Consider the following 52,857-nt stretch of genomic DNA (forward strand, 5'->3'; position numbering starts at 1 on the left):
AGCTTTAGCGGGGAAATTTCTAAAAAGACTAGACTCAACCGGAAAGGCAATCTTATTATTAAATAAATTTTCTGGTCTCATCATATGGGGTGTCGCGCTTTATATGTTAAAACAAGTTATTTATTCTTAATGGACGTAAGAGAATTGCATGTTACTGAAAACATCATGCAATTCTCTTATAAATTATGAAGTAGGTTCCGGTTTCTGTTTTACCGTCTTTTCATCTTTTGCTGGTTTAATCCAAATGATTGCTATAACAGCACCAATGGCAGCAAAAATACTTGTCAAATAAAACACTTCATGGTCCGCCCCTTTCATGAAAAAAGAATATAAAGGTGGTCCAGCTGCTACACCGATAAATCGCATTGAACTATAAAATGACGTAACCGTTCCCCTTTGCTCCTTTTCAATTCCTTGTGTAATGAGGGCATCTAAACATGGGAGTGCCATACCAATTCCTATCCCCATAATAACAAGACAAAGAAGTAGTAAATAAATCCCTTTTATAAATAAAGGAATGATGACTGATGCAGCTGCCATTAAAAAACCAATATAAATACACTTCTTCATAACATTTTGATTATCTCCAATTTTTTTGCCGGCCATATATGAACTAAGTGACAGTACAAGTAACGGGATAGCAAGCACACACCCTTTCCATATACCATGAATGTCATACTTTGATTCCAGTATAGTCGACAAATAAAAGAGAATTCCGAATAAAATAAGCATAATAATTGCACCTAATGCAAAAATGGCAATTAACCATCTTCCCTTTTCTCGAAACGTAGAGATAATAGATTGAATAAACTCTTTTAGTGGTGGTACTTCCCCTTCTTGTTTTTTTGCCTTTACTAATACCAGCAATAAAACAATTGATACGACACATAAAACTGGAATCGCCCAAAATGGTAAGAACCATACAATGGCAGCAAGAGCAGATCCTAAAATAGGGCTCAGCACTTTTCCAAATGTATTGGATGTCTCAATGATTCCCAAACCTGTACTAACTTGTTTTTCATCTTTGTATAAATCACCAACACACGGTATAACAACCGGCATTGCACCAGCAGCACCAATACCTTGAATCGCTCTACCGATTAGTATCCAAATGTAGGGATTATCAACTTTCCAAGATACCCAACCAGTTATCGCTCCTCCTATAGCCGCAATCAGCAAACTCGGAACCATTACCATCTTTCGTCCCCATCTATCTGATAAATAACCAGCAATCGGTATAAGTAAAATGGCTACGATAGAGTAAATTGTAATAATCATGGATACTTGAAACGATGAAATATGTAATTTCTTTTCAATTGTCGGCAAGATTGGAATAAGCATTGAATTCCCTAATGTCATGACAAGTGGAACTGATGCAAGCGCAATTAAACAACAGTTTTCTTTTTTTAACATGTTGATTTCGGAACCTTTCATCATATATTTCTTACCATATAATAGCCCTGCTGGAACATAATTTTCATTCCACCAGGGCTATTACATCTTTAATACTTCCCATTCACAACAAAAGAAATTGGGTAAAATATAGTATTACTTCTATTCTTTGAATTCTGTTCGCTATATATCCATACCAATTAATTGAAAAAAAAGAAAGGAAGAATCCTTCCTTTCTCCTATAACCTTCTACATTTAGCGAGTATATCCGCCACCAAGCTGTTGTTCTGCCATCGCTACTAGGCGTTTTGTGATTTCACCGCCTACAGAACCGTTTGCACGTGAAGAAGTATCAGCTCCCAGTTGTACACCGAACTCTTGTGCAATTTCATACTTCATTTGATCTAAAGCTGCTTGTGCTCCATGTGATGCTAATTGATTAGAATTACGATTTCTAGCCATTACCAATCACCTCCTTATTTATATATAAATTGTGTAAAATTCAAATTAAAATACATGGAAATTTTTGGTTATTATTTCACGATAAAAAAAGAGCCTCTAAACGAGACTCTCACATCATTTCACATTACGAAGTTACTACTTCTAAATTTCTATTTATTAATACTTTTATTTCTTCTTTTAATATCTCTTTTGAGTTATGTCCAAACCATTCTAAGGAAGCAAAAAGATTCGTATCCCTCACTTCCTGAATAATCTCATCATAATTTACAATACCTTCAAATAACGGAACCATACCAATACGACTTCCTGCTGCAGCATATACATTATTAGGTTCAAACACATGCAAATAATTCGCTGAAGATATATTCTTAAAATGGTAATGTAATGTCCACGGCTTTAATCGATGGAAACTGTCTATTGGATCTGCGCCAGACTCCCATATATGAAGAAAATCAAGATTTATTTTTAAATTCGGATGATTTACTTCTTCTAATAGTTCTATAGTAGCAGGCAGTGTGTCCGTTAGTGTATTGGGATGTGTTTCTAACAGCACATACATATTGTGCTGAGCAAACACATCACAAATCTTATGTATTCGCTTCACATACTCTTTTCTCTCTTGTTCCGAGAAGTCCTCGCTCCCTTTTTGCCCAGCAAACGTGCGAATTTTATTCGTATTAAACCAATTAGCTAGTACTACAAGTTGTTCACTTTTCTCTATCGTTTTTTCAAAATCTGCTGATAATGATATATCTAAGTAATCACTTATCATCGTAATTTCTAAGTTTTTATCCTTTAGAAAATTCAATTCTCGTTCTGTCGTTTCACGTTCTTGCATGTACAAATTTTGTGCATGCGTCCCCCATAATTCAATTCCTTCAAAACCGTTTTCATATGCAAATTGAACAATATCAGTAAATGAAATTAATTGATGACGAAATGAAATGGTACATAGCGAATATTTCATAGCATTAAACTCCCCTATCTTAAATTCAGTTAGCTTATTAAAGAGTTACGACAGACTGATTTGTTTTCATACCTTTCCATGATAGAAACTGTCTCTCTAATTCCTTCTTAATTTGCAGTTCAATTGCATTCATTTCATCCAGTTTTTCAATAATCGATACTAGCATACCTTTATTATTCGTCATTGCCATTTTAATTGCACGATACTGTACATTTGTAAATCCTTGTACGATATCCTCTACCCGATCACACCAATAATCAAATTCTCGCTCTGAATATTGCAACGTTTCACGGAAGTATGCAAAGGCATGCTCATAACTATATTTACGAATTGCAAGTACTGGTATTTGTTTTACTGCTGCTACAAGTCCAGAAAGCGAATAACCTTCTTCTTCATTTGCCATTTTTATAATTAAATTTTTCAATTCCATAGTCAGTTCATTGTCATTTCTTTTGAAAGTTTCTATGAAATAACTCGCTACCATTTCTTCTGATGGCTCCTGAATTTCTTCTACATCAATGAAATACCCTCCACCAAATGGGTTATCTTGAACAGAGTGAAGCACTTTTTCTCTTTCCATATTCCCTTCCCAGCGAAAATCAGGATCTAGCATGAACCATTCTTCATCTTTCTCTGTCTTCGATATCATTAAATAATGCGGAAACGGTTTTTGATGAAATTTATTTTCCCTCTCTGGCAATAGAGACATATCAACCATTACAATGACATAGCGATTTTCTGGCTTGTTTTCTACTAATTGTAAAAACGTTTCTACATTGCTATCTTTACCTTTTGCATGATCATACCATTCGTTCACTTTCATACCGTACAATTTTTCATACCATAATAAATAATTATCATGGTTAATATTTTCGGAGTGATACGAGATAATGCCGCCTTCTGTTATATCAAAATCTCCGTCCCATAATCCAAAATAAAATGGACGGAAATCAATGTCGCTACGCCTTTTTATAATTTCACAAAAACAACTCACTAAACAGTGAACTTTAATTGAAGTCATATTCTCATCCACTTTCCTAAAGGTTAATTATTCACATTTACTACTTATACCGGCTGTAACTCCTCCATAAAATCAAGCAAAGATCCTACAGTAAGAAATGCTTTTGGGTCTACCTCATCCTCTGGAACGCATAGCTTTACATCCATTTCTATGTAGACTATGAGTTGTAACATCATTACCGAATCTATATATAAATCTTGGTTTAAACGCATCGTTTCTTCTAAATGCGTTACATTTTTTAGCTCCATTTTTTCTGTCATAATTTTCAACACTTCATTTTTTAATGTTTCACGTCTCATGTTGTAACCTCTCCCATCTCTAGTAATTTTCTACTTACTTTTCCAGTTTTATTTTTCGGAATTTCAGTTACACTTTCAATCTCATGCGGAACTTTATAAGATGGTAAATGCTGCATACACCATTCTCTTATTCGCACTGGATCAACATGAGAGATTACTTTCGCTTTAACAACTTCGCCCATCACAGGATGTTTTCCCCGATATACAATTGCCTCTTGAACGCCTTCTAGTCGAAGCATTGTTTCTTCTACCTCTATCGGAAAGACTTTTAATCCTGAAACGTTAATCACATCATCCATGCGCCCCATAAAATGAAGACCATGCTCAGATTTATACCCCAAATCTTTCGTGAAAATTTCCTTATCTTTCATTTTCACTACGATTTCTTCGGGCATATTTTCATCTGAACCTATACTTATACTCGCATGAGGTAGTGGATTACCTAAATCTAAATGGCTTTTCATATCATGACATATACTAATACAACCTGCTTCAGAACAACCGTATTGCTGCATCATATATGTTGTCATTTCTTTTAGTTTATAAAATAATGCTTCTGGTAAAGGTGCTCCGGATGTCATAATTTTATGAAACTGAAACGTTCCTTGCGGGAAACTCCCCATAATATGTAACATAAGCGGTACTGCATAAATGATATGTTTTTCTGTATTGCGAACTATATTTAATGCGAATTTAGGGTTTTTATTCGTAATGATGATAGGTTTGCTTCCTCGCGTAATTGCAGATAACGTACCACATATTAGTCCGTATGAATGTGAAACAGGAGCCATAACGATCGGCACTTCATCTACTTCACAGTTTAAAGCTTCATTATAAGCGTTAATTTCCGTATCAACTTCTGTCCATGCTCTACGAATCAATTTCGGTTCCCCTGTAGTTCCAGAACTATATTGCAATAAAGAAGGCTCTTCTAGTAAAAAGTTCCCTACTTCTAATTTTGTAAAATCGCCATATTCTCCATATAAAATCCCTACACAATTTGCACGCTTTGCCATTTCAATAGCTGTTTCTTTTGGCGTATCTTCATGTATAAGTAATACTGATGATTTCTTTTCTTTTAAGAAAAACACAAGCGTAATAATATCGAATGGATCTTTCAGACAAAGTGCAAATCTATTTCCTTCTGCTTCTTGAAATTGTTCCATTTCCGCATAATCTTGTAATCTCAATTCAAAATCACTTTTGCTATACTCTTGTTTATTAACGATTAGCATAATTTCCCCCTGTAACAAATGATTTTTGTTTCATAAGTTGTCTTACTCTATACAATGGATTTGGAACTTCATGAACAAGCGATTCCACATCCATATATAATCGACGTTTCGTTAATTGTTCAGCATAGAATGTAGGTGCATATAATTGAATATTTTCAAATCTATCTTTCAAATGTGGATATATTCTTAAATGATTCTCAATTTCTTCAACAACCATCATCCAAAAATGTTCTTCTTTCAATCCATATTCATCCGCAAGTACAAATGCTAATTCTCCTAAATTAAACAGAAAAAGTGCATCTAACACCATCTCTTGCAAACATTCGATGCGATCCATTTCAAAGAAATCATTCATTTTTCCATTCGCATATGTTTTATGCATTTTAGTAAAGTCGGGACATTTGTCAACTTCTTTCAAGTATGGACGATAAAACTCAAGCCCTTCATGAAAATCCTTTAACGCAATACGAACAGGCACTCCTTCTTTATGGACTAGAATCATATTTTGTCCATGTGATTCCAGTGCAATGCCATGCTCTACAACAAGATGTATAACTGGTATTATCGCTTTTTGAATAAGTAATTGTAGCCAATCCTTCATTCCATATTTGTTCAACCATGCATCAATAATTGGTGTACCATCTTTCTCTTTAGCGTATAAACCATTAAAAGGAATTGCGTCCTCTTGTGCATCTAAATACTTGTGAACGCTTTCGCGCCAAATACATCCTAATGAACCATATATAGCTTTCTTATTCGTGTCATACGTTACACTGGAAAACTCCTTTAACAAGATTAAACGTGCTTCATCGCTTAAATAGGCGTCATTACTTACAACATCACTTAACCAATTTGATATTGCTGGTGCACTCACAACAGAATACGGTTTCAACGTACGGAGTGTTGAAGTGTTGAGTAAATTCATCGATAATTTAACGTACGGTTTCTTTGGACTCGTAATATTTCTTACCGTTCTCATTGACTGTTGCGCGCAATACTCATCCTCTGATGTTCCTAAATAAATAATAAATTTACCCTGTATATGATCCGCATAATTTGAAATGATGAAATTCTCCCACTGCCAAGGATGAACAGGTATAAACACGTACTGTTTTGGATTACATCCCCGATTACGAATTCGCTCCATAAACTCTTCTAATTTACGCTCACCAATCTCCTCTATTAAAATTTCGTCATAAATTACTTCATTCTCATACCCTACACTGGAGTATTTTTTATGCGCTGCAATCCATATGAGTTTTATTGGCTGCATAAATTCATATCCATATTGAAAATTGTCACGATATTGAAATCCAATACGAGCTTTATAACTAGGGTGATATGGATGGCCGTCTATTAAATGGCTTTCAAACTCATCGTAAGATTTTTGAGTGTATTCTTTCTTATTATTTCTTTCATATTGTGCAATCGTGTCTTTAAATATTGTTTGTTCTAATTCGTGCATAAAAGAATCTAATTTAGCTTGTTCTACACTAGCAACCCGAAAAACTTCTTCTAGAAATTGCGAGACAGATTGTATTTCTTGCTGTTCATCTTGGCCTCTTACTATTAATGAGTCTAAAGAAATACGTCCAAATGTCATCCGTTCCCTGCCATAGCATTTGTACGTGACACTTTTGTCTTCTTCATCAAGTCCTTGTATTATAAAAAGAATTTGTTCTTCTTTTTCTATGCGAACCGGTGTAATAATCCCCTCATAAATTAACGATTCTACTAATTGACGTAGCACTCTTCTTCGTACTGAAATGTAATCTTCTGATTCGAGTGCCTTCAATACTTTCGTATGATACATGTCCAATCTCATAAAACCCTCCACCTTATGACAAAATACCATTATTTGTATTACGTGAAATTTTAACGCTATTTATGAACGAACAGCCACTTCTCTAACGAGTGGATTATGTACTTGCACATAAATTGCTTGCTCTAATGGATTACTTAACTCATCGACATCGAAAAATCTCGTTAGTAAATTTGCTTTACATGCTAACTTATCTTCGTCCAACAATTCTCTTAAAAATGTTGAAGGTTCCCGGTTATATGGAAGGTATGATTCAAGTACAGACCTTAATTCCGAGAGAAGAATTTCCTCCTTAATTAATCCTGCTGTGCCAAAACCATTAATAAGGCCAAACATATGATTGAAAATTAAGTAGTAACGAAATCTCTCATCCACAATATAGTCGTCATATAAATTTCCAGTACGTTCTCCAATACCAGCTAATTCATTATTAAGCATCTCTTTCATTGAATTACAGAAATAAAACCCTTGATTATCACGGAAATAATATTTGACCGGATAACCATCCTTTAGCTGAACAACGCTATTTTGCTGATGAGCTTCTAATGCAACACCATACTGTAAATACATCCATACCATTGGCTTTAAAGAAATATTCATATATCGTCTAAACCACTCTAAGCTTACTTCTTCACAGCTTTTACTTTCTAAATCTGCTAGGCGATGAATAATATTCGATAACCGCGTACGCTCCCCAGGTATAGCGTCTTGAACTAGCCCAGCAATTAATGTTGCGTCGTTTGCATGTTCACTATAAAAAGGGTTCTCGCGAATAATCACTTCAAATCCAGATTCTTGTGTTCCATAATTTAATGTAATATAGGCTGGATCACAAATAAAATCAAAGCCTGGAAATCTTTCTCGTACTTCACCAATAGCCGTATTTAACATTTCCTTCCCTTCAAGACCACTCTCAAGTTCTTTCAGTTTATTAATACGCATTGAATTCGTTACTTTCACCGGAAATGAAAACTTAAGCATATACTTCGAATCGGGATGATATAGCGTCCTTAGTGATGATGTTGCCATATAATACTTACCTACAGGACCAATATACTCAAGCAATTCTTGAACTATCCAATCTTGTACGTAAGCTTGATGCAAGAGCCATTCTGCCTGAAGCGGATGAATTGGAATTAATGCATATTGATCTTCCTTACAGTACTTCGCTATAAATTCCTTACTAACCATCTCATCATTACTTAATTCTTCTTTTATAATCGTTGTTGTAGAATCTGATAATAATGATTTTTCATTTACTATACTTTTATGTGCCCGAAAATAATGAAGCTGACATTCTCCTTTTAATTCTGGAGAATACATTGCACTTTTCCAATCCAATATCCCTTGTCTACTCTTTGGTGTAGGATGAGTTAAATGCCCAAATAATAAAGACTGCTCCGCTTCTATAAAAGTTGTATGGAAACCGTATAATGCGGATGTATCTTCTATTCTCTCTCTTGTAAATTCCTCAATATTTTGACAACTACGAATGACTCGAAGCATGAGTTCCGCAGGATTCGTCCCTTCTCCGTAGTTGATAGACATCTCTTTTATTAAAAATGTAATAACTGTAACGTAATCTGCTTTAATAACAGAATTACTATCTCCAATTTGATAATAAAATTGTTCTCCAAACAAATGGCGATCTGTTGATGATTTATATATAACTTCTCCATACAAAGTAACGTTCTGTGCCGATAGCCGACAACATAAATATGTAGGGACTGTATCTCTATTCAACGTATTACTGAAGATACTCTTCATTCTTTCATCCTCTGTAATCCATTCTCCACTCCCTGTTTCTCTTAAATAACAGTTTAAAAAGCTTTGTAATGTTGCATGTTCTGCGATTTGTTTCGCATGCTGCATACTGGTCCTGCTACTAAAAATATAGATAAATGTACATTCTTAGAGTATTCCTGCTTCTACGTGTCCTGTCTCGCCAATCACTCGCTACTACAGTTTGCTGTAACACTCCACAGGCGTAAATTCCGATGTAGCCCACCGTACATATATACAATCTATTTACGTTAGTATTATATATTCTTTTGCTTGTAAAAGGTTGATTGACGCGTTCAAATCTCTATCCATTACATTTCCACAGTCACATTCATATACTCGGTTGGATAGCTTTAAGTCTACTTTCTTTTGACCACAACATGAACATAACTTTGAAGATGGATAGAACCTGTCTACTTGACGTAGTTCAATTCCATATTCCTCACATTTCGTCAATAACCATGTTTTAAATGTATAAAAGCACTGCTTAGCAACTGCTTTAGATAGATGTTTATTCTTCATCATACCTTTCACATTCAAATCTTCTACTGTAATAAACGTTGGCTTGGTTTTCACCACACCATTTACAACAGACTTTACATACGCTAATCGAATGTTTGCTAGCTTGGCATGTAGTTTTTGCACCCTAAGAATGTTTTTATCTATATTCGCTCTTTTATTAGTAACAGAGTGTTCACCTCTCTTTTTTAGATTTTCAAATTTACGTGATAAAGAGCGTTGTTCACGTTTTAACCGCTTTTCTATCTTTTTTACTTTTCCTGTTTTGTTTATATTTTTGTGAATTTTCCCATCGCTACGTACAGCGAAATCTTTCACGCCTAAATCAATGCCTACACCTGTTGAATGGAGTGTTGGCTTCGCTTTTGTTTCTTCCAATTCACAAAGCACAGATACAAAATATTTTCCTGCTCTTTTAGCTATCGTTCCGCTTTTTACAACCGCATCTTTTGAAATATATCCATACTCTTTTAATCTCATCCATCCAATCGTAGGGATTTTTACTCTATGTCTTTCAACTATCCAATCTGTTTTGTTGTTTTTAGGAAAATAATATTTTACATCTTCATTTTTCTTTTTCTTGTAGCGTGGAAACTTAGATAAACCTTTAAAAAATTGCTTAAAAGCTTTATCTCCGTTCATAATCGCTTGTTTTACAGCTTTACTTGATACTTCTTTTATCCACTGGTCACATTCTTTTGTATGAATGTTATTTAGCCATTTAGAAAATTCATAGCCACTAAGAGATTTCCCCTCGGATTCATATATCTCTTTGTTTTTCGAAAGATATAGATTGTAAACATACCTGCACACTCCAATCGTTTGATGGATCTTGATTATTTGTTCATTTGTCGGCTTAATCTCTATTAGATATGCTTTTTTCATAGATCTTCATCCTCCGACATTCTCTTTTTGTATTTCCTCAATCTGTATATCCTACAACTAAATATGTGAATAACAGATATCAAATACTAAGCAAACTCTTCTTGTGGAGACAACCTTTCATTAGTAACAATGATAACTTTGACTCCCAACTTATGAAGAAATCCATCAAACCAATCATAATCAAAACGGAAAAACCTATCTTTGTGTGCGATGGTGATGGTTGAAACATTTCTCTCCATGCAGTCATCGAGCTTATATTTTTCATTACGCATATCCACGTTTACTTATGTTTTCACTTACTGTTAGTTCCTCCTCTTTATATTAAAGCTATCGAAATTTTATATAATAAACGATAATTGAATGTCGTTATCAATTACGATTCTAATTGATAATGATATTCAATTCAAGAGTATATTTCAGAATTTTTTTATCAAATAAAATTTTTCTTTTTTTCTTTCTTTTCTTTAATCTAGTTAAAAGTACACTAGAAAAATTCTTGTTTTCAAACTAATTACCTACTATTTTTTATTAATCCATTTTTTGATGGATTAATAAAAAGGTACACCAAATGAGGTATACCTTTCTCTACGATATGTTTACATAATATTATTATTTTCATCAATCTATATAGCTGTTTGTTTTTGTAACAATTTCAAATCTCTCCAACAATACGCTGTTTCTTCTACCTTTACTCTCTCTAAAAATTTCGTATCAATTTTTTCAGGGTTAAATTTTTCATAAAACTTTTTTGAAGGATTATTCGTAACGACCCAAACTAAAAGAGATTGCATATCATTCTTTACACATTCTGATAGTAACGCTTGAAATAACTTTTGGCCTATTTTCAATCCTTGATACTGTTGTAAAAGATAGATTGCATATAATTCCCCATCACAATTATATGAACCACTTCTTTCAACTCCCCCATCAATGAATCCGACTATCGTTCCATTTAACGTCTCTGCTACAAATCTAAACTGATGATTATCTTCTTTTTGAAAAATATCCTCCCATTGTTTTTCTCGTTTCTCATATGCTATATTATCTAAAATTTCGTCAGCAAATATCCCTTTATACGTTGTTTTCCAACTATCAACATGCACCTTTGCTATACCTGGTATATCATCCTTTATTGCTCTTCTAATATGTATTCCCATCATTTCTCCTCCTTTTTATTCATCATTATATCAATTTCATTTCTTAAAAATCCAAATAAAAAAGAGTGAATTCACTTCACTCTTTTTTATCACAATTATCTACTTTCCACTTCAACTGAAACTACTCGATCAATCTCTTTCAGGGAACTATATAACTCTGTTGTATATAAATCTTCTGGAGCTAAAATAACCATCTCCAGTTGCTGAAATGCTCCACTATCTATATCTTTAATTTTCACGCGTTTCACATGCATGCCTAAATTTTTAATTTGCTTAAATATACCATCTAACTCATGATGCTCTTTAACAGTAATTTTTATAGATAAATCCTTTTGTCTTAATGAATACGGTCCTGCAATTTTCACAAGTTGCGGAAGTACATTAATCGCTAAAATAATTAAAACCATAGCAACTGTCGCTTGTAAATAAAATCCCGCACCAATTGCGATTCCTAAAGCTGAAGCAGCCCACACCATAGAAGCTGTTGTTAATCCAGAAATAACGTCATTACTTCTTCGTAAAATGACACCTGCGCCAAGAAAACCAATTCCACTAACAATTTGAGCGGCCAGTCGCATCGGATCCATATTTGTATGTCCAGGAACAGAATATACATGCACAGATTCAATTGAAACCATCGTAATTAAACAACTTGCTACAGAAATAACCATACTTGTTTTCACACCAAGTGGTTTATTCTTTAGCTGCCTATCTATCCCGATGAATAATCCTAAAAATAGTGCTAAACCTAATTTGAGTAAAAATTCATATGACATATTTCCATTCTCCTTACTTTACAATGTTTCCCTTAGAATAACTCACTATAACTCTTTTATGATATCAATTCCAGTCTTTTCTATTCATTTAACGTAAAAAACCGAAAAAACATTTATAACGATGTTTCTCCGGCTTTTTATTACACTTTAGATTCTTCTTTATTTCTGATCTTTAATCTTAATTTCTGCATCTTTGTAGAATGCTAATTTACTGTCATTATACTCTTTTGTAAATTTGTTAAACTGCTCTTTCGATTTTTGTGCTTCCACATTTAATTCATTAACAGTTTTAACTTTTTCACCGATTTCTTTTAATTTCGTTTCTTTTACTTTTAATTTTTCATACAGTTCTTTTTCAGTCGCTAACACTTTCGTGTAATTTTCATTCATCTTTTTGAATGCATCATAACGATTTTTATACGACTCTTCTACTGCTTTTGCTTGTTTTTGTAACTTCTTATCTTCAATCTTCTCTATATTACTTTGAACAGATTTCGTTTCCTTCTGTGCTTTTTCTAGCATTTCTTTTTCACTTTTCAATACTTTTTCACGGTCATCTACATTTGCAGTAGCTTGCTCTATTTTCTTCACAACTGCTTCATTATGATCTTTACCTTCTTGCAAAATTTGAGCATATAATTCTTGACCTTGTTTCTCTAACTGCTCTAATTTTTTTGCTTCATCCACTAAAGATTTTTCTTGTGTTGCTGCTGTTTCAAAAGCTGTATATAGATTTTCTTCTGGCTTTTCACCGAAACAACCTGTTAAAAGTCCTACTGATAATGCTCCAACTACTGCTACTTTTCCATACTTCAACGTTCATTCCTCCATTACATACGGTTATCATGCCAGAGGTTCACTGGGAAGTGACTCTCTTCATGATAAGCTTCAAACTCATAACCCTTTTCTTTTAGCCCCTTTAAAATTGCTGGCACAGCAGCAACTGATTGCGGGTGAATATCATGCATTAAAATTACTTCTTGTGGTTTTGTTGCGTTTGTTAAGACATTTTGAGCAATTTGTGCTGCAGCTGCATCAACTGGAATTTTATTGTATTTCCAATCTGATGAATCAATTGTCCAATCCCATACTTTAAGTCCGGCTTCTACCACTTTATTTCGAAGACCTTCATTCAATCCAGGCATCGAACCATATGGAGGACGTGTTAATTTAGGTGATTTCCCAATAATATTAGCGATTAAACCTTGATCTTCTTTCATCTCATTTACATACTCGCCATTTTTATATAACTTTGCGAAATTATGTGTCATACTATGCATGCCTACATAATGACCCTCAGCATTTTCACGTTTCACTAAATCAGGAAATTGTTTTACATTCGCTCCAATTAAAAAGAACGTCGCCTTCGCATCATGTTGTTTTAGCGTATTTAATAATTCAGCCGTATATTTCCCTGGCCCATCGTCAAATGTAAGATAAGCAACTTTTCTTTCTTTTCCATTAAAACGACTTGGTGCCGTTTTATTCATTTCAACTTTCGGCTGTTCACTTGCAAGCTGCACTACGTTTTCTTGTTTCGCAACAGCTTTTGCTGGTGAAGTAATTGATTGGAACATGTAATACCCAATAGCTACTGCGGCAATCGCTATTAAAACGACTACTATTTGTTTAATTTTTAAAGCTTTTTCCATTCTATCGAATTCCTCTCCCTATTAATCTTATATATAAATCGCCCAATATAATTATACATCTATTTATTTTTATTTCACCATGTAAACAGATTTTTTTGTATTATAATGGGAGTTTTATCAAAAGTATTGTTCCATGTGCTTATAAGACTTAACGTATCTCCATGAAGATCCATCATTTTTTGACGATAGCTAAACCAATACTTTCACCTATTGCATGATTATTAATCTGGCAAAATAGCTGGTCAATATATGATAAATGATCTTTCGCAATTACTATCTCTTCGTCTTTCACCTTAATCGCTTCAATGTGTATGAATATGTAATTGCATTTTGAACAGTCTTTCTTTAACCTGTTTCAATTCCCACCAATTCAATTGTTCTATAAATAGTGATAAATTGAATTTCCTTCCCTTCAACTTTAGGAGCTAATTTCCAAATAGTCCCCTCTAGTATATCGTATAATTACACCTTTTGTTTATATAAATTAAAATGATTTTAGTATAATTTTTCCGCAACAAAAAACCGTTATTAAAAAGTTGCTAATCCACTTCAAAAAAAAGATTGGCAAAAGCCAATCTTTTTTTATTATTCGTTTCGAACTGGTTTTGGCGTTACACCTAAATGATCATTTAATTTTTTTGAAATATCTTTTACATTTTTTTCATTTGGAATGTAATAATAAATACCACCGATACGTTTATCTGTACCTTCTATTTGCATTTTTTCCATTTCCAAATTAGTTCCTGCCATATTTTTTGTAATGGCAAGCATATCGTCAAATGTTAAGTTCGTTTTCATGTTTTTATCAACCGCATCTAGTAAAGAGCCCATTTTGCTAATTGATTGAACAGACATCGCTTTTTTGGCAATTGCTTCTATTACAAGTTGCTGTCTCTGTCCACGCATTGCGTCACTATCAATTTTACGCGTTCTTGCAAGTGCAAGTGCTTGTTCTCCATTTAAATGTTGATAACCTTTTTCTAAATGGATCATACCAGCTTGGTCTTTACTATCTTGTTCAGTGAAAGTAACTGGTACATCAATATCAATACCACCAATTGAATCGACAATTTGTACGAATGATTCAAAGTTAAACTTCACATAATAATCAACAGGGACATTTAAAAATCTTTCCACCGTATCGCGTGTGCTTTCTACGCCACCAAATACGTGAGCATGAGTAATTTTATCTAATTTTTTTCTAGTTGGAATATAAACACGTGAATCACGTGGAATACTTACTAGCTTAACAGACTTATCATCTTTATTAATTGTTGCTAATAAAAGTGCATCTGTTCGAACTGCTTCGCCATATTGGCTTTTTCTCATTTCACTTCCATCTACACCCATGATTAATATTGAAATATTATCCTTTAAAGGTTCAACTTCTTTATCACGCTTTGATGACTTATCAATTTTTGCATACGCATCATTTACAACAGCTTTTGCTTTATTATATATAAACGAACCATATCCTACTCCTCCAAAAATAAGTAGGAAAAATGGAATTAATATGAACCATTTTATTGACTTTCTTTTAGAACGCTTTTTATTACTTCTCGTATTTTGTTCTAATTCAGAGCTCATACCCATTCGCCTCTCTTTCTCTTTACCAAGTATAATGTAAGTCTATTTATCTTCATATTGAATTTCCTTTCACTAACCTTACACTTTTGTAAGGTTACTACTTAAATCCAATATGTATTCCATTTCACATTATACTCTCGTACTTATTTTTGGCAAGTCACTATTTACCAATTTCAAAAATTTAGCACTTCGCAACATACGGATTTACAAATTTATTAACTCTTTCATTTTAAATTAGAATGTCTTTTTCCTAACAAACGATATGAATAAAGAATCCAGCTAATTATAAAACCTCTATGAATACAGTATATTTAACTTTATTATTTCTCAAACGGCGTATACACACTTTTCTTCCCCTGATTATCAATGTAAGCCGACTTTGCTTTTATTTTCGTTTTTTCTACTTCCATGTCTTCATTTGAGAAGTTCACAATGATTTTAATATCTTTTCCATAAGAAACAGATTGTACTAGCTTATCTTCTGACAAATACGCAAAATTCGTCATCTCTTCTTTTACTGCTTTTTCATGAACTTCATTCCAAACTTTTAGATGCTCTGTAATTTCTTTTTTATGCTTATTCCACTCTACTTCATCTAAATGGTACAACGGAGGAACATTATACAATAATTCAGACAGCATTCGATTTCCAACTTCATCTTTTACCTTTAAACTTCCCCATTCCCAATGATGCGTTGTAATAACGGAATCATTGTATACTAATTTATATAATGGTACCGAATATACTGGGTTTAAATATACTTGTTTATATTCTTCTTTCAATGGTACTTGTTTTGCATATTTTTCGGGAACGTTTTGATTTGGTGACCAATATCCACCGACATAATACGGACTTGTTTTATTTTTCCGCATATCTTCATCGTCCCATTTAATAACAGGTGTTTCAATTCCGTGTGCAAATGCAATCGTACTACTAGCAAAATCATTTCCACCTTCAGAACCAACGACCATACCCTTTTCTTGTGCAATGTAGTCCATTCGTTTTAAACGTGCTTTTAAATCTTGCTCTTGTGTCGTTATATGTTTCGCTGAATAGTCATCGTAAATTTCACCTGTCGCATCACAATCAATAAACCATGAATTATATTTAGGACCATTTTGTAATATATCATTCATGCGTCCCTTTACACTAGGTAGCGATAAAGTCGGGTTTAACTTGCGACCTCTGCCTAAAAAGCCTTGCATCTTTTCTCCGTTTTTCTTCGTTACAGTAGCCTCTTCGTATAATGATGGGTCATTAAAGGATGCTGTGTTCCAATTTTTATCACTTTTTTCGTGAATGGAATGATATGAATCATACGGACCAACTAAATACCCCATTTCCTTAGCTTTTGTCACGAAATTAGGTTGCATAAATCCTTGTTCCCAGTTCGGAAGACCAATCCACGCTTTTTCTATTCCTGCCTCTTTCATTTCCTTTAGTATGTCCGTTCCATCTGCATTACCCCATTTACTTACCTCTTCAACCGCATCACCAAGTAGCGACTTTAATAAATGCTTATTTAAGCTATACAATTCTGTATTCGTTAAGTGACCTACACCTTTCTTTAATAGCACACTAGCTTCCTGATCAACGTTTTGAAAAATATCCTCTTTATAAAATTCCTTCATAGATAATACTTCGTTTATATAACGTAAAATAACATTTTTTTGATACTTATCAATGAAATCTTGTTTACTTACTTGATCTAATACATTCAGTTCCCCAGGCTCTGAACTATTCTTTTGAATAAGTTCTTTTATATGGCTAAACAGCGGGCTATTTATTTGCTCTCTTAGTTTTGGCCAATTTATATTACTTTCTGATAAACCATTTTGATTCCAAAAATAAAAATGCGCCGCTCCATATAACTTTTCGATTTCTTTATTTTTTCTAGCCTTTTCTTGTAATGTTTTAAATTCACCTTTTCGAACAATATCATCCTTATACAGTTTAGCAATGCTTACCGCATCATTATTTGTCACATATAATTGAAATCCATATGTTTTATTTTTATTTATGCTCGGAAATTCATGTGTAAAATCAAATCCTATTTTCGGATCCGAATGAAATTTCAATTCATTATTAAACATATTGTTTGCAATATATACAATTGAATATTTCGAACCATTTAATGCGAAAAACTTCATAGAAAATGATTCAGCAAATGAATATGCATCATCCTTTAAAAACTTCTTCCAATTCTCATCATTGCTCGGAATTTGCTTACCCTCCCATAACGGAAGTGTATAATTTTCAGCTTCTACTTTCGGCCATGTAAAGCTTTCTGCACCAGTCGATTCCACTTCAATGTTTAAGTGGTCTTTTTTCTTTTCTAATTTTATTTTTACTTTTTGATCTGGATATTCCCACGATGTACGATCCTTTTCTTTTTTTACATTCGATACCTTCATTTTCGGTAGGGGTTGTGATGCCTGTTCCTTTACACCCTCATGTTCTACAGTTAATGTGAATGTTTCTGGATTTACATCATAAGTAAAATCTTTATACGTCGCTTTCTTTATTTTAGACTCTTGTACAGCATTACTACCTTTTACGTCACAACCGACTAAAGTCGAAAATGACATAGTTGTAAGAAGACATATTGCTATCATTTTTTTCATCTTCTGCACCTCCACCAATGAATATACAGGTGGTTTGTTACAGGAATGTGGCAAAAAATAATAGAGCTAGCATTTTGCTAGCTCTATTTGGAGTATTAAATGGTGATATGAACAACTATAACTCGCTTAGAAGATATGTAATACAGTAACTACGTTTTTTCTCAACAATTATGAAACTAAGCAAATCAAAATTTTAACAAGCATTCTTCAACTGAAAAAATAAGTGTATACAATGTATCCTAAAAGTAGTACTAAAATGATTATTCCTGTACCTTTCCAATTCATACCGCCTGCTATATCAACTGGACTACCTGTTTCCGCTCTATTGAGTCCGTCATGTAAAGAACCCGTAGGATTACTTTTTAATTCACTTTGTCTCATACGCTCTCTTTTTTCTTCTGGTGACTCTTTATTCATTTAATCACCTCCAAAATGAATGCACTCTTTACTTACATTATTCAAAATCAACATTTGTTTTATATTTTTTTCCGAAAAAACCTAATTTAAAATAGGTTTGCAACGTAAAGAAAGCTAGCCATGCCAGCTTTCTTTACGTTCCAATATGCTCTTCCTTATTTACAATAATACCTTTATGGTCGATTTCAAGCTCACATACTTTCATATCTGTAAATACTCTCGCTAATTGCTCAGCGACTTCTTGACGTTTCTCATATGGCGTTAATATAAAAATAGATGGTCCCGCACCGCTAAGTGCTGTGCCGTACGCACCAAATTCTTTTGCGCATTTACGAATAGATGGTAATAACGGTACGAGTTCTAAACGATATGGCTCGTGAAAATGGTCTCTCTCCATCATTTCACCTACAACTTCCCACCGCTTTTGACATAATGCAGCTACTAATACGTTACTTATCGCACTAGCTTTAACTGCCTCATGAAACGGAAACATCTTTGGTAATACAGATCGACTTTCATCTGTATTTAATTCTTCATTCGGAATGAGAGAAATTACACCTAATTCCTTGCTCTCAATTCTTACGACGGAAACATCCTTTCCATCAAGTGCTCCAATTACAGTTCCACCTAGTATAGAAGCAGCAACATTATCAGGATGTCCTTCAAAATTTGTAGCAATTTGAACTTTTTGATCAGCAGTTAAGTTCAAATTGCCTAGTTGATTCGCAAGCTCTATCCCAGCTACAATCGCTGATGCACTACTTCCTAGCCCTCTTGTTAATGGGATATTACTAGTAACTTCTATTATATGGGGTGATATAGAAGGACATACTTTACATGCCGTGCTAACGATTAAATTTTTATCGTCTGTCGGAATTGATTCTTCAAAGGAATGGATTACTTGCCATTTATCAGCTTTTTCTTTAACCACCACATCTAAATACAATGACAAAGCTATTCCAACTGAATCAAATCCAGGACCAACATTCGCCGTACTAGCAGGGACACGAACGCTAAATGGTATCACGACATAATCACCCCTTTAATATGCTCTTTAATTTGTTCTATATCATTTGAAACATTTGCAATATCTAATGTATTAGAAGAAATTGCGATATCAGGATCTTTCAAGCCATTTCCAGTTAAAACCGCAACAACCGTTTCTCCTTTTTTGATTTTTCCAGATTGAACATGTTTAATTACGCCAGCTAATGAAGCATTTGATCCCGGTTCAGCGAAAACTCCTTCAGTTTTTGCCAATAACCTATACGCATGTAATATTTCTTCATCTGATACCATATCTATTTCACCGTGAGACTGCTCAGCAGCCTCTACTGCGTATGACCAACTTGCCGGGTTACCGATACGAATCGCAGTTGCAATTGTTTCAGGTTCTTCAATTACATGCCCTTTTACAATTGCAGCTGCTCCTTCTGCTTCAAAACCATGAATTCTTGGCTTCTTATAACCTTTTTCTTTCTCATATTCACAGAAACCTTTCCAATATGCTGTAATATTTCCTGCGTTCCCAACAGGGATAGCTAGAACATCTGGTGCATTTTGCAATTGGTCACAAATTTCAAATGCTGCCGTTTTTTGCCCTTCAATTCGATAAGGATTTACTGAGTTTACTAACGTAATCGGCTCTTCTGCAGCAATATTTCTTACAGCCTTAAGTGCATCATCGAAATTCCCTTCTATTGAAATAATTTCAGCTCCATAGGCAACTGCTTGCGCTAATTTTCCATGTGCAATCTTTCCTTCTGGTATTACGATAATACATTTCATCCCAAGACGTGCCGCATATGCTGCAGCTGATGCTGATGTATTACCTGTTGATGCACAAATGATTGCTTCTGAACCTTCTTCTTTCGCCTTAGCAACTGCCATGACCATACCACGATCTTTAAAAGAACCTGTCGGATTCGCTCCTTCGTACTTACCATATAGCTGAATCCCTAATTGTTTTGATATATTTAATAACGGAATAAGTGGTGTGTTTCCTTCCATTAAGCTGACATCAGGTGTATTTTCATTCACCGGTAAATAAGAAGCATACTGTTTTAATAGTCCTTTATACATATTGTTTTTCCTCCTCAATAATGTAGTAACTGTTTATTTCACTTGCGACAGCTTCTATCGCTTCTAAAACTCGTTCGAATTGATACTTGGAAGTTCGATGTGTAACAACAACGACTTCTGCCAGTTCACGGTTTAAAGGTAATTGAATAACCTCTTTTAAACTTACAGAATAATTAACGAAACATTCTGTTATTTTCCGCAACATCCCAGGCTCATCTCGTAATGAAATGCGTAAGAAATATTTCGAAACTACTTCTTCATCACCTTGTAATTCATAAGGAACTGGTTCTTTTAACGCACTTTTATTTTTCGGAACTTGATTCATATTTTTAACGATTGAAATAATATCACTTACTACAGCAGAACCAGTCGGTAACTTTCCAGCTCCGGGTCCATAAAACATTACTTCTCCTACCGCTTGGCCATGGACATACACCGCATTAAATTCATTATTCACATTTGATAATGGATGCTGGCTCGGTAAAAGCGTCGGTTCTACACTTAAATGAATGGCTGGTCCTTGTTTTTCAGCCTTACCAATTAACTTCATAGTAAATCCTAACTTTTCAGCCATTTGTAAATCTTCTTTTTCGACCTTTCGAATCCCTCTTACTTGCACATCATCTAATGAAACATTCATCGAAAAACCTAAGTTTGCAAGAATTGCTACCTTTCTCGCCGCATCTAGTCCATCTACATCTGCTGTCGGATCCGATTCTGCAAAGCCTAATTTTTGTGCTTCCTGTAAAGCCTCTTCATAAGACCATCCATTTTGACTCATTTTTGTTAACATATAATTTGTTGTACCATTTACAATTCCCATTATTTTTTCAATTTGATCTGATGCTAGCCCATCAGTTAGTCCTCTTAACACTGGAATACCGCCCGCTACACTCGCTTCGTAACATAAATCACAATCATTATCGTTCGCCAGTTGAAGAAGCTCTGCACCATATACAGCCATTAAATCTTTATTTGCTGTTACGACATGTTTTTTATTTCGTAAAGCCTTAACAATATGCTGTTTTGCTTCTTCAATTCCTCCCATTACCTCTACTACAATATCAATATTTGAATCATTTAGAACTTCATCTGCATGACTTGTTACTGCAATTCCGTCAATACAAACATCGCGTTCTTTTTCCAAATCACGTACAACGACTGTTTTCACTTTCACTTCGTATCCTGTATCAAGAGCGATTTTTTTATAATGTTCTTTCAAAATATGGACAACACCACTTCCGACCGTACCTAAACCTAATACCCCAACATTTATAACGTTATTCATCTTCTAATCTCCTCCTAAAAGTTTAATTGTTACACCTATAAATCACCTTACTCTGCTTTTTTGTCATGCAGGTGGTGGTTATTTCCGTACTTTTAAATCGTTTCATATTACCGCACCTCCCTTCAAAGTAATAAAAAAACACACTCATCCCTAGGAAAGGGACGAATGTGTTTTCGTGGTTCCACCCTTGTTCCAATCTAGACAGACGTATCTCCTTCTAGATTGCTCAAGTTCAGATAACGGCTGATACCGTCAATAATTACTAGATTACTCGTTCACTATTGAAGTTCAAAGGTGGTAAAATCATTTCTCGTGTTAGGAAGCTCACACCCTTGACTTCCCTCTCTGTAAACCGTAAAAATGATTTCGTGTCCTTATCATTACTTTTTCGTTCATGTCTATTTGTTAACTTATTATAATTATCAACTTTTGAAAAAGCAAGCCTATTTTTACTAACTATTTTCAAGAATTTTTTTATTATATTTTACAATAGCATTATGCAACTGCCACTCAATTTACCTATTTTGTTATTTCTCCAGTTAATAAATCAACGGTTCATATATAAAGTGAAACTTTAATCAGTGGGGATTTTGTTCATCCCCACTGATTATTAGTTGAGCCAATCGGGCTTTTACGAGCAGTTAATCCCCACCTAACTTCTTTGCTTTCGCTGAATTTTGAGGTGGGGGTCTTACTGCCCGTTAATGCGGGATAAATTCCCCATTCTAAACCCCGTACATATCCGCTCTACAAAACTATATCAATAAAATTTTTAATACAATCTTTTTGTATAACTTTCTTCTAAAGAACGTGCAACATCTTCTTCTGAAGTATTCACTTTCGCATGCTCCAGCAACATTTTTGCTGCTGAAGGTAACTCTTTTTTATTTAACCAAGATTCTGATTCCCACATCTTAGAACGAATAAACGCTTTTGCACAATGAATGTAACACTCTTCTATTTCAACAACAATTCCAAGTAACGGATTGCGTCCATTCGCCTGCATTTCTTTCAAAATTTCTTCGTCGTTTGTAATATACGCTCGGCCATTTATTCTGAGTGTCTCCCCAAGACCTGGAATAAAAAAGATTAGTCCTACACGTGGATTTGAAATAATATTCAAAATGGAGTCTATACGACGATTTCCTGGTCTTTCTGGAATGATAATTTTATTATTATTGAGTACGTATACAAATCCAGGTGCGTCTCCTCTCGGCGAGGCGTCACACTCCCCCAACTTATTTGCAGTAGATAATACTAGAAAAGGAGATTTAGAAAGGAAATCTACACAATGGTGGTCTAATGATGAAATAACTTTTTTCAATGCTCGCTCACTTGGTTTCCCCAATATTTTCCGTAACTCTTCCTCTGTTGAAATAATCGATTTTATTTCCATACGCTCTATCTCCACTTATAATCGCCCCTTTTTCTTTATTTTCCCAAAATTCAATACGAATATTGTATAATAAAATTTGCAGAAAGGGGAATTAAAATGACAGAGTGGTTAACAATATTTGATTCTGAAAGAAATACACTTGGGAAGAAATTACGCGATGAAGTGCATCGTGACGGTGATTGGCACGAAACATTTCATTGTTGGTTTGTAGAAAAAGATGCTAAAGATATATTCTTATATTTCCAATTACGCTCTAAAAATAAAAAAGAAGCTCCATGTATATGGGATATTACTTCAGCTGGACATATTATGCATGATGAAGATGTACAAATTGGTGGTCTTCGTGAAATCGAAGAAGAATTGGGGCTTTCCTTTCAAACTACTGATTTAGTATACAAAGGAATCTTTAAAATAGATTATGAAATTTCAAATCTTACTGATCGTGAATTTTGTCATATGTATTTTCACAATGTCATCAATCCACTTCCATTCGCACCAGGTGAAGAAGTAGACGATGTGATGAAAGTACATGCAACTTCTTTTCTACAACTATTAAATGGTGAGATTTCATCTTTTACAGCTATTTCTGTTTTAAACAATAAACCAATTACAATAACATTTGAAGATATTTATCCGTATGATCTTGCATACTATGAATTTGTTATAGAGAAAGGAAAAGAATTATTAAAAAATAATAGTTTATAAATAAAATAGGACTCTTAGCATAATATTGCGTAGAGTCCTATTTTTTATTATTGTTCAAGTATCTTTAATTTATTCTCTACTTGTATAAATAAACGAATAATTAATAACAGCATAACCACCATAATCGCTATTATTGTATGTGGATATCTAAACAGTATACTAATAACACTTCCAATTAACATCATGATGAATCCGTTTTGCTTCATCACTTCTGCACTATACCTGTTACCCGCATCCCATAATTCCTTATTTTTCATAGATCGTTTCGTACGATAACCATATGCCGCATTAATATCGTTCGGTGGATTTTTTTGAAGAATAATTGCCGCAAGTATAAAAATAATACCAATCAATATGCTTATTCCTATGTTTACTAGTGCATCAATCAATTATATCCCCCCTAACTTACACTTTCATTATACGACATAACCCTTATTTCTCCAATTTATAACACATTCACTTTCTTTCTTTTGATGTCTGGAACATACTTGGAAGTGTTACAAAATGTGCCCCTTTCGTTTTTAACTGCGGAATGATTTTGTCTAGTGCATCTACAGATCCTTGTAAATGCCCACCTGGTGTTGAATGTTGGAGGATGACACTTCCAGGAAATGAATTCCCTAACACATTATTTGTAATCGTATCAGCACTCACACCTTTCCAATCAACCGTATCAACACTCCACTGTACAATCATAAAATTTTGCTCTGTCGCCCATTTTAATTGATCTTCAAGTATTTCACCGTATGGCGGACGTATAAACTTCGGTGCATAACCAGCTAAACGATTTAATATTTCTTCCGTTTTTATAATTTGATTACGGTACTCATCCTCATTTACTTTCGCCAAATTCGGATGACTATACGTATGATTACCAATTACATGCCCTTCATTTGCAATACGCTTTACTACGTTCGGAAATTTTTCTGCGTTTTCACCAAGTAAGAAAAAAGTAGCTTTTACATTATGTTGTTTTAACTTATCTAATATTTTTGGCGTGAATTCTGAATCTGGTCCATCATCAAATGTAAGAGCTACTTCCGCTTTATTATACGGTCCTGAAAATGCGTACGCATATTTTTCAACCCATGAAAATGGTGTCCACGATCCACGATTATCTGCTTTCATTTGTACTTCATAGCTTTGAGGGATATATGCGTATGGCAATGCGCTTATATATTCTCCATAATAAAGTGAGTTATATGGCATATAAGCATACGAAACATCTCGTTCTAGTCCCCATTGAAATGGAACGAACATTTCTGACGAATAAAAATAATACATGATAAAAAACCTCCCTAAATTTTCATATGTGATTCATCAGCACTTTGTTAGAGAAATCGTTATTCATGTACAAAAATAAGACTGTCCATAATTAGGACAGTCTTACCACTATGCAATATTAATAAATCGATGTACTATCTTTCGGCAAAGCTTTCACATGCTTTAAATAGCTCGTCACTTTTTCATCATCACCTTGCGGATATTGATATCCATATGTTTTAGCAATTTCATTCGCCACTGCCCTAAATAAATCACCCATGACAAAAAATGACTCCCAAACATTTTCATAGTCGGCATTTGAAAATGTTTGTTTAAATTGCTCCCACATATCTTCTTCAACATATTGCTCGAAATGTTTTCCAAACTTCCCTGCATTAACTGTAAAGTCTGTTTTCATACCAATATGCCATTCTAGCATTATGATTAACATATCTCGCACTGGTCCTTCAAGCATTCCTTTCACATAAGAAAGTTCCTCTCTCCATAATCCTTTTGCCACATTTGTACTACACCACCAAAACTCATTACAGCAATCTAAAAACTCTTTTTCTGTAGTTTTTTTTATTAAGTAATCCTTATCGCTTGCTGGCGGGAATTCTTCCAGACAATTATCTTTATCAAGAAGCAGTTTACTTAAACTATCTTGTCCAACGAACTTTTTTATTAACTCAACTGGAACTAGCGTTAAATCAATCCGATTCCCATCCATGAACTGCATTAAATACGGAAACTTCCCATCTTCATCTGGTTGAACTAACGACATTTCTTCTGGCATTTGTACTATCATTATTTCTCCAAATCTATGAACCCAATTATGATTAGACATAAAAGATTGTATATCATTTACAACATACATAATATCATAGTCTTGAAAACAATCTTTTTTCACATTTGGATTTACACGCGATCCATTCATGATAACTGCTCGAATTCTTCCATCCTCTTTTGCTGTATTTATAATTACGTCTAACATTTCTTTTTCAGTTCTCATCTACTTATAAGCCTCCAATTTTTTAATATATAATATAATGCTATGTATACTGGAGGTCCACGAGCTAATCTCGTTATACACGATACATGTTATAGTTTTTGAAACTTCTTTTTCATCCCTTTTTCCTCCTTACATCACTCTTTTACAACTGCCATCACAAACCCATCGTATCCCTTACTTCCTACAGTTTGAAGCGCTGTGGCACTAACACGTGGCTCAGCAGCTATTAATTCATAGAAACGGCGTATTCCTTGTACACGAGGATCGCTACTAGTATTGTCAATAACTTCTCCTTCACGTACTACGTTATCTCCAATAATTACAGTACCCGGGCGTGATAGTTTCAGTGCCCATTCAAAATAAGCAGGAGTATTTTGTTTATCAGCATCTATGAAAATAAAATCAAAAGGTTCATACTTCTCATTTTTTATTTGTTGTAAAGAATCTAACGCTAATCCTGTTCGTATTTCAATTTTATCATTCAAATTAGCACGTTCAATATTGCTACGTGCAATTTCTGCATGTTTTTCATTTGCTTCCAATGTAACAACTTGACCTCCAGATGGTAAGCCCCTTGCAATCCATATCGTGCTATATCCGCCTAGAGTACCAATTTCCAAAATGTTTCGAGCTCCTTGAATTTGTACTAATAGTTGCAAAAACTTCCCTTGCGTTGGCGATACGTCATGTGCCGGTAAATTAGCTGCAGCATTCGCTTGAAGGACCCTTTCTAATGTAGAATCTTTCGGTATTAATACATCACTCACATATTGATCAACAGCCGTCCATTTCTCAATTGTACTCATGTAAATACCACCCCTTTCAATTTCCCAATGCTTTCTTCCATTCACTTTTAATTATACCGAAAATTCTGTCTCGAATACAAAAAATAAAGAAGGGACATCTACCCCTTACAGAATAGATATCCCTTCTTTTAAATATAAATTTAATTCCTATGGATTAGTAGACCAAAGCCCAGCAGATTTAATAAATGTACGTTTATTTAATTTCAGCTGCGCTACGATAAATTCTGCAATATCTTCTGCTTGCATTACTTTATCTGGGTTTCCATCAGTTAACCCTAAATCTACAGCCATATCAGTTGCTACTGTACTTGGAGTTAAAGCTGTTACACGAATGTTATGTTTGCGAACTTCCATCGCTAACGATTCTGTTAAGCCAAGGACACCAAATTTAGAAGCACTATATGCACTTGTTACAGGTGCACCTTTTTGTCCTGCTGTAGATGAAATGTTAATGATATCACCAGATTGTTGTTCAATCATGCTCGGTAAAGCTGCACGAGTTGCATAGTATACACCCATTAAGTTTACTTGAATGATTTTTTCCCAATCAGCAACGTCTAGTTCTAAAAACTTACCGAATTTAGAAATACCAGCGTTATTAATTAAAATATCGATAGATCCTAAACCATTTTTTAACGTTTCAATCGCAGTTGTTACTTCTTCGTATGATGAAACATCAGCAGTTGCAATAACAGCTTTTACACCTTCTGCTTCTACTTCTTTCGCTACAGCTTTTAAGTTTTCTTCTGAACGAGCTAATAAGCCTACATTTACGCCTTCTTTCGCTAATGCGATTGCTACAGCGCGACCAATTCCTCTACCCGCTCCTGTAATTAAAGCATTTTTACCTTGTAATAATTCTGCCAAGTATAACACTCCTTAATCATCTCAGTTATGTATTATATTAAAATTGTATCTATGTTTATGTAAAAAGGCAATGATGCACTTTCATGTGCGTAGGTTACTTGTAGGTAACTATAGAAAGTTTTTATTTATAAGTTTCATGTTTTTACCATTATTATTCATGTAAAATAAAAACAAATCCAGCATAGGAGAGTGTATGTGTATGAAAAGAAAAAAATGGGTCTTGTTACTAACTGCAGTTGGACTATTTATCATATTGTTTACACTGTACTTTATATTTGGTAATCCACTAAATTATAAAGTAATAGAAAAAGATACTAGCGATTATCTCCATATTAAAAAAGGTTATAAGCAAGAAGAAATACAAAACATAACCGGAAAATATACTCCCCTTTATAATATTGGCTATTATGCAACAGTAGTATATAAAGACGAACCATATTTTACATACTCTTATACATACGATGATAATAAAAAAATAATACAAGACAACGGTATTTTAGGAAGACACACTGAGTCATTTGAACATCTTAATTTAAACTGGTCGTTGTTTGACCAGTTAGTAGATGGTATTCATACAAACTTGCAAGGAAGAGGTTTTAGAGAAAAGAAAGATTATTCTATACGACACGTTCAATTCATTGATATAGATGGCGATAAAAACGGTGCGGAAGCATACGTTGACTTTAAGAAAGATAAAGAATCCGATTACTCATATCGTATGAATAGCGAAGGAAAAGCTTATCAATATAATTGCAGTAACGGTAAATGCATTTTTAAAGAGAAATAGTGTTAGAAGGCTCTCCTTCTAACACTATTTCTCTTCATGATTCGGCATACGCACAATAAATTCAGTACCTTTTCCTTCCTCACTCTCAACTTTTATTTCCCCATGATGAAGATCGAGTACTTTTTTTACAATAGCTAAACCTAAGCCACTTCCTCCATAGGCACGATTTCGTGAAGAATCCGCTTTATAAAAACGCTCAAAAATATGTTGTTTCTGTTCTTCAGATATACCAATTCCTGAATCACGGATACGCACTTCCACTACTGTTTCATGTTCCTTTAACTGAATAATAATCGTACCACCGCTTGGAGTAAATTTAATACTATTATGAATTAAATTAATCCACACTTGACTCATACTTTCTTGGTCAGCAATAACATGTACTTTTTCTAAATCTAGTTCTAACTCAATTTCTTTTTCAGCCCAGAGTGGTTCACTATTTAACACAATTTGCTTTAACTGCTGATCTAATCGATAACTCACTCTTTCTGGTATATACTCTTCTGATTCTAAAAGAGTTAACTTCAATAAGTTTTGACTTAGTTTAGATAATCTCGTTGTTTCAGTTTCAATAATGGTAAGATAATGCTTTCTTTTTTCCTCAGAAAGATTATCGTCTTGTAGTGCTCTAGCAAATCCTTTTATAGAAGTTAATGGTGACTGTATTTCATGAGAAACATTCGATACAAATTCTTGTCTCATTTTCTCCATCGTATTCAGTTCATCTGTCATATCATTTATACTTTTTACGAGCACGCCAATTTCTCCATCATACTTTTCTTCATTTCGTATTTTTACGGAGAAATCTCCTTTTGCAATTTTTTGTATTGGTTCAATAATAGTCCAAATCATTGCCTCTCGTTTTGGCCTCATTAATATTCCAATTAATGTCCAAATAAGAATAATAAATACAAAACCGACCATATCACTAATTAGAAAGGCAACAAACGGCGATACGTTTACGTCAAAAGCATTCAATATACTAGTTGCTACATAAAATGCGATAGACCAAATGATAGTAAGAAAAGAAAAGAGCGCTAATACCGCTCCAAATACTTTCAGCATCTTCAACTTACTCATCCGTTTTCTTTTTCTCATTTACTTACCTCTAAGCGATACCCTAATCCTCTTATTGTTTTAATACTAAATTTCGACTGCTCTTCTTGAAACTTCTCACGTAACCGATTAATATGAACGTCTAGTGTACGTTCATTCCCTTCAAAATCATATCCCCATATTTCTTCAATTAATTGCTCTCTCGAACAAGTTCTTCCCGATTTAAACCCTAAAGTAAAGAGCAGCTCAAATTCTTTTAACGGTAACGTAACCGTTTGTTCTCCAGATATAACTTCGAATGTTTTACGATTTAATAATACATTTCCAACTTGAATCGATTGTGAAACTGTAATTTGGTAACGTTTCAATAATGCCTTTACTCTCACTACTAGTTCTATAGGGTCAAATGGCTTTACAAGATAATCATCTGTCCCAAGGTGAAATCCTTTTACTTTTTGTGATGTTTCCCCTTTGGCAGTTAGCATCAGAACCGGGATATCATAGTATTTTCTTAATTCAAAACATACATCAAATCCATCCATATTTGGCATCATGATATCAAGAATAACCATATCGACTTTTACGTCATCCATTTTCTGAAGTGCATCTACTCCATCTATTGCCTCATATGTTTGAAAACCTTCTCGTTCTAAAAATACAGAAACGAGTTCTCTAATGTGTGGATCGTCGTCTACTATTAAAATTTTAGGTATCAAAGGAACCATTTCCTTTCTACTTAGCATCTAATATATTTTATAATGCACCCTCTTTAATTTTCAATTGTTGCGTTGCAAACTCACGATACATATCATGCGTCTGTAATAATTCATCATGCGTACCACTACCTGTAAGATTCCCTTTTTCAATAAAGACAATTTTATCTGCATCTACAACAGTAGAAAGTCTATGCGCAATCACTAACGTTGTTCTGCCTTTCATTAAGTTATTTAACGCTTTTTGAACGACAGACTCAGATTTACTATCTAAGCTTGAAGTCGCCTCATCTAGCATAAGAATTTGCGGATTTCGAAGTAACGCTCGGGCAATGGCAATTCGCTGTCTTTGTCCCCCAGAAAGCTTCACACCGCGTTCTCCAACTTCTGTTGCATAACCGTTTGGTAAGTCATGAATAAATGCATCAACATATGCCATTGATGCTACTTTTTCAATTTCTTCATCCGTTACTTCGCCCTCAACACCGTAACAAATATTATCACGAATCGTTCCATCGATTAACGGACTATCTTGTGATACGTAACCGATTTGACGTCGCCATGACTGTAATGAATAACTCGTAATTGATTCTTTTCCTAATTTAATAGCACCACTAGTTGGCTCATAAAAACGTTCCAGTAATGAGAATAACGTTGTTTTCCCACTACCACTTGGTCCTACAATCGCTGTCACTTTTCCAGATTCAATTGTGAAATCAATATTTTTCAAAACTTGCTCTTCTTCGTTATACTCAAAATGTACATTTTCAAGAACGATCGGCTGCTTAGCATTTGTCACTTTCACACCAGTTTCATGATCTTCTACTTCATATTCTAAAATCATACTAATTCTTTCCGTTGCACCAATTGCCTTTTGGAATTGTGTAAAGAACATAGATAATTGACTCATCGGCATTATAATTTGAACTAAATACAAAATAAACGCTACAAGTTCACCAGTTGTTAATGCACCGCTAGAAACTCGCATCCCGCCATACCCTACGATAATAACAAGTAATGCCATTAAAACAAACGACATAACTGGCGAAATTAATGCTTGCACTTTTCCTTCTTTCAAACCAAATTGTAATAACTTTTGTATACCTGTATTACCCGTTTCATATTCTCTTTTTTCTGTATTTGAAGATTTCACTAAACGAATTTCTGATAACACTTGCGTTAACACACTTGTAAAAGATGCTGTTTCATCTTGAAGTGCTTTTGAAATCTTATACATTTTTCGCCCCAGTGGAACTAAAATTAATACAGACAACGGAATAACCGTTAAAAGTAACGCAGTCATTTTCCAATCTAAAACAAATAATACAATTAACGATCCAACAATTGAAATACCACCTGTTAATAAGTTTGACAAATGCTCAGAAATTAACGTTTTCACAACACCTGTATCATTCGTCATACGGCTAATCGTATCACCTGTTCTATTTTGATCGTAATAAGATACCGGCAAAATAAGTACCTTTTTCCACAAACGTTCTCTTAGTCCCGCTACAATCTTCTGACCGATGTAATTTAGTAAATATATAGATAACCCTGCCGCAATAGTTTGCATTACAAAGAAAGCAACTAACCCAACAATTTGTCCTGTACTAATTGAAGAAAGCGAAAAATTATCTACTAATCCTTTTGTTAGCATGGGAATAAATAAACTCGCTCCCGTAGAAAGCAAACTCATTAATAATGCAAAAACTAAAATTCCTTTCGGAGGATTTGTATCTTGAATAAGGCGTAAAAACTGCCTCCAACTCCCTTTTTTCTTCATTTCATTTCTAACTTCCATTCCTGTTCATCTCCTCGTGTTAAACAAAACTGTTCTTTCTAAAATTAGAATACGATACAAATGTAAACTGAATGTAAACACACTTTTTCTATTTTTACAAAATATACATAAAAACTCATCTTTACAACAGATATAAATATCTGATATTATTACCTGGTACTTAATATTATTCTATGTAAATTATAGATAAATAATTTACAACACGATATAAATCTCCAGTTAGTGAAAGGAGTATCCTTTTTGCAAACAAATATACATTCTGAAAAGGAAACAATTATTTTTATTCATGGATTAGTTGGCAATCGTCGTGCCTTCAAAAAGGAACAAAAACGATTTTCTGCCTCCTACAACATTATAACTTATGACCTATTAGGTCACGGTGATGATAAAGGAGAAGCAATCGACTTTTCATTACAGCGCCTCGTAGATCAATTATTAAACTTATATGAACAAGAAGGTATTAAAAAAGCTCATATTTGTGCGCTAAGTTACGGCTGTTACATCTCTACAATTTTTGCACAAATGCATCCAGAAAAAGTATTAAGTATTTGTCATATTGGAGGACATTACAATAACCCTTCTCGCTTATATAACGTATTCCAAAATTTTTGGGAGAAGCGAGGAGATGAATACTCTAAATGGCTCTCTCAATACGCAAATACTATTTTTCCAAGTGGTATACTAAAAGCAAATCCGTTCGCAGTCATTTCAAGAAATATTTACTACCGTTTCGGATTACAATTACATTCATCCATAATTGCCCAGTCATTACGACATCGGTTAGAATTCGATTTAAAATCTAAATTAAAATCACTTCCTCACCCTATACTATGGGTAATGGGAGAGCATGATCATCTCTATAAATCTTGTCTATTTGATTTGAAATCTATTTTGCCTAACGTTCTATATAAGGAAATACCTTTAGCAGGACATGCAGCTAACTTATTTCGTCCTAACTATTTCCATGACTTATATGATCGATTTTTAAATGGAAATTTAAAATAAAAACTACTAAACTTTCAATTCATTCAACTATAAAAAGGCTTCCCAAGTTTCCTTGGAAAGCCTTTTCTCTATACGAAAAGTATATAAAACTACTTTCTTAGTATGCTTTTGTGTAACCTAATAGGTGCTTGCTCCAGTAAGAGTTACTTACAGAACTAATACGTACACCAGTTGCATCTGTTTCTGCACTAATGAACTGACCGTTTCCTAAGTAAACACCCATGTGAGAAGGACCTGATTTATAAGTATTTTGGAAGTATACTAAATCACCTGGTTGTGGATTGCTAGTTTTTGTTTTAGAGCTCCAGTATCCAGCAACTGTTTGACGAGCGCCTTTATGACCAGTTTGATTTAATACGTAGTGAATGAATCCACTGCAGTCAAAACCAGCAGGTGTTGTACCAGCAGTTCTGTATGGTGAACCATTTAAAGATCTAGCGAATCCAGCGATTGAAGATGTATCTCCACCTGTTGTTGGTTTTTGTACGTCTTTACCTGGTTGTTGAACGTTATTTGTAACGTTATTGTTATTGTTATTTGTAACGTTATTTACTCCGCCTTTTACAAACTTAACGAAGTCTGCACTTACGTAACCTGTGCGGCCGTTATGGTTAATTTTGTACCAACCATTTTCAGCACCAGTAACGTTTAGTACTTTACCATTTGTTACTCCACCGATTACAGCGTTGTATGTAGCTGGGCCTGTACGTACTTTTAAAGCACCAGTGTTAACAACATAAGAACCACCAGTTTGAACTGTTGTAGTATTGTTGTTTGTAGTTGGTTGTTGTGTTTCGTTAGATACAGCGGAACCACCTTTTGTTACGAAGTCTTTGCTTACGTATCCAGTTCCACCATTGAAGTTGATTTTAAACCAATCTTGTACTTCACCTACAACTTGTACTGTTTTACCTTTATTTACAGAACCTAATACTGTATGAGATGTACTTGGGCCTGTACGTACGTTAAGTGAAGAAACGTTTACTGTGTAAGTGCCTGTTCCTTGTTGAACAGTCGTTCCTGTTTTGCCACCAGTCGTTACGAAGTCACCACTTACATAACCTGTTTGACCATTTACGTTTACTTTGAACCAACCATTTTCTTGTCCAACTACTTGTAGCACTTGGCCTGATTTTACTTTAGAAATAACGTTATGTCCTGTACCAGCACCTGAACGAACATTTAATACATCAGCAGTTACTGTGTATTTTAATTCAGAAGTTGTTTCTACAGTTTTTGTTTCAGTTACAGTCGTTTGAGTTTGAGTTTGAGTTTGTCCATTAATTTCTTTTAGCGCTTCATTTGAAACTTGTGCATGAGCAGAATCCATTCCTGGAACTGCAACGCCAGCTACAGAAGCTGCTGCTAAACCTGCAATTACTTTTTTCATAAGTTGTCTTTACTTCCTTTCCCTACTATCCTCTTAAAAAAACTTAAAACTTTAATACTTTACAATATTATCAAAGTAAAATATTCATCCAGTTCCATTTTTTAGCAAGAGTTTTATTTTTCACACAGAGTTCATTTTAAATGAACAAAGTGAAATCCGTGTGAACTTCATGTGAACTTTATCATTAAATATAGTGTTTTTGCAATGGTTTTTTCAAATTTCTTATATATCGCATGAAAATTCGACATTTCATTTAATATTTTAATATAAAATATCCCTTTTCTATCTATTACAAAAAATTCTATTAACCTAATACAAACTACATTATGTATTTCCTTATAAAGCTCCTTACATGAAGTATACTTTCATCATGACAAAAATCACTCTATTTATCAATAGTATAATATTTTTAGAAAACTAATTTTCTATACTATCTACAATTTTGAAATAATTTGATGAATTGTAAGATTTATTTTATAAAAACCATTTCTCCTTTAAAGAAAACACACACTATACCAACTGTTCTCTTTTTCTGATTATAGAATTTATAGGATAACCATAGTATTATATACATATCCTAATAAAAAGAGGAGGCATATTTGTGAGACATATAATAGATGATCCTATACAAAAAAATATAGAGCTGTACTATGCTTTTATTCAATTCGTTTCAATGATAACATTACAAAAAGTATCAGCTGTTGAAACACGTAAAGATGAATTGAAAAATCAGATAAAAAATGAAGGACAAAAAAACCCTTATTACTTATAAAAAAAGGTGAACAGGTTATATTCCTGTTCACCTTTTATCAAATTATTTATAAATTTTCACACGGTTTTCTAACGGTTGGAATTCTTTTTCACCAGCATGTACTACCGGTTTACCAAATGGCATTTGCGCAGTGAGTTTCCAATTCCCTGGAACATCCCACTCTTTTCTCACTTCTTCATCAATTAGCGGATTGTAATGCTGTAACGTAGCACCAAACCCTTCAATTTCTAAAGCTGTCCAAATTGCAAATTGTAACATTCCTGATGATTGCTGAGACCAAGTTGGAAAATTATCTTTATATAATGCAAAGTTTGCTTGAAGGCCTTCCACTACTTCACTGTCTTCAAAATATAAAACCGTTCCATAACCACTTTTAAATGCATTCATTTTTTCTTCAGTAGGTGCAAAGTTATTTTCAGGTACAATTTTTCTTAACGTTTCTTTCGTAATATCCCATAATTTATCATGTTGTTCTCCTAATAAAACAACAACACGAGCACTTTGAGAATTAAAAGCTGAAGGTGTATGTTTTACAGCATGATAAATCACTTCTTGAATTTTCTCATCAGAAACTACTTGCTCTTTACTAATTGCATAAATAGATCTTCTGTCTTCAATTGCTGAGTAAAAATCTTTTGCCATCATAATTCCCTCCAATTTTCAATTGAGGCTATTTCATATGTATATATCATATTACGCCCCTCAAACTTATTATTAATAAGTTCATAACTTTATAATATCACAGCAACAAATAAAGTGAAACTTTAATCAGCGGGGCTTTTGCGGGATAAACTCAAATGATAACACTTGTATTTAGACTCTTTTTCCTTTTTAAAATGAAAATAAAAAGACTGTTTGTTGTTATCTAAAATTAGTAACAACAAACAGCCTTACTTATGTAGCGATCTAGATTGGTATTTTACTTACTTAATTAACTAATCCAAATGCATACGACATTAACTTATTCGTCTCTGTAAAACGTTTTGTTTTACTTGATGTCCCCATGACCACTGTAATAATTCGATTATCACCTTGCTTTGCAGTCCCAGTAAAACAGTATCCTGCGCTATCTGTAAATCCTGTTTTTAATCCGTCCATTCCTTCTATATATGAACTTTTATTATTTTTGTTTAACATGTCGTTTGTGCTTATAACATTAATATTATTAAATGCTAACTGACTTTGACGTAAGTGAGTCACTTCTAATATTTCCGGATAATCTTTTATAAGATGGTACGCCAATTGTGCTACATCAGCAGCCGTCATTTTTGTTTCACTTCCATCCGGCTCTTGTAATCCAGAAGCATTTGCAAATTTAGCATGTTCCGACATTTTTAACTGTTTCGCTTTTGCATTCATAAGCGGAACGAAATCTTTCTCCGTTTTTGCCATATGTTCTGCTAAAGCTACAGCTGAATTATTAGCTGATTCAATCATTAATGCATGGTATAAATCATTAACAGTTAATGTGTCATTAACTTGTACTGGGATTCTTGCTCCCTCTGTCTGTGCCGCCTTCACACTCATTTTCACTGGATCTTCCCAGCGAACTTTCCCATTATGTATACTCTCTAATAGAAGATACGCCGTCATCATCTTAGACATACTAGCTGGTGCAAAAGCTTCATTTTCATTATATTGATAAATAATATCTCCATCACTCGCATCGATAATCATAGCTGCTTTTGCATCAATTTTTGGTGGAATATACTTTGGCGGGACTGCTTTTTCAGTAAATCCTGCTTTAGGTAATTCTGCCACTTGCAGGGGTTGTCCCTCTACATTTGTGGCACTCTTTTGAGTACCTTGGAATAAGAACCAACATATCCCTAAAACAATGACTAATAGGACAGTCATCCTTCCCCATTTTAACCGATTCATTTCAAAACTCCTTTAGCAAACCTTTTATACACTCACATTTAACCTTAACAACAATTCCTTTATAGAGTCAAGGCAAAAAGTATATTTATTCATATACAGCAATTATTATTTCAATTTGTTTATGTTAAACTTAAAATGCTGAAATATAAGAATATTCAATGACAAAGTTCGTAAATAAACTATTTAATAGAAGGGATTCATACAAATGCTACTTCCAAAATCATTAAAATACGGCGACACAATTGGGATCTACTCCCCTTCTTCACCAATAACCTACAATTCTCCAAAAAGATTTGAACGAGCAAAATCTTACTTACAACAGAAAGGGTTTCATATATTAGAAGGTTCATTAACAGGTCGATATGATTTTTATCGTTCTGGTAGTATACAAGAGCGCGCTGAGGAACTAAATGCCTTGATAAGAAATCCTAATATTTCTTGTATTATGTCAACAATTGGTGGGATGAATTCAAATTCACTATTACCTTATATTGATTATGATGCTTTTCTAACTAACCCTAAAATAATGGTTGGATATTCAGATGCAACTGCTTTATTACTAGGAATTTATGCTAAAACAGGAATTCCTACATTTTATGGGCCAGCTCTCGTCCCTTCCTTTGGCGAATTTGAACCTTTTGTTGATTGCACATACAAATATTTTGCTGAAACTTTACTACATGATCATTCTCTTCCTTATCATATAAAACAACCATTATTTTGGTCAGATGAATTTATTAATTGGGAAGAAAAGACGAAGGAGAAAGAATTTCGTCCAAACAATTGGATTTCAGTAATTGATGGAAAAGCTACTGGGCGTATTATTGGCGGGAATTTAAACACGATACAAGGAATTTTTGGTAGCCCCTATATGCCACATATTCAAGAAGGCGACATTCTCTTTATTGAGGACAGCTCAAAAGATGCAGCTACTATTGAAAGAAGCTTTTCATTCCTTAAAATTAACGGTGTATTCGATAAAATTTCAGGTATCATTCTTGGAAAACATGAGCAATTTGATGATTGTGGTACCAATCGAAAACCTTTTGAAATACTATTAGAAGTACTTCAAAATCAAAGAATTCCTTTTCTAGCCGACTTCGATTGTTGTCATACACATCCAATGATTACCATGCCTATCGGTGTTCAAGTAGAGTTGGATGCAACAAATAAAACGATACATATTGTAGAACCTTGGAAAAAATGAATGCATGGCTTCTATTGTTTTACAATAAAAGCCATGATACTATATACTTTGGAATGTGAAAGATTAAACAAAATACGTTCCAATATCTATCATTAGAAAAATTAGGTATAAATATATATTTATATGCAAAAGAGAGTGAATAAATGAAACCAACTATTAAAAATTATGTATTTTTACATGTAGCTTTTTTGATATATTCTATCATTATGGTTTACATGAAATGGGCAGCTCAATTTCCAATTGCTTCAATCTCATTTTTTATTGCTTATTTCGGACTAGTTGTACTTTTATTCGGATATGCAATTTTATGGCAACAAGTAATTAAACATTTCGAAATTTCAAAAGCATATTCACATCGCGGGATTATTATACTATGGTCAATGCTTTGGTCAGTATTTCTATTTGGAGATACGATTCAGTGGAATCATTTACTTGGTGCAGCTATTATTATCATCGGAATTGTGGTGGTGACAAAAGATGAATAGTTATATGTTATTATTTATTTCCGGGATAATTTTAGCTAATTACTCACAAATATTATTAAAAAAAGCTACTTTACAACAATACGATTCTAGAATAAAAGAATATATGAATCCTTATGTTATTATCGGCTACTCTTTATTTGTACTTAACGCTGGATTAAATGTAATTGCCATGAAGGGCATGGAATTAAAACAAGCATCAGCATTAGAATCCTTAAGTTATATCATCATATTAATTTTCGGTTGGTATTTCCTAGGGGAAAAAATAACGAAACGTAAACTCATCGGTAACATGATTATTATCGTTGGTGTAATCGTTTATTGTATCCAATAGTAAAAAGCTCCGTTTATCACAAACGGAGCTTTTTACTATTGACCTAAATTTTGCACCTTATCTTTCAAATCTCGAACTTGATCTACCGTCTGCATAAGCTCAGAGTTTTTAAATTGCTCTACATCCACTTTCCCTTCTTCTATCTTTGTCATCGCCGTATCAATTAACGTATTTAACTTTTCGTTATATCCGACGATTTGTTGATGAAGATCCTTGGCTACATCAGGTGGCGTTAATTCATTGAATGCGGGTATATCTTGTTTAATTTCACTAAGCTTCGTTTCTAATTCTTTTCGAGCCTCGCTATCATTAACGGCCTTTTCTGCTAATGCTGGTGCATCGTTTGCAAATGCACTTATTTCATTTACATAGTCTGTCGCTTTTTGCGCGTAATCTAGGGAGTTCTTTCCTTCCTCCACTATTGAACATCCCATTAAACCAATTGAAACTATAAATACTAATAAAATTGATTTTATTTTCATTTTAGACCCCCTTCGTCCTTATAATTGTCTGTAATTTTCTCTATACATAACTTCTAGCTAAATTGTTTATAACCTTTTTCAAATAGCTATTTATCCTCTTACATGCCCTATTATCGTTACAACATCTATTTCTATATGTACGCTTATAATATCTTCAATTATATCCATATACCCTTGTCCTATAGCTGTTCCATAGTGTAATGTAAGCCCCTTCTTTTCATACACTGACTTTGGCACTGAAAAAATAAATCTCCTCAAGTTTCTTTCATCAGCTGGTTCCATAATTAAAACAATCCCATCCTCATCAAACATATACGCTCGCCCTCCAACTTTACATTCACTATGGCTCAGTATTGCCTTGGTCAGCAAAATTTAAAACATAATAAGTTAAGATACACTCTGCTCTATCATAAAGTGAAACTTTAATTAGCCCTCACCAGTCGACTCTTTATCGGCAAATAGCGGGATAAAAATAAAAAGCATTCATTCTTTTTTGTTAAGAATGAATGCTTTTTAAAAAATCAATTTCTAACTCTAGCATCTTTTTTTGACGAGGTTTTACTTTCCTTACGGGAACTCCAGCGTAAATATACCAATCATCTAAACTCTCTTTTACCATACTCATCGCGCCGACTGCCGTACCTTCTCCTACAGTTACATTTGGAAAAATAATAGAATTAGCACCAATAATCACATGTTTTTTTAAAATAACTTTTTCTGCTTTCACATTCCTATATTGATTCGGGACGGTTGGCCCCATTAATGTATTTCCACTGAAATCATCAAGTACTGCATATACGATCGTTTTAGCTGAGATGTTTGCAAAATCATGCATTTCAATCCCAACTTCCCCTCCATATAACGCTGTATACGCTGATATGTGCGAATAACTTCCAATTGTGATTTTACCACTTAAAATGCAAAAATCATCAATTCTTACATGATTGCCAACTGATATAGCACCTGGATTATATATACTTGCTTTTTTACTAACCAATACATTTTTCCCAACAGATAAAAATCCAATTTTCTTTAGTTCTTCTTGACTATAAAAACTATTCATCTACCGACACCACCTTCTGCTCTAAACAGATTACAATTTGCTCTACTAGTTCTTTCGTCATTCCTTCCCATAAAGGTAAACTTACGATTCGTTTTGCTATTTTATTCGTTTTTGTTAAATCTGTAGACTTATATTTTCTAAAAAGAACTTGTTGGTGGCAAGATGGTGAAAAGTATAATCTAGCTTCTATCTTCTGTTTTTTCAGCTCTTCTATTACTTGTATGTTGTGAACTTCTTCTGGACAAATGATAGGCATAAATTGGTGAATAACTGCTTCTGTCTTTTGAACTCCCCACCCTTTTTTCATTAACCCAGTACTTTGTAACAACTGTTTATACCATTTAGAAATACGGGTGCGTTCTTTTAATTTTTGATCCCACTTTTTTATAGTCGCAATCCCAATAGCTGCTGCGTATTCAGACATTTTACAATTAAATCCCATCATCGTGCATTCACGATTTTTATCAAATCCGAAATTCCCCATTCTTTTAATACGTTGTATATCTTCTTCGTTTTTACTATATATGAGCCCTCCTTCACCAATTCCGAAAGGCTTTGTTGCATGAAAGCTATATACGATCATTCCACTAAAATCTTGACCGTAATGCATCCCTCTATTCATTAATCCAAATCCCGGTGCCGCATCTACGACAACCGGAATCCCCTTCTTCTCTAATTCTTCATATTCTTCTAAGTTCATCCATGATCCAAAAGTGGCGTACGGGACAACAATCGCAACCTCTTCTTTTAATTCTTCTATCTTATCCAAAAGTACGGTTTTGTCCATATACCAATCATCTATTGAAATATCAATAAAGTAAGGTTCCAATCCACACCAAATAGCGGCTAAGGCAGTCGCAGGGAATGTAAAGCTAGGCATGAGAGCATACTTTCCCTTTCTTCTTTTCTTTAGTTGAATAGCCGCCATTAACCCTAACGTTGCGTTTGCTACTGTTGTAACAGCTCCCCTGTTTTGAAAAAATGCCGACATAATTGTTTCCTCAAAACGTTGATTTATAGGTCCATAATTCGTATATATATGAGATGTATCAATTTCCTTCAATTCGTCCAAATACTCAATTACAGGTACAGTTGAAGCACGTAAAAAAGGAATATTCTCCATATCTATCTATTCCTTCCTATCATTTTCGGACAATATAGAGCATATCTGTTTCAGATAATCCAAATCTCCTAGCACTTTTTATTCCTTGTTTTTCCGCTATGTTATATAATTCCACCTTAAATCCTGCATTCATTAATCGTTGAATAAATCCCGATTGATTATAAATTCTCACATGATCTTCTTGACCAAATGCTAATTTCCTCAATTGTGGTGTTACAATTAATTCATTCTCTACAATAAAATCTACATTCATTACGATTGGTACTTGAATAATCCCCCATCCGTTTGGCTTTAACACTCTATATAACTCTCGCATTGCTTTGTCATCATCAGGAACATGTTCTAACACATGGCTACATAAAATTACATCAAAAGTATTACTATCATATGTAATCCTTGTAACATCAATTTCCTTCATTAATGGATCCTTTGGTTCTAAGTCACCACATACATACGTAATATTTTTATACTCGTTAAACCAATCTCTTAACTTCGCTTCAGGTGCAATATGAAGCATAGTATAGTTTCTATTTAACAAGTCCGTTTCCGTTTCAATATATGTACGATACAATCTTTCACGATCCATCGAATTACAAACTGGACATATCCCTGTATCTTTATTCCACATCTCAAATTTATATTTCGGAAAATCATAATGTGCTGGCCAAGGTGAAAATTTTTCGAATTGTTGATTGCAATATTGACAATAACAAAATTCTTTCTCAAACATGTGAGCAACTAATTTGTGTAACCCTTTTTTTATCTTTTCATTATAAATTTGATCTAGCTCGCCATTTCTTATTGCATCCTTAACTATAAATCCCGCATTTTCTAAACAATAAGATAAACTCTCTTTATACTCACTTTCAGAACTTAAAAATCCACTATTATATGCATTTATAATTAATTCAATCCACTCTTCAATTGTCATTAAAATAAAATGCATTTGTTTTTGATTTTGTCCACTATGTTGTCTAAAATAACTAAGAGGTTCTTGTATATAAACTACTTTTCCTTTTCTCATCATATCTAGCCAAGTTGCAATGTCATTAATAGCAGAATAAGCCCTTCCTTTAAAATACCCAAACTTACCTTCAAACAAATCCCGATTAAACAAAACAGTTGTCGGCTCACCAACTACATTTTTCAAGTTTTTTAACATATAATTCCCTAATTCTTTTCCTTCAAAAAGTGTAGTTTCTTTCGCGATTTTCATATTCAATGTTGAAGGTGGTAATATCTCTCCATTCTCATCAATCAGTTCACGATATGACGTCACAAATGAAATATTTTCTAACGTCAAAAAGTATTTCATCATTCTCTCGATCTTTTCATGATGAAATAAATCATCATCTAATAAAAAGTTTATATAGTCCCCATTCGCAAGTTCTACACACTTATTAAAGTTTTCGGCAACTAACGGTGTTTCATTTTTAACATATGTAATACACTCATATTCACGTAAGTACGGTTGAATCATAGCATTGACTTCATTATTTGTACTGTCGTCAGAAATAATGATTTCAATATTTTCATATGTTTGATTCAGAGCGCTGTTGAGTGCTAATTCCAAGTAATAAGGTCTATTGTACGCAGGAATAAGTATACTTACTTTCGGTAAAGAAGAATTATTATTTATATGCTGTTTTTTCTTTTCTATATTTATTTTCTTTCCTCTAATTTTTTGGTAATAGTCTAATGTATATAATATCGATGATGGAACTATCCTTCTTGCATAATCTAGAAAATTAGTTATCGCTTTGTCTAACTCTTTTTCGTTGGATAAGAAACCATATTTTTCTCCTGCTATAATACTGTGTGAAAAATCTTCTAACCCATCCATCATTTTATTAGATTCATTTAACTGTTGATCTGGATGTAATCGAAAGTAACTAAGTGTCTCTGCTATATATACTGCTTTTCCTTTACTTAATAAAGATAACCATGAAGCTATATCTACGTTACATAAATACCGCCTCTTATCAAAAATCCCAAACGGTTCTTGTAAATCATTTTTACGAAATAAAACTGTTGTCGGTTCTCCAATATAATTTTTTTGCTCCACAATTACCTTATTTCCTAATTCTGTCCCCTCTATAATCGTATTCTCTTCAAATAAACGGACAGTTGAATAAATATGTCGCAGTTCTTTCCCTTTATCATCAATTACTTGACGATGAGATGTTACAAGCTTAATTTCATCATCTAAATCATTAAAAAAATACTTCATCATTTTTTCAATTTTATTCACATGAAATATATCATCATCCATTAAAAAATTTATATACTCACCGTTCGCTTCATGAAATAACATTAACGCATTTTCAAACTGTCCGAGAGTTGATCTGTTTTTTATATAAATAATATTTGAATGATCACATAAATATTTTTGTAACATCTTTTCTGTTTCGTCATTCGTGCTGTCATCTCCAACTATAATTTCTATATTAGGGTACGTTTGTTCTAACACACTACATAGCGCCTTTTCAAAGTAACGAGGACGATTATACGTAGGAATTAATACACTTACCAACGGAAGTTGCTCTACCACCTCTTCAGTTCTTTCAATACGAGTTCTCATTTTAACTCTCTCACCTCTTCGCATATTATTTATATACGCGACACAAAAATCACATTACTTTAACTGTATGGAGCCTATATACTTTTATGCAAACATGAAACAAATTATCATACTTTTCGTTCCTGAATAAACATATTTAATAATGCGGACATTTTATTTGCACCTTTTTTATTCATATGATCACTATCATAAAAATCATCATCACAAAATAATGGTGAATCAAATAGATCTATAATTTGAAAAGAATATTGAGTTTGAAAATCATTTATAACTTTATAAAAATCTTCTTTTAATTTCTTACTACTACAATTGAAATAATGTGAAGTAACTGGGAATACAACAATTAATGGTTTTATATCATTTTTTAACAGTAATTCTAAATATTTTTTAAAAATTATTTTATTTTCAACTAAAGTTTGAGGATACGCCAATTTAGCATGTGAAGCTGCTCTTATTCTCCCGTGTTCTTCAAAAGGAATGTGAAGAGGAGTGGTATTCCACTCAGCATTTATCCAAGGCAGTATCAATGATTCATCTTTTAGTTCGTCTAATAAAATATATTCAAAATGCAAATTAAAAATAGAAAAAAGTGGTTTCGGAGTATTTAGATGTAAGAATCCATCCGTGGGTAGAGGAGAATGAACTACAGTATGATGACCATCTTGAAACAATGGATAATATACTTTGTGAATTCTATATGATTCAGATGATAACGACATATCAAAGTAAAACGAGAAATAAGCTATTCCTATTAAACAATATTGAAATGAATGAGTGTTTGATAGAAGTTGTGACGCTATTAAATAATCATAGTATAGATCTTGAGATGGAAGTGTTAATTTTATTGACTTTTTTGAGAGGAGCTCCGTACTTATACCACAATGTGGATAAGACAAACCGGTAGCAAACAATTCATACGTCGGATCACTCTTTGCTTTTTTCATAGAAATGTATAAAGACATAAGATCCGGATTTATTTGATAGATAGAAATCAATTTATTCTTCCATTCATACATGTATTTTGTTAAATTAATAATTTTTGAACTTTGCACGCCTCTATTTATCAAGTCATTTGTAAGTTTTTCTGCGTCCACTCTCCAAATGACTATATATTGAAAAGAATTTTCTATACGAACAACATCTGAAACGTCTACAATATGAGCTATTGTTTTACATTTATTTTTGTCTAATGTATTTCGAATCCTATCTCCTGATAATTCATCACTTAAAACAATGATTTTATATTGCTCCTTCATGTACATCCCCTCCATTATATGTATAATATGAAATTCATTTTTAATTCGTAACAATCATATACACCTGCAATCTAACAAAAAAATAGCTCCACCATTAGGCGTAGCTATTTTTACAATTATTGTTTATTCAAATTATATTCCTTTGTCTAACTCATAAAGTTTACGATATTTTTCATTTTCTTTCAGAAGTTGTTTATGACTACCTTGCATGACAATTTGGCCACGATCAAGGAATATAACTTCGTCTACATGTTCTATTCCTACAAGATGGTGCGTAATCCAAATAACCGTCTTTTCTTCCGTTGCAGAAAACATTGTTTCAATTAAAGACAATTCTGTTTTGGGATCTAAACCGATAGTCGGTTCATCAAGTACAATAATTGGTGTTTCTTGCATAAGAGTTCTAGCAAAAGCAACCCTTTGTCTTTCCCCACCAGAAAACCGCTTTCCCATTTCATGCATTTTCGTTTGTAATCCGTCTGGAAGAGAAGTAATATGTGAAGCTAATTGTGCCTTCTCTAAAGCTTTCCATATCTCTTCATCCGTTGCCTCTGGTTTGCCAATCCGTACGTTATTTCCAATTGTCGTATCAAACAAATGCGGCTTTTGATTTAATACAGAAATATATTTAGATAAAAGATGCGTATGAGCTCGTTCACCATTCAATACAACTTGACCGTTTACTGGGCTTAACGCCCCTGTTAACAATTTTAGTAAAGTAGATTTCCCTGTCCCACTTCTCCCTAAAATAGCAATTTTCTTCCCTACTTTTATTTGTAATGACACATCTTTTAATACAATCTCATTACTATCTGGATAACTATACGATACGTGATTCAGTTCAATATCTACATGTTTTGGTTCGATGTAATCTTTCTCTCCATACAAATCCATTTCATCATGTAAAACAATATCACTTTCTACGCGATTAAGACGATGGGTAGATTCTACATACGATGGGATTCGATCGATGGCATCTGCAATAGGAATAAGCGCGTTCGTTACAGATAAAGTCATTAATACGAAAGCTGCGATAACTGTAGGAGCAATTTGTTCACTTGCCGCTTCATTTCCAGTCCATATGATCATCGAAATAACTACAATACCTACTACTAATTGAATGATACTGTCCCGAATATGATACCAGCGTTTCACTCTCTTTTCTATTTTTAACAACTGATCATTTTGTTTTACATACTCATTAATAAATTCACCTTTACGACCACTCGCCTGCCAATCAGATAATCCAAAAACAGCATCCGTCAGTTGTTGATACAAACGGCTTCTACCTTGCTTCAAAGTAACATGGTGTTTCTTCATCAAAAGTAATGATACAAACGGAAGAAGAAACACGATAATAGCTAACATACAACCTACAATAAGTGCAAACACAAGGTCAAATGCACCGATAACAAGTACGAAGATACTATAAACAACTAGCGCTAATATGCTAGGGAATATTGTACGTAAATATAGGTTTTGCAAATGCTCTATATCTTCGGATAACACTCCTAACATATCACCCGTTTGAAATCGAGAACGGAAAAATAACGCCTGTGGTTCTACTATTCTATATAGTTTCGTTCTCATTTTTTCTAATATACGTAGTACGACATCATGTCCGACTAAACGCTCTATATAATGAAACACAGCTTGCCCTATACTAAACGCTCTTGTTGCAACAATAGGAACATATACAGCCATTACATTTTCTGGTCTAAGGGCAGATTTTGAGATCAAATAACCTGAAATAAAAAGTAACATCGCTCCTGAACTAACTCCAAGAAGACCAAGGAAAATAGTTAAAGTCATTCTACCTTTATTTTGTTTTATATAAGGTTTAACCCAGTTGCTCATTTCTCTCCCCTCTCTTCCCTATGAAAATGTAATGTCTCATTCTCTAAAAGTTCTTCATACGTCCCACTTTCTTTCATTTCCCCTTTATTTAAAATAAGGATATGGTCCATTTGTTTCATCCAATGTAGACGGTGGGTTGCTAAAAATACTAATTTTCCATTAAATAGACGTAACATCGCTTGATTTATTTCAAATTCGGTTTCAATATCAAGATGTGCCGTAGGCTCATCTAATAAAATGATTGGTTTTTTACTTAAAAGTGCACGCGCCATAGCAACACGCTGTTCTTGTCCGCCACTTAGCATACGTCCACCTTCTCCAATTCTTTCGTGCATCCCATTTGGAAGTGATGTAACGAGTGAACGAAGGCCGACTTCATTAATAACTCTTTCAACTTCTTCATCTGTTGCATTTGTTTCATAAAAACGAATGTTATCCTTTAATGAAAGCGGAAAAATATAAGGTTGCTGCGGAATATAAGCAATATTTTTTTGCCAATCTTCACGAGTAGATCCATCAACTTCTAGACCATTTACTAACATCTTTCCACTCGAAGGAGATAAAAAACCTGCTAATACGTCGATTAACGTCGATTTCCCTGCACCACTTTCACCAATAACACCAATAGCACCGTTACCTTCCCAAGTAAAATTAATTCCTTCTAATATAGCCTTTTCAGATTCAGTATTATTTACTTTGATATCTTGTAAATTCAAGCTACTAGAGGCATTCCATACTATATCTTCATTTAAATCTTTCTTTTGTATTCCTTTTTGTTGTTGCAAAATCTCTTCTATTTGCTCCATCGCAATTTGTCCATCTAATGTCGCATGATAATTTGCTCCCACTTGTTTAATCGGCAGAAAATATTCCGGAGCTAAAATCAAAATTGTAAGGGCTGGTAATAGTATAATCGTTCCATCTATTAAACGTATCCCTAATCCAACCGCCACAAACGCGATTGATAAACTCGTAAAGAAATCTAATGCAAAAGAAGAAAGAAAAGCAACTCGCAAAGTACGCATCGTTGCTTTTCTATATCTTTTACTTACTTTTTCAATCTTTCCTTCGTGCTGTTCACTTTTCCCTAAATACTTTAATGTTTCTAAACCTTTTAACGTATCTACAAAATGGTTCGAAAGTACACGATATATCTCATACTGACTATCTGCCATTTTTTGCGCTGCTAATCCGAGAAGAATCATAAATATGATCACGATAGGAATCGTTACAACTAAAATGATTCCAGACTCAATATCTAGCGTAAAAACATATAGTACAATTAGACCTGGAACGATACTACTTCTAATCATTTTAGGAATCGTTAATTCAATATATGTTTTAAATTTCTCAATCCCTTCAATTGATAAGGTAACCAGATGACCAGTTCCAACAGTTTGAACATACCTTGGACCTAATGTGAAATATGCCTCTATCAATTGTTTTCTTAGTAACGATCCTGTTTTTTCGGCAAAACGTTCCACTAATATTTGTGATGTTCGAACTACTATGTTACGCGCTGCAAACGCGATACCAAAATAAACAACTTCACTTAATATTGTTTGTACTGTCTCTCCATGAAATAAAAACGTAATAGCTCGTGCTAAAAAGATTGTTTGCGCAATAATACTAAAAGCTTCTAAAATACTAATAATCGTTAACGCTACATATAAAATACGGCTACCGGGATAAGACGGAAGTCCTCTTTTTCTTTTCATTAGTACTCCAAATCGTTGTCTGACTTAACAGGTTGTCTAAATACATAATAACTCCATATTTGACTTCCGATAACGAAAGGCAAAATAGCAATCGCAAAGTAAGTCATAAGTTTTAATGCATAAGCTCCTGATGCTGCGTTGTAAATTGTCAAATCATTCATTGCTCCTAAAGAGCTAATCATAACACGTGGGAACATACCGATAAATACACTCGCACTTAGTAAAATGATTGTTAAACTCGTCATAAAGAAAGCCCAACCATCTCTTCTTCTTTTATTTAATAAAGTGGACACTAATAGTGCTACAAAAGCTCCGATTGGTACCATAATCCATTCTGTTCCATGGGCAGTGAAAATGTCGGTTTTCCATAATCCCACACCAGCAAAAACAAGAAGTGTAATTAATGAAAATGGTGCAATTTTCATTGCAGCAATGCGTGCACGTTCTCTCAATTTACCAGTTGTACGTATCGTAAGGAATTGTAAACCGTGAACAATACATAGTAGAAGGAACATTACTCCTCCAAGTAACGCAAATGGATGAAGTAATTGCAGGAATCCACCTACAACGTTTTTACTCTCATCAATAGGTACACCTACCATAAAGTTTGCAATCGCAACTCCCCAAAGGATAGGAGGTAACATACTTCCAATAAACATTCCCCAATCCCACGCACTCTTCCATTTATGATTATCTATTTTCGCACGAAATTTAAAGGAAACACCTCTTAAAATTAAAGCAAGAAGCATAAATACAAATGGAATATAAAAACCACTAAATAAAGTTGCATACCAGTGGGGAAATGCCGCAAACATGGCTCCACCAGCACAAACAAGCCATACTTCATTCGCGTGCCAGAACGGTCCTATTGTATTTAAGTAAACTCGTTTTTCAAAATCATTCTTTCCTAAAAACCTCGAAACCATTCCTACCCCAAAGTCGAAACCTTCCAGTACGAAGAATCCAACAAATAAGATTGCAATAACTAAAAACCATAACTCATTAAGAGATAACATACTCTTCCTCCTTATCAAATGGATCATGGCTTTGATAATCCTTTTTCGTTTTCTTATTCGTGTGACCCTTAATGGTACGAACAAATAAGTACACACAAATTCCACCCATAATTAAATACATTGATGTGAATGAAATAAGTGAGAATAATACTTCACCGAATGTTACATTTGGTGATACAGCATCTTCTGTTTTCATTACACCAAATACAACCCAAGGTTGACGACCCATTTCAGTCATAATCCACCCTACTGTATTACCGATGAATGGAAGAGAAATTGCATACACCATTAATTTTAAATACCACGTTTTTTCAGCTAAACGATCTTTTCTTGATAAGAACCATCCGTAAGCTCCTAAAAGAAGCATGAATGTTCCACTCATTACCATCGCTCTAAAACTCCAAAACATTGTATGCACTGGAGGAATATAATCTCCAGGTCCATATTTTTCTTCATATTGTTTTTGAATTTGATTCATGCCTTCAACTTGACCGCTAAACTTATCATACGATAATAGACTTAGCATATAAGGGATTTGAATTTCAAACGAATTTTCTTTCTTCTCTGTATCAATTTTCGAAAATACTGTAAATGGCGCTGGATCCTCACTTGTATTCCATAGCGCTTCAGCTGCCGCCATCTTCATTGGATGTGTCTTAATTAATTGTTGCGCTTGTGCATGACCGAAGAATAATACAAGCGCCGTTGTAATTGTTCCAACAATGATAGAAATTCGGAAAGATTTTTTAAATACTACAGTTTCTTGTCCTTTTGTAATTTTCCATGCACTTACACCCGCAATAAAGAATGCACCTGTTGCAATTGCTGCTGTAATTGTATGCGGGAATTGCACCCATAGTTGTGGGTTTTGAATAATGGCTAAGAAATCATTCATTTGTGCACGACCATCAGCTGCCATTTCATACCCGACAGGTGACTGCATAAATGCACTTGCAGTTAAAATCCAGAATGCTGATAACATCGTTCCAATTGAAAGGAGCCAAATACACATTAAGTGAATTCGCTTCGGTAATTTATCCTCACCGAATACCCATAAACCTAGGAATGTAGACTCAATGAAAAATGCCAGTAATCCTTCAATTGCAAGTGAGGGACCAAATACATCACCTACAAAACGTGAATACGTTGACCAGTTCATACCAAACTGAAATTCTTGTAAAATACCTGTTACTACACCTACTGCAAAGTTAATAAGGAATAATTGCGTCCAAAACTTTGCCATCTTCTTATATACTTCTTGCCCTTTTACCACATACAACGTTTGCATTATCGCAATAATAAAAGCTAAACCAATTGACAGCGGAACAAAAAAGTAATGGAAAATCGTTGTTGATGCGAACTGTATTCGTGCCAATTCGAGCGTTTCCATACTAAAATCACTTCCTTCATAGTTTTTATAATAAAAGTTAATTGAGCAATCTTATCAAACTCAATTATTAAGAAATACGAAAAGACAAAAACATTTTGTATGTATTGTCGAAAAATATGAAGTTTCAGTTTTTCAAACTATTGTAATGCTATTTTTTACCTTTTCACTATTTCTGTAGTGTTTTATTCGTTAATCGAATTGTATAATATACCTGCATAGTAAATTCAGGTTATTTTTGACGTATTATTGACATCATTTTGTCTGAAATATGTCTTTTGTCATTTTTTTGAATCAGATTTTCCTCATTAGCAAAATGTATTTTTTCAATATACGGCTTACTTTTATATCTATAAAACAATCGTGTTTTTCTTCATACACTTGACTTTTAACCGAAAAAATGTCCTCGCATCCACCCTCGATAAATGCTTGTTTTTTGTCAAGAGAAAAATGTATTTCCAAAATTCAAACTCGAAATAATGTTATTCAAAAATAGAAAATAACTTCCCTCTTCCTCGATTAAAAGTTCATTTTTTTGTCATTTTTCCATAACAAATAAAAAACTGAGAGTCAATTTGAAGTGAACCCGAATAGTGGTACATGAAAAAACACCTCCTGAATTCGCATACTAAGTATGCAAATTCATTGGAGGTGTTTTTCGTTTGAAGACAAGAGTTCATTACCCAGAAGAAACAAAGTGGAAAGTCATTGAAATGAAGAAAGACGGTTATTCAAATCGTGCAATTATGGAGAAACTCGGAATTAAAAATGTTTCCCAAATTAAGACATGGATGAAATGGTATCGTACAGATCAAACGTATCGTTTTCAACAACCTGTAGGAAAACAATATTCTTATGGAAAAGGACCAAAAGAGCTCAGTGAATTAGAACAGCTACGTTTAGAAAATAAACATCTAAAAACAAAATTAC

50 protein-coding genes, 1 pseudogene and 1 other annotated feature (1 of these 52 cut by a window edge) are annotated in these 52,857 nt (G+C 33.8%); of the genes and pseudogenes, 9 read left to right on the plus strand and 42 right to left on the minus strand.

Features of this window, described 5'->3' with window-relative positions:
* A protein-coding gene (locus C4S65_RS21705) for a LysE/ArgO family amino acid transporter (protein ID WP_001287338.1) crosses the window boundary here: on the plus strand, positions 1-130 show its final stretch. 485 nt of this gene lie to the left of the window's left edge; 130 of the gene's 615 nt are visible here — the last part of the coding sequence; the start codon falls outside the window, past its left edge; its stop codon occupies positions 128-130.
* A gap of 53 nt (positions 131-183) precedes the next feature.
* On the opposite strand, the gene C4S65_RS21710 is transcribed toward C4S65_RS21705, so the two are convergent.
* From C4S65_RS21710 to C4S65_RS21815, 21 genes and pseudogenes are all read right to left on the minus strand, one after another.
* The gene (locus C4S65_RS21710) at positions 184-1,413 is read right to left on the minus strand and encodes an MFS transporter (RefSeq protein WP_042973252.1); all 1,230 of its coding nucleotides are present in this window, start codon (positions 1,411-1,413) and stop codon (positions 184-186) included.
* Positions 1,414-1,647: 234 nt separating this feature from the next.
* The gene (locus tag C4S65_RS21715; RefSeq protein ID WP_000113545.1) at positions 1,648-1,854 is read right to left on the minus strand and encodes an alpha/beta-type small acid-soluble spore protein; all 207 of its coding nucleotides are present in this window, start codon (positions 1,852-1,854) and stop codon (positions 1,648-1,650) included.
* 124 nt (positions 1,855-1,978) lie between these two features.
* Complete coding sequence (locus C4S65_RS21720; protein WP_000877679.1) at positions 1,979-2,821, minus strand: sugar phosphate isomerase/epimerase family protein; 843 nt, start codon at positions 2,819-2,821, stop codon at positions 1,979-1,981.
* Between the two features lie 37 nt (positions 2,822-2,858).
* Positions 2,859-3,842, minus strand: coding sequence for a petrobactin biosynthesis protein AsbE (gene asbE / locus C4S65_RS21725; protein ID WP_141529813.1), 984 nt, complete (start codon positions 3,840-3,842; stop codon positions 2,859-2,861).
* A gap of 44 nt (positions 3,843-3,886) precedes the next feature.
* Positions 3,887-4,141: a petrobactin biosynthesis protein AsbD gene (gene asbD, locus C4S65_RS21730; RefSeq protein ID WP_001250756.1), complete on the minus strand. Its 255-nt coding sequence runs from the start codon at positions 4,139-4,141 to the stop codon at positions 3,887-3,889.
* The gene (locus tag C4S65_RS21735; protein WP_000909563.1) at positions 4,138-5,376 is read right to left on the minus strand and encodes an AMP-binding protein; all 1,239 of its coding nucleotides are present in this window, start codon (positions 5,374-5,376) and stop codon (positions 4,138-4,140) included. Before C4S65_RS21735 ends, asbD begins: the two co-directional genes overlap by 4 nt.
* Positions 5,363-7,201, minus strand: coding sequence for an IucA/IucC family protein (locus C4S65_RS21740; protein WP_141528654.1), 1,839 nt, complete (start codon positions 7,199-7,201; stop codon positions 5,363-5,365). The genes C4S65_RS21735 and C4S65_RS21740 overlap by 14 nt, the downstream gene beginning before the upstream one ends.
* A gap of 60 nt (positions 7,202-7,261) precedes the next feature.
* A complete protein-coding gene (locus C4S65_RS21745) occupies positions 7,262-9,070 on the minus strand; it encodes an IucA/IucC family protein (RefSeq protein WP_061667454.1) in 1,809 nt (602 codons plus the stop codon).
* A 156-nt stretch (positions 9,071-9,226) separates the two neighbouring features.
* Positions 9,227-10,384: an RNA-guided endonuclease TnpB family protein gene (locus C4S65_RS21755; RefSeq protein ID WP_061667453.1), complete on the minus strand. Its 1,158-nt coding sequence runs from the start codon at positions 10,382-10,384 to the stop codon at positions 9,227-9,229.
* A gap of 623 nt (positions 10,385-11,007) precedes the next feature.
* Positions 11,008-11,541 carry a GNAT family N-acetyltransferase gene (locus tag C4S65_RS21765; RefSeq protein ID WP_000511202.1) on the minus strand — a complete coding sequence of 178 codons (534 nt, stop codon included), beginning with the start codon at positions 11,539-11,541 and terminating at the stop codon, positions 11,008-11,010.
* A 95-nt stretch (positions 11,542-11,636) separates the two neighbouring features.
* Positions 11,637-12,317 carry an MgtC/SapB family protein gene (locus tag C4S65_RS21770; RefSeq protein WP_000119510.1) on the minus strand — a complete coding sequence of 227 codons (681 nt, stop codon included), beginning with the start codon at positions 12,315-12,317 and terminating at the stop codon, positions 11,637-11,639.
* Positions 12,318-12,476: 159 nt separating this feature from the next.
* Positions 12,477-13,133 carry a YkyA family protein gene (locus C4S65_RS21775; RefSeq protein WP_000873563.1) on the minus strand — a complete coding sequence of 219 codons (657 nt, stop codon included), beginning with the start codon at positions 13,131-13,133 and terminating at the stop codon, positions 12,477-12,479.
* 14 nt (positions 13,134-13,147) lie between these two features.
* Complete coding sequence (locus C4S65_RS21780) at positions 13,148-13,969, minus strand: peptidoglycan-N-acetylglucosamine deacetylase (protein WP_000409487.1); 822 nt, start codon at positions 13,967-13,969, stop codon at positions 13,148-13,150.
* A 100-nt stretch (positions 13,970-14,069) separates the two neighbouring features.
* Positions 14,070-14,476: pseudogene (locus C4S65_RS35310) on the minus strand (sensor histidine kinase); the annotation flags it as partial.
* Positions 14,477-14,554: 78 nt separating this feature from the next.
* Positions 14,555-15,556: an LCP family protein gene (locus C4S65_RS21785; RefSeq protein ID WP_042973251.1), complete on the minus strand. Its 1,002-nt coding sequence runs from the start codon at positions 15,554-15,556 to the stop codon at positions 14,555-14,557.
* Between the two features lie 320 nt (positions 15,557-15,876).
* Positions 15,877-18,180 carry a glycoside hydrolase gene (locus C4S65_RS21790; RefSeq protein WP_142391565.1) on the minus strand — a complete coding sequence of 768 codons (2,304 nt, stop codon included), beginning with the start codon at positions 18,178-18,180 and terminating at the stop codon, positions 15,877-15,879.
* A 207-nt stretch (positions 18,181-18,387) separates the two neighbouring features.
* The gene (locus C4S65_RS21795) at positions 18,388-18,597 is read right to left on the minus strand and encodes a DUF6366 family protein (protein WP_001031479.1); all 210 of its coding nucleotides are present in this window, start codon (positions 18,595-18,597) and stop codon (positions 18,388-18,390) included.
* 133 nt (positions 18,598-18,730) lie between these two features.
* Positions 18,731-19,624, minus strand: a complete 894-nt coding sequence (thrB, locus tag C4S65_RS21800; RefSeq protein ID WP_000612101.1) for a homoserine kinase — start codon at positions 19,622-19,624, stop codon at positions 18,731-18,733.
* Positions 19,621-20,679: a threonine synthase gene (gene thrC / locus C4S65_RS21805; protein ID WP_000276436.1), complete on the minus strand. Its 1,059-nt coding sequence runs from the start codon at positions 20,677-20,679 to the stop codon at positions 19,621-19,623. The genes thrB and thrC overlap by 4 nt, the downstream gene beginning before the upstream one ends.
* On the minus strand, positions 20,672-21,967 hold the full coding sequence (locus C4S65_RS21810) for a homoserine dehydrogenase (protein ID WP_001066903.1): 1,296 nt from the start codon (positions 21,965-21,967) through the stop codon (positions 20,672-20,674). The genes thrC and C4S65_RS21810 overlap by 8 nt, the downstream gene beginning before the upstream one ends.
* A gap of 154 nt (positions 21,968-22,121) precedes the next feature.
* Positions 22,122-22,357: a binding site (T-box leader), on the minus strand.
* A 382-nt stretch (positions 22,358-22,739) separates the two neighbouring features.
* Positions 22,740-23,378 (minus strand): pyridoxamine 5'-phosphate oxidase family protein, encoded by a 639-nt coding sequence (locus C4S65_RS21815; RefSeq protein ID WP_000402133.1) that lies wholly within the window; start codon positions 23,376-23,378, stop codon positions 22,740-22,742.
* An 81-nt stretch (positions 23,379-23,459) separates the two neighbouring features.
* Here C4S65_RS21815 and C4S65_RS21820 point away from each other — a divergent pair, with 81 nt between their 5' ends.
* On the plus strand, positions 23,460-24,068 hold the full coding sequence (locus tag C4S65_RS21820; RefSeq protein ID WP_000141377.1) for an NUDIX domain-containing protein: 609 nt from the start codon (positions 23,460-23,462) through the stop codon (positions 24,066-24,068).
* 47 nt (positions 24,069-24,115) lie between these two features.
* On the opposite strand, the gene C4S65_RS21825 is transcribed toward C4S65_RS21820, so the two are convergent.
* The 5 genes from C4S65_RS21825 to C4S65_RS21845 form a co-directional block, all read right to left on the minus strand.
* A complete protein-coding gene (locus tag C4S65_RS21825; RefSeq protein ID WP_086407340.1) occupies positions 24,116-24,457 on the minus strand; it encodes an SdpI family protein in 342 nt (113 codons plus the stop codon).
* 67 nt (positions 24,458-24,524) lie between these two features.
* The gene (locus C4S65_RS21830) at positions 24,525-25,352 is read right to left on the minus strand and encodes a peptidoglycan-N-acetylglucosamine deacetylase (protein WP_061667448.1); all 828 of its coding nucleotides are present in this window, start codon (positions 25,350-25,352) and stop codon (positions 24,525-24,527) included.
* 118 nt (positions 25,353-25,470) lie between these two features.
* Positions 25,471-26,343, minus strand: a complete 873-nt coding sequence (locus C4S65_RS21835; protein ID WP_103945423.1) for an aminoglycoside 6-adenylyltransferase — start codon at positions 26,341-26,343, stop codon at positions 25,471-25,473.
* Between the two features lie 134 nt (positions 26,344-26,477).
* Positions 26,478-27,149, minus strand: coding sequence for an O-methyltransferase (locus C4S65_RS21840; protein ID WP_086407338.1), 672 nt, complete (start codon positions 27,147-27,149; stop codon positions 26,478-26,480).
* Between the two features lie 147 nt (positions 27,150-27,296).
* A complete protein-coding gene (locus C4S65_RS21845) occupies positions 27,297-28,016 on the minus strand; it encodes a 3-ketoacyl-ACP reductase (RefSeq protein WP_000818985.1) in 720 nt (239 codons plus the stop codon).
* Positions 28,017-28,215: 199 nt separating this feature from the next.
* On the opposite strand from C4S65_RS21845, the gene C4S65_RS21850 reads away from it, so the two are divergent.
* Positions 28,216-28,803, plus strand: a complete 588-nt coding sequence (locus tag C4S65_RS21850) for a DUF3139 domain-containing protein (RefSeq protein ID WP_140337978.1) — start codon at positions 28,216-28,218, stop codon at positions 28,801-28,803.
* A gap of 24 nt (positions 28,804-28,827) precedes the next feature.
* Here C4S65_RS21850 and hitS read toward each other — a convergent pair whose 3' ends face one another.
* Genes hitS through C4S65_RS21865 form a run of 3 tightly spaced genes read right to left on the minus strand, consistent with a single transcriptional unit; the run spans position 28,828 to position 32,373 of the window.
* On the minus strand, positions 28,828-29,901 hold the full coding sequence (hitS, locus tag C4S65_RS21855) for an envelope stress sensor histidine kinase HitS (RefSeq protein WP_001231617.1): 1,074 nt from the start codon (positions 29,899-29,901) through the stop codon (positions 28,828-28,830).
* Positions 29,898-30,575 carry an envelope stress response regulator transcription factor HitR gene (gene hitR / locus C4S65_RS21860; protein ID WP_103945430.1) on the minus strand — a complete coding sequence of 226 codons (678 nt, stop codon included), beginning with the start codon at positions 30,573-30,575 and terminating at the stop codon, positions 29,898-29,900. The genes hitS and hitR overlap by 4 nt, the downstream gene beginning before the upstream one ends.
* 37 nt (positions 30,576-30,612) lie before the next feature.
* A complete protein-coding gene (locus tag C4S65_RS21865) occupies positions 30,613-32,373 on the minus strand; it encodes an ABC transporter ATP-binding protein (RefSeq protein WP_086407335.1) in 1,761 nt (586 codons plus the stop codon).
* A 240-nt stretch (positions 32,374-32,613) separates the two neighbouring features.
* Here C4S65_RS21865 and C4S65_RS21870 point away from each other — a divergent pair, with 240 nt between their 5' ends.
* Entirely contained in the window at positions 32,614-33,378 is a 765-nt protein-coding gene (locus tag C4S65_RS21870; protein ID WP_001194307.1) for an alpha/beta hydrolase, read from the plus strand.
* Between the two features lie 97 nt (positions 33,379-33,475).
* Here the strand turns inward: C4S65_RS21870 and entFM are convergent, their stop codons facing one another.
* Positions 33,476-34,768, minus strand: coding sequence for an enterotoxin EntFM (entFM, locus tag C4S65_RS21875; protein WP_000755511.1), 1,293 nt, complete (start codon positions 34,766-34,768; stop codon positions 33,476-33,478).
* 601 nt (positions 34,769-35,369) lie between these two features.
* Here entFM and C4S65_RS21880 point away from each other — a divergent pair.
* The gene (locus tag C4S65_RS21880; protein WP_061667446.1) at positions 35,370-35,540 is read left to right on the plus strand and encodes a hypothetical protein; all 171 of its coding nucleotides are present in this window, start codon (positions 35,370-35,372) and stop codon (positions 35,538-35,540) included.
* 42 nt (positions 35,541-35,582) lie between these two features.
* Here C4S65_RS21880 and C4S65_RS21885 read toward each other — a convergent pair whose 3' ends face one another.
* On the minus strand, positions 35,583-36,185 hold the full coding sequence (locus C4S65_RS21885; RefSeq protein ID WP_103945424.1) for a nitroreductase family protein: 603 nt from the start codon (positions 36,183-36,185) through the stop codon (positions 35,583-35,585).
* 282 nt (positions 36,186-36,467) lie between these two features.
* Complete coding sequence (locus C4S65_RS21890) at positions 36,468-37,421, minus strand: D-alanyl-D-alanine carboxypeptidase family protein (RefSeq protein ID WP_103945425.1); 954 nt, start codon at positions 37,419-37,421, stop codon at positions 36,468-36,470.
* Positions 37,422-37,626: 205 nt separating this feature from the next.
* On the opposite strand from C4S65_RS21890, the gene C4S65_RS21895 reads away from it, so the two are divergent.
* From C4S65_RS21895 to C4S65_RS21905, 3 genes are all read left to right on the plus strand, one after another.
* On the plus strand, positions 37,627-38,628 hold the full coding sequence (locus C4S65_RS21895; protein ID WP_086407333.1) for a S66 peptidase family protein: 1,002 nt from the start codon (positions 37,627-37,629) through the stop codon (positions 38,626-38,628).
* 143 nt (positions 38,629-38,771) lie between these two features.
* Positions 38,772-39,113 carry an EamA family transporter gene (locus C4S65_RS21900; protein ID WP_000805127.1) on the plus strand — a complete coding sequence of 114 codons (342 nt, stop codon included), beginning with the start codon at positions 38,772-38,774 and terminating at the stop codon, positions 39,111-39,113.
* Positions 39,106-39,444 carry an EamA family transporter gene (locus C4S65_RS21905; RefSeq protein ID WP_061667443.1) on the plus strand — a complete coding sequence of 113 codons (339 nt, stop codon included), beginning with the start codon at positions 39,106-39,108 and terminating at the stop codon, positions 39,442-39,444. Before C4S65_RS21900 ends, C4S65_RS21905 begins: the two co-directional genes overlap by 8 nt.
* A 35-nt stretch (positions 39,445-39,479) precedes the next feature.
* On the opposite strand, the gene C4S65_RS21910 is transcribed toward C4S65_RS21905, so the two are convergent.
* The 10 genes from C4S65_RS21910 to cydA form a co-directional block, all read right to left on the minus strand.
* The gene (locus C4S65_RS21910) at positions 39,480-39,926 is read right to left on the minus strand and encodes a DUF6376 family protein (protein WP_061667442.1); all 447 of its coding nucleotides are present in this window, start codon (positions 39,924-39,926) and stop codon (positions 39,480-39,482) included.
* A gap of 90 nt (positions 39,927-40,016) precedes the next feature.
* Positions 40,017-40,238, minus strand: a complete 222-nt coding sequence (locus C4S65_RS21915) for a hypothetical protein (protein ID WP_000459099.1) — start codon at positions 40,236-40,238, stop codon at positions 40,017-40,019.
* A 184-nt stretch (positions 40,239-40,422) separates the two neighbouring features.
* Entirely contained in the window at positions 40,423-40,989 is a 567-nt protein-coding gene (locus C4S65_RS21920) for an acyltransferase (protein WP_061667441.1), read from the minus strand.
* Positions 40,982-42,112: a DegT/DnrJ/EryC1/StrS family aminotransferase gene (locus tag C4S65_RS21925; RefSeq protein WP_000427947.1), complete on the minus strand. Its 1,131-nt coding sequence runs from the start codon at positions 42,110-42,112 to the stop codon at positions 40,982-40,984. Before C4S65_RS21925 ends, C4S65_RS21920 begins: the two co-directional genes overlap by 8 nt.
* Before the next feature lie 19 nt (positions 42,113-42,131).
* Positions 42,132-44,693, minus strand: coding sequence for a glycosyltransferase (locus tag C4S65_RS21930; protein ID WP_061667440.1), 2,562 nt, complete (start codon positions 44,691-44,693; stop codon positions 42,132-42,134).
* Between the two features lie 107 nt (positions 44,694-44,800).
* The gene (locus C4S65_RS21935) at positions 44,801-45,949 is read right to left on the minus strand and encodes a hypothetical protein (RefSeq protein WP_061667439.1); all 1,149 of its coding nucleotides are present in this window, start codon (positions 45,947-45,949) and stop codon (positions 44,801-44,803) included.
* Positions 45,950-46,081: 132 nt separating this feature from the next.
* A complete protein-coding gene (cydC, locus tag C4S65_RS21940; RefSeq protein WP_061667438.1) occupies positions 46,082-47,806 on the minus strand; it encodes a thiol reductant ABC exporter subunit CydC in 1,725 nt (574 codons plus the stop codon).
* Positions 47,803-49,524 carry a thiol reductant ABC exporter subunit CydD gene (gene cydD / locus C4S65_RS21945; RefSeq protein WP_103945426.1) on the minus strand — a complete coding sequence of 574 codons (1,722 nt, stop codon included), beginning with the start codon at positions 49,522-49,524 and terminating at the stop codon, positions 47,803-47,805. Before cydD ends, cydC begins: the two co-directional genes overlap by 4 nt.
* A complete protein-coding gene (gene cydB / locus C4S65_RS21950; protein ID WP_061667437.1) occupies positions 49,524-50,540 on the minus strand; it encodes a cytochrome d ubiquinol oxidase subunit II in 1,017 nt (338 codons plus the stop codon). The genes cydD and cydB overlap by 1 nt, the downstream gene beginning before the upstream one ends.
* On the minus strand, positions 50,527-51,930 hold the full coding sequence (gene cydA, locus C4S65_RS21955) for a cytochrome ubiquinol oxidase subunit I (protein WP_000448870.1): 1,404 nt from the start codon (positions 51,928-51,930) through the stop codon (positions 50,527-50,529). The genes cydB and cydA overlap by 14 nt, the downstream gene beginning before the upstream one ends.
* A gap of 659 nt (positions 51,931-52,589) precedes the next feature.
* Here cydA and C4S65_RS21960 point away from each other — a divergent pair.
* The coding region (locus C4S65_RS21960) for a helix-turn-helix domain-containing protein (RefSeq protein ID WP_142391566.1) at positions 52,590-52,857 on the plus strand (268 nt) is incomplete at its 3' end.

It is taken from the genome of Bacillus sp. ok061, assembly GCF_900108285.1.
Lineage (GTDB): Bacteria > Bacillota > Bacilli > Bacillales > Bacillaceae_G > Bacillus_A > Bacillus_A thuringiensis_S.

Excerpts from the sequence above, each read along its gene's own strand:
- C4S65_RS21710 (WP_042973252.1), bottom strand. The coding sequence starts at position 1,413 with ATGTTAAAAAAAGAAAACTGTTGTTTAATTGCGCTTGCATCAGTTCCA.
- C4S65_RS21715 (WP_000113545.1), bottom strand. The coding sequence starts at position 1,854 with ATGGCTAGAAATCGTAATTCTAATCAATTAGCATCACATGGAGCACAA.
- C4S65_RS21720 (WP_000877679.1), bottom strand. The coding sequence starts at position 2,821 with ATGAAATATTCGCTATGTACCATTTCATTTCGTCATCAATTAATTTCA.
- asbE (WP_141529813.1), bottom strand. The coding sequence starts at position 3,842 with ATGACTTCAATTAAAGTTCACTGTTTAGTGAGTTGTTTTTGTGAAATT.
- asbD (WP_001250756.1), bottom strand. The coding sequence starts at position 4,141 with ATGAGACGTGAAACATTAAAAAATGAAGTGTTGAAAATTATGACAGAA.
- C4S65_RS21735 (WP_000909563.1), bottom strand. The coding sequence starts at position 5,376 with ATGCTAATCGTTAATAAACAAGAGTATAGCAAAAGTGATTTTGAATTG.
- C4S65_RS21740 (WP_141528654.1), bottom strand. The coding sequence starts at position 7,201 with ATGAGATTGGACATGTATCATACGAAAGTATTGAAGGCACTCGAATCA.
- C4S65_RS21745 (WP_061667454.1), bottom strand. The coding sequence starts at position 9,070 with ATGCAGCATGCGAAACAAATCGCAGAACATGCAACATTACAAAGCTTT.
- C4S65_RS21755 (WP_061667453.1), bottom strand. The coding sequence starts at position 10,384 with ATGAAAAAAGCATATCTAATAGAGATTAAGCCGACAAATGAACAAATA.
- C4S65_RS21765 (WP_000511202.1), bottom strand. The coding sequence starts at position 11,541 with ATGGGAATACATATTAGAAGAGCAATAAAGGATGATATACCAGGTATA.
- C4S65_RS21770 (WP_000119510.1), bottom strand. The coding sequence starts at position 12,317 with ATGTCATATGAATTTTTACTCAAATTAGGTTTAGCACTATTTTTAGGA.
- C4S65_RS21780 (WP_000409487.1), bottom strand. The coding sequence starts at position 13,969 with ATGGAAAAAGCTTTAAAAATTAAACAAATAGTAGTCGTTTTAATAGCG.
- C4S65_RS21785 (WP_042973251.1), bottom strand. The coding sequence starts at position 15,556 with ATGAGCTCTGAATTAGAACAAAATACGAGAAGTAATAAAAAGCGTTCT.
- C4S65_RS21790 (WP_142391565.1), bottom strand. The coding sequence starts at position 18,180 with ATGAAAAAAATGATAGCAATATGTCTTCTTACAACTATGTCATTTTCG.
- C4S65_RS21795 (WP_001031479.1), bottom strand. The coding sequence starts at position 18,597 with ATGAATAAAGAGTCACCAGAAGAAAAAAGAGAGCGTATGAGACAAAGT.
- thrC (WP_000276436.1), bottom strand. The coding sequence starts at position 20,679 with ATGTATAAAGGACTATTAAAACAGTATGCTTCTTATTTACCGGTGAAT.
- C4S65_RS21810 (WP_001066903.1), bottom strand. The coding sequence starts at position 21,967 with ATGAATAACGTTATAAATGTTGGGGTATTAGGTTTAGGTACGGTCGGA.
- C4S65_RS21820 (WP_000141377.1), top strand. The coding sequence starts at position 23,460 with ATGACAGAGTGGTTAACAATATTTGATTCTGAAAGAAATACACTTGGG.
- C4S65_RS21830 (WP_061667448.1), bottom strand. The coding sequence starts at position 25,352 with ATGTATTATTTTTATTCGTCAGAAATGTTCGTTCCATTTCAATGGGGA.
- C4S65_RS21835 (WP_103945423.1), bottom strand. The coding sequence starts at position 26,343 with ATGAGAACTGAAAAAGAAATGTTAGACGTAATTATAAATACAGCAAAA.
- C4S65_RS21840 (WP_086407338.1), bottom strand. The coding sequence starts at position 27,149 with ATGAGTACAATTGAGAAATGGACGGCTGTTGATCAATATGTGAGTGAT.
- C4S65_RS21850 (WP_140337978.1), top strand. The coding sequence starts at position 28,216 with ATGAAAAGAAAAAAATGGGTCTTGTTACTAACTGCAGTTGGACTATTT.
- hitS (WP_001231617.1), bottom strand. The coding sequence starts at position 29,901 with ATGAGAAAAAGAAAACGGATGAGTAAGTTGAAGATGCTGAAAGTATTT.
- C4S65_RS21865 (WP_086407335.1), bottom strand. The coding sequence starts at position 32,373 with ATGGAAGTTAGAAATGAAATGAAGAAAAAAGGGAGTTGGAGGCAGTTT.
- entFM (WP_000755511.1), bottom strand. The coding sequence starts at position 34,768 with ATGAAAAAAGTAATTGCAGGTTTAGCAGCAGCTTCTGTAGCTGGCGTT.
- C4S65_RS21885 (WP_103945424.1), bottom strand. The coding sequence starts at position 36,185 with ATGATGGCAAAAGATTTTTACTCAGCAATTGAAGACAGAAGATCTATT.
- C4S65_RS21890 (WP_103945425.1), bottom strand. The coding sequence starts at position 37,421 with ATGAATCGGTTAAAATGGGGAAGGATGACTGTCCTATTAGTCATTGTT.
- C4S65_RS21895 (WP_086407333.1), top strand. The coding sequence starts at position 37,627 with ATGCTACTTCCAAAATCATTAAAATACGGCGACACAATTGGGATCTAC.
- C4S65_RS21900 (WP_000805127.1), top strand. The coding sequence starts at position 38,772 with ATGAAACCAACTATTAAAAATTATGTATTTTTACATGTAGCTTTTTTG.
- C4S65_RS21905 (WP_061667443.1), top strand. The coding sequence starts at position 39,106 with ATGAATAGTTATATGTTATTATTTATTTCCGGGATAATTTTAGCTAAT.
- C4S65_RS21910 (WP_061667442.1), bottom strand. The coding sequence starts at position 39,926 with ATGAAAATAAAATCAATTTTATTAGTATTTATAGTTTCAATTGGTTTA.
- C4S65_RS21915 (WP_000459099.1), bottom strand. The coding sequence starts at position 40,238 with ATGTTTGATGAGGATGGGATTGTTTTAATTATGGAACCAGCTGATGAA.
- C4S65_RS21920 (WP_061667441.1), bottom strand. The coding sequence starts at position 40,989 with ATGAATAGTTTTTATAGTCAAGAAGAACTAAAGAAAATTGGATTTTTA.
- C4S65_RS21925 (WP_000427947.1), bottom strand. The coding sequence starts at position 42,112 with ATGGAGAATATTCCTTTTTTACGTGCTTCAACTGTACCTGTAATTGAG.
- C4S65_RS21930 (WP_061667440.1), bottom strand. The coding sequence starts at position 44,693 with ATGAGAACTCGTATTGAAAGAACTGAAGAGGTGGTAGAGCAACTTCCG.
- C4S65_RS21935 (WP_061667439.1), bottom strand. The coding sequence starts at position 45,949 with ATGAAGGAGCAATATAAAATCATTGTTTTAAGTGATGAATTATCAGGA.
- cydC (WP_061667438.1), bottom strand. The coding sequence starts at position 47,806 with ATGAGCAACTGGGTTAAACCTTATATAAAACAAAATAAAGGTAGAATG.
- cydD (WP_103945426.1), bottom strand. The coding sequence starts at position 49,524 with ATGAAAAGAAAAAGAGGACTTCCGTCTTATCCCGGTAGCCGTATTTTA.
- cydB (WP_061667437.1), bottom strand. The coding sequence starts at position 50,540 with ATGTTATCTCTTAATGAGTTATGGTTTTTAGTTATTGCAATCTTATTT.
- cydA (WP_000448870.1), bottom strand. The coding sequence starts at position 51,930 with ATGGAAACGCTCGAATTGGCACGAATACAGTTCGCATCAACAACGATT.